Annotated in this window: 53 protein-coding genes and 1 tRNA gene (2 of these 54 cut by a window edge); 24 read left to right on the forward strand and 30 right to left on the reverse strand. The window is 56.2% G+C overall.

Annotated elements, in window-relative coordinates; translation table 11 throughout:
• On the forward strand, positions 1–386 hold the 3' portion of the coding sequence (xdhC, locus tag HWX89_RS21460; protein WP_138791159.1) for a xanthine dehydrogenase accessory protein XdhC. Its footprint begins 448 nt before the window's first position; the window shows 386 of its 834 coding nt (coding positions 449–834); its start codon lies beyond the left edge, outside the window; its stop codon occupies positions 384–386.
• A gap of 246 nt (positions 387–632) precedes the next feature.
• Complete coding sequence (locus tag HWX89_RS21465) at positions 633–1,559, forward strand: LysR substrate-binding domain-containing protein (RefSeq protein ID WP_138791160.1); 927 nt, start codon at positions 633–635, stop codon at positions 1,557–1,559.
• Here HWX89_RS21465 and HWX89_RS21470 read toward each other — a convergent pair.
• Complete coding sequence (locus HWX89_RS21470) at positions 1,535–1,873, reverse strand: hypothetical protein (protein WP_178340857.1); 339 nt, start codon at positions 1,871–1,873, stop codon at positions 1,535–1,537. The two genes, HWX89_RS21465 and HWX89_RS21470, sit on opposite strands and share 25 nt — an antisense overlap.
• 469 nt (positions 1,874–2,342) lie before the next feature.
• Here HWX89_RS21470 and puuD point away from each other — a divergent pair, with 469 nt between their 5' ends.
• From puuD to HWX89_RS21490, 4 genes are all read left to right on the forward strand, one after another.
• Positions 2,343–3,605 carry a urate hydroxylase PuuD gene (gene puuD, locus HWX89_RS21475; RefSeq protein ID WP_138791162.1) on the forward strand — a complete coding sequence of 421 codons (1,263 nt, stop codon included), beginning with the start codon at positions 2,343–2,345 and terminating at the stop codon, positions 3,603–3,605.
• A complete protein-coding gene (guaD, locus tag HWX89_RS21480; RefSeq protein ID WP_138791163.1) occupies positions 3,602–4,912 on the forward strand; it encodes a guanine deaminase in 1,311 nt (436 codons plus the stop codon). The genes puuD and guaD overlap by 4 nt, the downstream gene beginning before the upstream one ends.
• A 78-nt stretch (positions 4,913–4,990) precedes the next feature.
• A complete protein-coding gene (locus tag HWX89_RS21485; protein WP_138791164.1) occupies positions 4,991–5,743 on the forward strand; it encodes a sulfite exporter TauE/SafE family protein in 753 nt (250 codons plus the stop codon).
• Positions 5,744–5,821: 78 nt separating this feature from the next.
• Positions 5,822–6,955, forward strand: coding sequence for an alpha-hydroxy acid oxidase (locus HWX89_RS21490; RefSeq protein ID WP_178340858.1), 1,134 nt, complete (start codon positions 5,822–5,824; stop codon positions 6,953–6,955).
• A 25-nt stretch (positions 6,956–6,980) separates the two neighbouring features.
• Here the strand turns inward: HWX89_RS21490 and HWX89_RS21495 are convergent, their stop codons facing one another.
• Both HWX89_RS21495 and HWX89_RS21500 read right to left on the reverse strand, forming a co-directional pair.
• Positions 6,981–7,325 carry a DMT family transporter gene (locus HWX89_RS21495; protein ID WP_138791166.1) on the reverse strand — a complete coding sequence of 115 codons (345 nt, stop codon included), beginning with the start codon at positions 7,323–7,325 and terminating at the stop codon, positions 6,981–6,983.
• Entirely contained in the window at positions 7,322–7,906 is a 585-nt protein-coding gene (locus HWX89_RS21500; protein WP_138791167.1) for a TetR/AcrR family transcriptional regulator, read from the reverse strand. The genes HWX89_RS21495 and HWX89_RS21500 overlap by 4 nt, the downstream gene beginning before the upstream one ends.
• A gap of 202 nt (positions 7,907–8,108) precedes the next feature.
• On the opposite strand from HWX89_RS21500, the gene HWX89_RS21505 reads away from it, so the two are divergent.
• The gene (locus HWX89_RS21505) at positions 8,109–9,353 is read left to right on the forward strand and encodes a serine hydrolase (protein ID WP_178340892.1); all 1,245 of its coding nucleotides are present in this window, start codon (positions 8,109–8,111) and stop codon (positions 9,351–9,353) included.
• Positions 9,354–9,357: 4 nt separating this feature from the next.
• Here the strand turns inward: HWX89_RS21505 and HWX89_RS21510 are convergent, their stop codons facing one another.
• The 8 genes from HWX89_RS21510 to HWX89_RS21545 form a co-directional block, all read right to left on the reverse strand.
• Complete coding sequence (locus HWX89_RS21510) at positions 9,358–10,101, reverse strand: metallophosphoesterase family protein (RefSeq protein WP_138791169.1); 744 nt, start codon at positions 10,099–10,101, stop codon at positions 9,358–9,360.
• Positions 10,102–10,106: 5 nt separating this feature from the next.
• Positions 10,107–10,463 (reverse strand): hydroxyisourate hydrolase, encoded by a 357-nt coding sequence (gene uraH / locus HWX89_RS21515; RefSeq protein ID WP_138791170.1) that lies wholly within the window; start codon positions 10,461–10,463, stop codon positions 10,107–10,109.
• On the reverse strand, positions 10,460–10,960 hold the full coding sequence (locus HWX89_RS21520) for an ureidoglycolate lyase (protein ID WP_138791171.1): 501 nt from the start codon (positions 10,958–10,960) through the stop codon (positions 10,460–10,462). The genes uraH and HWX89_RS21520 overlap by 4 nt, the downstream gene beginning before the upstream one ends.
• 3 nt (positions 10,961–10,963) lie before the next feature.
• Positions 10,964–11,326 carry a HepT-like ribonuclease domain-containing protein gene (locus HWX89_RS21525; protein ID WP_138791172.1) on the reverse strand — a complete coding sequence of 121 codons (363 nt, stop codon included), beginning with the start codon at positions 11,324–11,326 and terminating at the stop codon, positions 10,964–10,966.
• A gap of 14 nt (positions 11,327–11,340) precedes the next feature.
• Positions 11,341–11,838 carry a 2-oxo-4-hydroxy-4-carboxy-5-ureidoimidazoline decarboxylase gene (gene uraD / locus HWX89_RS21530; RefSeq protein ID WP_138791173.1) on the reverse strand — a complete coding sequence of 166 codons (498 nt, stop codon included), beginning with the start codon at positions 11,836–11,838 and terminating at the stop codon, positions 11,341–11,343.
• Complete coding sequence (gene puuE / locus HWX89_RS21535) at positions 11,835–12,761, reverse strand: allantoinase PuuE (RefSeq protein ID WP_138791174.1); 927 nt, start codon at positions 12,759–12,761, stop codon at positions 11,835–11,837. Before puuE ends, uraD begins: the two co-directional genes overlap by 4 nt.
• Before the next feature lie 111 nt (positions 12,762–12,872).
• Positions 12,873–13,580, reverse strand: coding sequence for a DUF1045 domain-containing protein (locus tag HWX89_RS21540; protein ID WP_138791175.1), 708 nt, complete (start codon positions 13,578–13,580; stop codon positions 12,873–12,875).
• 98 nt (positions 13,581–13,678) lie between these two features.
• Positions 13,679–14,890, reverse strand: coding sequence for an NAD(P)/FAD-dependent oxidoreductase (locus tag HWX89_RS21545; protein ID WP_138791176.1), 1,212 nt, complete (start codon positions 14,888–14,890; stop codon positions 13,679–13,681).
• On the opposite strand from HWX89_RS21545, the gene mnmC2 reads away from it, so the two are divergent.
• On the forward strand, positions 14,889–15,614 hold the full coding sequence (gene mnmC2, locus HWX89_RS21550) for a tRNA (5-methylaminomethyl-2-thiouridine)(34)-methyltransferase MnmC2 (protein WP_138791177.1): 726 nt from the start codon (positions 14,889–14,891) through the stop codon (positions 15,612–15,614). The genes HWX89_RS21545 and mnmC2 overlap by 2 nt on opposite strands.
• A gap of 26 nt (positions 15,615–15,640) precedes the next feature.
• Here the strand turns inward: mnmC2 and HWX89_RS21555 are convergent, their stop codons facing one another.
• Positions 15,641–19,327 (reverse strand): response regulator, encoded by a 3,687-nt coding sequence (locus HWX89_RS21555; protein WP_138791178.1) that lies wholly within the window; start codon positions 19,325–19,327, stop codon positions 15,641–15,643.
• A 504-nt stretch (positions 19,328–19,831) separates the two neighbouring features.
• On the opposite strand from HWX89_RS21555, the gene HWX89_RS21560 reads away from it, so the two are divergent.
• Positions 19,832–21,295 (forward strand): DEAD/DEAH box helicase, encoded by a 1,464-nt coding sequence (locus HWX89_RS21560; protein WP_138791179.1) that lies wholly within the window; start codon positions 19,832–19,834, stop codon positions 21,293–21,295.
• Between the two features lie 66 nt (positions 21,296–21,361).
• On the opposite strand, the gene HWX89_RS21565 is transcribed toward HWX89_RS21560, so the two are convergent.
• From HWX89_RS21565 to HWX89_RS21575, 3 genes are all read right to left on the reverse strand, one after another.
• Entirely contained in the window at positions 21,362–22,270 is a 909-nt protein-coding gene (locus tag HWX89_RS21565) for a DMT family transporter (RefSeq protein WP_138791180.1), read from the reverse strand.
• A 160-nt stretch (positions 22,271–22,430) separates the two neighbouring features.
• Positions 22,431–22,817 carry a DoxX family protein gene (locus HWX89_RS21570; RefSeq protein WP_178340859.1) on the reverse strand — a complete coding sequence of 129 codons (387 nt, stop codon included), beginning with the start codon at positions 22,815–22,817 and terminating at the stop codon, positions 22,431–22,433.
• A 249-nt stretch (positions 22,818–23,066) separates the two neighbouring features.
• Positions 23,067–23,543 (reverse strand): Lrp/AsnC family transcriptional regulator, encoded by a 477-nt coding sequence (locus HWX89_RS21575; RefSeq protein WP_138791181.1) that lies wholly within the window; start codon positions 23,541–23,543, stop codon positions 23,067–23,069.
• 129 nt (positions 23,544–23,672) lie between these two features.
• Between HWX89_RS21575 and HWX89_RS21580 the strand changes: the two genes are divergently transcribed.
• Positions 23,673–24,092: a DUF2000 domain-containing protein gene (locus HWX89_RS21580; RefSeq protein WP_138791182.1), complete on the forward strand. Its 420-nt coding sequence runs from the start codon at positions 23,673–23,675 to the stop codon at positions 24,090–24,092.
• 8 nt (positions 24,093–24,100) lie between these two features.
• Here HWX89_RS21580 and HWX89_RS21585 read toward each other — a convergent pair whose 3' ends face one another.
• Positions 24,101–24,718: a L,D-transpeptidase gene (locus HWX89_RS21585; RefSeq protein ID WP_138791183.1), complete on the reverse strand. Its 618-nt coding sequence runs from the start codon at positions 24,716–24,718 to the stop codon at positions 24,101–24,103.
• A gap of 80 nt (positions 24,719–24,798) precedes the next feature.
• Complete coding sequence (locus tag HWX89_RS21590; protein ID WP_138791184.1) at positions 24,799–25,695, reverse strand: DMT family transporter; 897 nt, start codon at positions 25,693–25,695, stop codon at positions 24,799–24,801.
• Positions 25,696–26,070: 375 nt separating this feature from the next.
• Here HWX89_RS21590 and HWX89_RS21595 point away from each other — a divergent pair, with 375 nt between their 5' ends.
• From HWX89_RS21595 to HWX89_RS21610, 4 genes are read left to right on the forward strand one after another with little or no spacing between them, the layout of a single operon-like run.
• Positions 26,071–27,480, forward strand: a complete 1,410-nt coding sequence (locus tag HWX89_RS21595; RefSeq protein ID WP_178340860.1) for a circularly permuted type 2 ATP-grasp protein — start codon at positions 26,071–26,073, stop codon at positions 27,478–27,480.
• 3 nt (positions 27,481–27,483) lie between these two features.
• On the forward strand, positions 27,484–28,425 hold the full coding sequence (locus HWX89_RS21600; RefSeq protein WP_138791185.1) for an alpha-E domain-containing protein: 942 nt from the start codon (positions 27,484–27,486) through the stop codon (positions 28,423–28,425).
• A gap of 21 nt (positions 28,426–28,446) precedes the next feature.
• Complete coding sequence (locus HWX89_RS21605) at positions 28,447–29,268, forward strand: transglutaminase family protein (RefSeq protein WP_138791186.1); 822 nt, start codon at positions 28,447–28,449, stop codon at positions 29,266–29,268.
• Between the two features lie 13 nt (positions 29,269–29,281).
• Positions 29,282–29,878 (forward strand): class I SAM-dependent methyltransferase, encoded by a 597-nt coding sequence (locus HWX89_RS21610; protein ID WP_138791187.1) that lies wholly within the window; start codon positions 29,282–29,284, stop codon positions 29,876–29,878.
• A gap of 16 nt (positions 29,879–29,894) precedes the next feature.
• On the opposite strand, the gene HWX89_RS21615 is transcribed toward HWX89_RS21610, so the two are convergent.
• Entirely contained in the window at positions 29,895–30,656 is a 762-nt protein-coding gene (locus tag HWX89_RS21615) for a transglutaminase-like domain-containing protein (protein ID WP_353505711.1), read from the reverse strand.
• A 145-nt stretch (positions 30,657–30,801) separates the two neighbouring features.
• Between HWX89_RS21615 and HWX89_RS21620 the strand changes: the two genes are divergently transcribed.
• Positions 30,802–31,227 carry a VOC family protein gene (locus tag HWX89_RS21620; protein ID WP_178340861.1) on the forward strand — a complete coding sequence of 142 codons (426 nt, stop codon included), beginning with the start codon at positions 30,802–30,804 and terminating at the stop codon, positions 31,225–31,227.
• A 50-nt stretch (positions 31,228–31,277) separates the two neighbouring features.
• Here the strand turns inward: HWX89_RS21620 and araD1 are convergent, their stop codons facing one another.
• From araD1 to chvE, 4 genes are all read right to left on the reverse strand, one after another.
• Entirely contained in the window at positions 31,278–32,273 is a 996-nt protein-coding gene (araD1, locus tag HWX89_RS21625) for an AraD1 family protein (protein WP_178340893.1), read from the reverse strand.
• Between the two features lie 121 nt (positions 32,274–32,394).
• Positions 32,395–33,591 (reverse strand): sugar ABC transporter permease GguB, encoded by a 1,197-nt coding sequence (gguB, locus tag HWX89_RS21630; RefSeq protein ID WP_138791190.1) that lies wholly within the window; start codon positions 33,589–33,591, stop codon positions 32,395–32,397.
• Positions 33,588–35,126, reverse strand: a complete 1,539-nt coding sequence (gene gguA, locus HWX89_RS21635; RefSeq protein WP_138791191.1) for a sugar ABC transporter ATP-binding protein GguA — start codon at positions 35,124–35,126, stop codon at positions 33,588–33,590. The genes gguB and gguA overlap by 4 nt, the downstream gene beginning before the upstream one ends.
• Before the next feature lie 86 nt (positions 35,127–35,212).
• Positions 35,213–36,277, reverse strand: a complete 1,065-nt coding sequence (gene chvE, locus HWX89_RS21640) for a sugar ABC transporter substrate-binding protein ChvE (RefSeq protein ID WP_138791192.1) — start codon at positions 36,275–36,277, stop codon at positions 35,213–35,215.
• Positions 36,278–36,536: 259 nt separating this feature from the next.
• Between chvE and HWX89_RS21645 the strand changes: the two genes are divergently transcribed.
• Together HWX89_RS21645 and HWX89_RS21650 are read left to right on the forward strand one after the other, a co-directional pair.
• The gene (locus tag HWX89_RS21645) at positions 36,537–37,583 is read left to right on the forward strand and encodes a LysR family transcriptional regulator (protein WP_138791193.1); all 1,047 of its coding nucleotides are present in this window, start codon (positions 36,537–36,539) and stop codon (positions 37,581–37,583) included.
• Between the two features lie 25 nt (positions 37,584–37,608).
• Entirely contained in the window at positions 37,609–38,073 is a 465-nt protein-coding gene (locus HWX89_RS21650) for a hypothetical protein (RefSeq protein ID WP_138791194.1), read from the forward strand.
• A gap of 17 nt (positions 38,074–38,090) precedes the next feature.
• On the opposite strand, the gene HWX89_RS21655 is transcribed toward HWX89_RS21650, so the two are convergent.
• On the reverse strand, positions 38,091–38,345 hold the full coding sequence (locus tag HWX89_RS21655; protein ID WP_138791195.1) for a hypothetical protein: 255 nt from the start codon (positions 38,343–38,345) through the stop codon (positions 38,091–38,093).
• A gap of 146 nt (positions 38,346–38,491) precedes the next feature.
• A complete protein-coding gene (locus tag HWX89_RS21660; RefSeq protein WP_138791196.1) occupies positions 38,492–38,986 on the reverse strand; it encodes a MarR family winged helix-turn-helix transcriptional regulator in 495 nt (164 codons plus the stop codon).
• Between the two features lie 502 nt (positions 38,987–39,488).
• Here HWX89_RS21660 and HWX89_RS21665 point away from each other — a divergent pair.
• Positions 39,489–39,565, forward strand: a tRNA-Arg gene (locus HWX89_RS21665).
• A 416-nt stretch (positions 39,566–39,981) separates the two neighbouring features.
• Here the strand turns inward: HWX89_RS21665 and HWX89_RS21670 are convergent.
• The 4 genes from HWX89_RS21670 to HWX89_RS21685 form a co-directional block, all read right to left on the reverse strand.
• Complete coding sequence (locus HWX89_RS21670) at positions 39,982–40,980, reverse strand: restriction endonuclease (RefSeq protein WP_138791197.1); 999 nt, start codon at positions 40,978–40,980, stop codon at positions 39,982–39,984.
• A 41-nt stretch (positions 40,981–41,021) separates the two neighbouring features.
• Positions 41,022–41,771, reverse strand: coding sequence for a hypothetical protein (locus tag HWX89_RS21675; RefSeq protein WP_138791198.1), 750 nt, complete (start codon positions 41,769–41,771; stop codon positions 41,022–41,024).
• Between the two features lie 86 nt (positions 41,772–41,857).
• Entirely contained in the window at positions 41,858–42,994 is a 1,137-nt protein-coding gene (locus HWX89_RS21680; protein ID WP_138791199.1) for a restriction endonuclease subunit S domain-containing protein, read from the reverse strand.
• Positions 42,995–43,002: 8 nt separating this feature from the next.
• Positions 43,003–45,273, reverse strand: coding sequence for a type I restriction-modification system subunit M (locus HWX89_RS21685; RefSeq protein WP_138791200.1), 2,271 nt, complete (start codon positions 45,271–45,273; stop codon positions 43,003–43,005).
• 904 nt (positions 45,274–46,177) lie between these two features.
• Between HWX89_RS21685 and HWX89_RS21690 the strand changes: the two genes are divergently transcribed.
• From HWX89_RS21690 to glf, 4 genes are all read left to right on the forward strand, one after another.
• A complete protein-coding gene (locus tag HWX89_RS21690) occupies positions 46,178–49,945 on the forward strand; it encodes an ice nucleation-like protein (RefSeq protein ID WP_246705226.1) in 3,768 nt (1,255 codons plus the stop codon).
• Positions 49,946–50,046: 101 nt separating this feature from the next.
• A complete protein-coding gene (locus tag HWX89_RS21695; RefSeq protein ID WP_138791201.1) occupies positions 50,047–51,012 on the forward strand; it encodes a glycosyltransferase family 2 protein in 966 nt (321 codons plus the stop codon).
• A gap of 227 nt (positions 51,013–51,239) precedes the next feature.
• Positions 51,240–53,285, forward strand: coding sequence for an O-linked N-acetylglucosamine transferase, SPINDLY family protein (locus HWX89_RS21700; RefSeq protein ID WP_138791202.1), 2,046 nt, complete (start codon positions 51,240–51,242; stop codon positions 53,283–53,285).
• Positions 53,286–53,427: 142 nt separating this feature from the next.
• The gene (gene glf / locus HWX89_RS21705; protein ID WP_138791203.1) at positions 53,428–54,585 is read left to right on the forward strand and encodes a UDP-galactopyranose mutase; all 1,158 of its coding nucleotides are present in this window, start codon (positions 53,428–53,430) and stop codon (positions 54,583–54,585) included.
• 32 nt (positions 54,586–54,617) lie between these two features.
• Here the strand turns inward: glf and HWX89_RS21710 are convergent, their stop codons facing one another.
• Complete coding sequence (locus tag HWX89_RS21710; RefSeq protein ID WP_138791204.1) at positions 54,618–55,178, reverse strand: TetR/AcrR family transcriptional regulator; 561 nt, start codon at positions 55,176–55,178, stop codon at positions 54,618–54,620.
• 110 nt (positions 55,179–55,288) lie between these two features.
• Between HWX89_RS21710 and HWX89_RS21715 the strand changes: the two genes are divergently transcribed.
• Together HWX89_RS21715 and HWX89_RS21720 are read left to right on the forward strand one after the other, a co-directional pair.
• The gene (locus tag HWX89_RS21715; protein WP_138791205.1) at positions 55,289–56,077 is read left to right on the forward strand and encodes an SDR family NAD(P)-dependent oxidoreductase; all 789 of its coding nucleotides are present in this window, start codon (positions 55,289–55,291) and stop codon (positions 56,075–56,077) included.
• Between the two features lie 5 nt (positions 56,078–56,082).
• The gene (locus HWX89_RS21720) at positions 56,083–57,084 is read left to right on the forward strand and encodes an NADP-dependent oxidoreductase (protein WP_138791206.1); all 1,002 of its coding nucleotides are present in this window, start codon (positions 56,083–56,085) and stop codon (positions 57,082–57,084) included.
• Positions 57,085–57,098: 14 nt separating this feature from the next.
• Here the strand turns inward: HWX89_RS21720 and HWX89_RS21725 are convergent, their stop codons facing one another.
• Positions 57,099–57,671, reverse strand: partial view of an O-antigen ligase family protein gene (locus HWX89_RS21725; protein WP_178340862.1) — the end only. 798 nt of this gene lie beyond the right edge of the window; only the last 573 of its 1,371 coding nucleotides appear in the window; its start codon lies beyond the right edge, outside the window; it ends in the stop codon at positions 57,099–57,101.

The raw sequence follows: 57,671 nt of genomic DNA on the forward strand, positions 1-57,671 counted from the left end.
AATTGGTGGACCTGCCGGAAACGGCCGAAACCGTTCTCACGCCAATGCCGGAAGCCGCTGTCGCCAGTATTCCCGAAAACGGTGCCGCGATCATCGTCACTCACGATCACGCTCTCGATTTCCTCATTGCCAAAGAGGCGCTTGCGCGTTCCGATCTTGCCTATGTCGGCATGATCGGTTCGAAGACCAAACGCGCTACCTTTGCACATTGGCTGGAGCGAGAGGGAGAACCGCCATCGAATCTTCAAAAGCTGGTCCTGCCAATCGGCGGAAACAGCGTGAAGGACAAGCGCCCCGCTGTCATAGCGGCCCTTGTGGCAGCCGAGCTGCTGCACGCAATTTCCCTTGTCGGAAATCACTTCGAAAATAGCCACGTCCATCCCTGACACCGATATCGCGCTTGATATCATCCGACAGGCTTTCTTCTGCCAAATCATCTGGCTTGAAGCTTTCAAAGGTAAACCGTTCCAGTGCTCGCAGACCGGCGCGCACGCGGGTCCACGCATGCGAAAGATATCGCCGCATGTTCATCTCCATTCAGAAATTCAATTGATGACTGAGATGAAAGATGCTTTGTTTTCCAAAGAAAAACCAATGAAACATCCATCTCATTGCATAAAGAGAACTTATCCATGAAGATGTCGCGACAGTTCCCGCTGAACGCACTGAGAGTGTTCGAAGCCGCTTCCAGACATTTGAGTTTTACGAGGGCCGGCGATGAACTTGGCATGACGCAGACCGCCGTCAGCTACCAGATCAAACTTCTCGAAGAACACATTGGTGAACCGCTGTTTGTGCGCAAGGCACGGCAGGTGATGCTTACGGAAACGGGGCAGAAACTCGCGCCAAAAATTGCCGAAGGTTTCAGCATTTTGCGGGAGGCCGTAAACGGTGCGCGCGATACGGCTGACGAAACGTTGAGCATCCACTCGACGGCAACGTTCGCGTCACGCTGGCTTTCCAAACATCTGGGGTCGTTTCAACTCGAAAACCCGTCCATCGCCGTAAAACTCGAGACGTCGAGCGACCTTATCGACTTTGCTCGCTCGGATGCGGATGTTGCAATCCGCTGGAGCACAAGCGACAGCCCAGGCCTTGTTTATCACCGTTTGCTGAGAGGGGTTTTCAGCCCAATGCTACACCCGACCTTGGCCGAGAGCGTGGGCGGCCTTCACGCGCCAGCGGATTTGCTGAAACTGCGGATCATCGATCCGGGCGATCTCTGGTGGGCAAAATGGTTTCGGGACGCCGGTGTTGAAAATCCGGATCTGGCACGATACCCGCGAAGCCGCCTCAGCGTACAGGCCTTCGAGGCTGCCGCTGCCATTGCCGGTCAGGGTGTCGCCATGCTGACGCCTGAGCTTTACGCAGACGAGATTGCGCTTGGACGACTTTATCAACCCTTCGACTACCTCAGCACCGAGGGCAAGGACTATTGGCTCGTTTATCCGGAAGGCAGGAAAAACCAGAGGAAAATAAGGTTGTTCCGCGACTGGATTTTAAAACGGATCGAAGAAGGCAGAACACCGCCAGGTCAAAAACCCATATCGGGCGCATAGAAACAGCGGGGCGTATCTTCGTTTGGATAGAGGCACAGATGATATTCCCCATCGTCCGAGCGGCGTGCCTCACGCTGCGACCAGTTGAAGACGTGGCGCTTGGTCACCAGCCTATGATCTCCCGGTCCAAGTGAGACCTCATAACCATCAGGGGTAACGCGAACACTTCGGGTCGGGATCATCTGGCAATCCCCCCCTTCGGCATCGCCGTTGCAGCAATAGCTCTCATATTTGAAACCCTTGTGGGATTCATGAGCAAAAGCAGTGGCACTGAAAGCCAGTAGCAGAAAAGTCACTGTCAGAATAACGCGCATCGGCATAGTCTCCGTTGAAGAACAACGGCAGCAGCCGGAAAGTCATTGCGTCACTTCATTCAAAATCCAAACATTACAAGCAAAACCCGGACACAATGGTCTTCGGGACCTGCTTCACCCTGCCCTTGACTGCCCCCCGCCCCAGGGATTGCAGCTCCCGCTTTCGGCACACCGCCAAGCGAAGCATGTATGGAAGCATTTTTTGGCTCCGCAGCCTTTTAGTGTAGCACATCACCGGGCTGCACATCCATTATTAGCTGAGTCGCGATAGCCGGCTAAGTGCAATCTGTGCGCCGCACAAGATCGTCGCCCTATGTGACGGCGGCGCATCAGCAGCGATGCCTTCGGCGACTGATGTTGTGGACACAAACGCTCCATATTGTGAACAATCGTTGCGACTGCTCTGCTTTTTTCTTCCCTCTCCGGCAATTTTCTCGCAATGTGCACTGCACAGGATCAGGGGAACAGAATGTACGAATACGCCATTGCCTGGGAATGGATGGCTTTTGCCGTCCGCTGGCTTCATGTGATCACCGCAATCGCCTGGATAGGCTCATCCTTTTATTTCATTGCGCTCGATCTCGGACTGGTCAAACGCGCCCACCTTCCGCCCGGTGCTTACGGCGAAGAGTGGCAGGTCCATGGCGGCGGTTTCTACCATATCCAGAAATATCTGGTCGCCCCTGCGCAGATGCCGGAACACCTGACCTGGTTCAAATGGGAAAGCTATGCGACGTGGCTTTCCGGCTTTGCCATGCTCTGTATCGTTTATTACGGCGGTGCGGACCTTTTCCTTATCGACCATTCGGTGCTGGCACTCACCCAGTTTCAGGCAATCTGTCTTTCGCTTGCCTCGCTGGCGATCGGCTGGCTGTTTTACGACTTTCTCTGCAAGTCACCGCTGGGCAACAACACCTGGGGCCTGATGATCGTGCTCTATGTTGCGCTGGTGGCGATGGCATGGGGTTATACGCAGGTCTTTACCGGACGCGCCGCGTTCCTGCATCTTGGCGCCTTCACCGCCACCATCATGTCGGCCAACGTTTTTTTCATCATCATTCCCAACCAGAAGATTGTCGTGGCCGACCTGATTGCCGGCCGCACACCCGATCCCAAATACGGTCGGATCGCCAAGCAGCGTTCGTTGCACAACAACTACCTGACGCTGCCGGTCATTTTCTTCATGCTGTCAAACCACTACCCATTGGCCTTCGCCACTGAGTTCAACTGGATTATCGCGGCACTGGTGTTCCTGATGGGGGTTACCATCCGTCACTGGTTCAACACCACCCATGCCCGCAAGGGCAAGCCGACATGGACCTGGCTTCTGACAGCGATCATCTTCATCGTCATCATGTGGCTATCGACGGTTCCGAAAATTCTGACTGGAGAGCAGGAGGAAAAAGCCGCAACCCTGTCTCCTGTCCAGCAGCGTTTCGTCAGTGATGCGCATTTTGCGACGGCGCGCGATGTGGTGCAGGGACGCTGTTCCATGTGCCATGCGGCGGAGCCGGTCTGGGAAGGCGTACCCTTCACACCCAAATCGGTGAAGCTTGAAACCGACGCGCAAATCGCCGCCCATGCACGTGAAATCTATTTGCAAGCTGGCCGAAGCCATGCCATGCCGCCCGGCAACATCACCGCCATCACTCCCGAAGAACGCAAGGTGCTTACCGCCTGGTATGAAAGCGCCGTGTCCGGGGGTGGAAATGCCGAAGGAAAAACAGAATGAGCATGCTTCTGCTGCGTGGCCGCCTGCTGAGCTTTAACCGTGCCCCGCACTCTATCGATGATCATCAAAGTTATCTCTACATCGAAGATGGTGGCCTGCTTGTCGAGGACGGCAAGATCGCAGCGATCGGCGACTACGCCGATATCCGGAAAAAAGCGCCAGAAGACGTCGCAGAGAAAGATCACCGACCTCATCTGATCGTGCCCGGCCTGATCGACATGCACCTGCATTTCCCGCAGATGCAGGTTATCGGTTCCTACGCCGCCAATCTTCTCGAATGGCTGAACACCTATACGTTCCCGGAGGAATGCCGTTTCGTCGAAAGTGCGCATGCCCAGCGCATCGCCACGCATTTTTACGATGAACTGGTTCGCCACGGCACCACCACTGCCGTCGCTTACTGCTCCGTACACAAGACCTCCGCCGACGCCTATTTTGCCGAAGCCATGAAGCGCAACATGCTGATGGTTGGCGGCAAGGTGATGATGGATCGCAACGCGCCGCAAGGGCTACTCGATACGCCGGAAACCTCCTACGACGAAACACGGCAGGTCATCGCGGATTGGCACGGCAAGGGCCGTAACCACGTTGCCATCACACCGCGTTTCGCCATCACTTCCACGCCCAGGCAGATGGAAGCCGCGCAAGCGCTGGCACGCGAATTTCCCGATCTCTTCATCCAGACCCACCTGTCCGAAAATCTGGACGAGATCAAATACACCTGCGAGCTTTACCCCGAAGCGACCGACTATACTGACATTTACGTCCGCTACGGTCTGATGGGTAAGAAGACCCTGCTCGGTCACGCCATCCACCTGTCCGAACGCGAGGCAGACGTGTTGTCGGATACGGGTGCGGTTGCTGTGCATTGCCCGACGTCCAATCTGTTTATCGGCTCCGGCCTGTTTCCGATGAAGAAACTTCAGCGGCGCGAGAAGCCGGTCCGCATTGCCGTGGCGACCGACATTGGTGGCGGCTCCAGCTACTCGATGCTGCGCACCATGGATGAAGCCTACAAGATCCAGCAGCTTCTGGGCGAGCGCCTCAATCCGCTGGAAAGCTGGTACCTGATGACGCGCGGTAATGCCGAAGCGCTGTCGATGGTTGACCGTATCGGCACGCTGGATGCGGGCACAGACGCCGACATCACCGTTCTCAATGCGTCCTCCACCCCTGCCATGGCGCTGAAAATGGAAGTGGTGAAAAGCCTGACGGAAGAGCTGTTCCTGATGCTGACCATGGGTGACGACCGCACTGTGGTGGAAACCTATGTGGCAGGTGAAGCAATGAAAAGCGCGCTCGCATAATTCGGTCACGGCCGAAACATCGCGTCGCCATAACCTTTATATGGGCCCCGAAGAACCAACTCTGTAAGGGAAGTCTCCGTGGTCGATCTGCAAACCGGTAGTCTTGTTGCGATATTTGCGATCTTCACGATTGCAGGGATCGTCAAGGGTGTGACGGGCATGGGTTTGCCGACTGTCGCCATGGGCATGCTTGGGTTTTTCATGTCTCCCGTGGCTGCCGCCGGCATGCTCATTCTGCCATCCTTCATCACCAATATCTGGCAACTTCTGTCGGGACCGCATCTGAAGGCCACTCTCTTGCGGCTGTGGCCCATGATGATTGCCATCGTCGCCGGTACGCTGATCGGCATCCGATTGATGACGGGCGGCGCGGCAGTGTGGACGACTTCGGCTCTTGGAGCAGCACTCGCCACATATGCCGCTTTCAGCCTGCTCGCCCGTCCCTTCTCTCTTCCCGGTGCTCTGGAAAAATGGCTCTCCGCACCGGTCGGCTTCATCACCGGTCTCTTGACGGGTGGTACCGGCGTTTTCGTCGTTCCCGCCGTGCCCTACATACAGTCGCTGGGTTTCCAGCGTGACGATCTCGTGCAGGCGCTCGGCCTGTCATTCACGGTTTCCACGATGGCACTGGCGCTTGGCCTTGCCTCCCAATCGGCGCTCCAGACACAGGAACTCACCATCTCGGCACTCGCCGTTATACCGGCTCTCCTGGGGATGTGGGCAGGTCAGAAAATCCGTCATATTGTCAGCCCGACGACGTTTCGACGCTGGTTTCTGATATGTCTGCTCATTCTGGGATGCGAACTGTTTTTACGGGCATTCTGGCACTGAAAACGACGACGATTTCGATGTCACAATCCAGAAATTCGTGATATTTGAAGCCAACATTCAAATGTGAAGGCTTTATCCATGGGCAAAATCCTCACCATTGCAGACCTGAAGAAGAAGGCGCAACGCCGTGTTCCGAAGATGTTTTTCGACTATGCCGACAGCGGCGCATGGACGGAAAGCACCTACCGCGCCAATGAAGAGGACTTCCAGAAGATCAAGCTTCGCCAGCGCGTGCTGGTCGATATGACAGACCGCTCCCTGGCAACGGAAATGATCGGCCAGAAGGTCTCGATGCCTGTTGCCCTTTCACCCACCGGCCTCACGGGCATGCAGCACGCCGATGGTGAAATGCTGGCCGCCAAGGCTGCAGAGGAATTTGGCGTACCTTTCACGCTGTCCACCATGAGCATCTGCTCCATCGAGGACGTTGCCTCTGTCACCTCGAAACCATTCTGGTTCCAGCTTTACGTGATGAAGGACCGCGACTTCATCAACAACCTGATCGATCGCGCCAAGGCCGCCAAGTGCTCGGCGCTGGTCTTGACGCTTGACCTGCAAATCCTTGGCCAGCGCCACAAGGATTTGCGCAACGGCCTGTCAGCTCCGCCGAAATTCACGCCGAAACACATCTGGCAGATGGCAACGCGCCCGCAATGGTGCCTGGACATGCTGCAAACCAAACGCCGCAGCTTCGGCAACATCGTTGGACATGCCAAGAACGTCTCCGACCTTTCCTCGCTATCGTCCTGGACAGCCGAACAATTCGATCCACGTCTATCCTGGAAGGATGTCGAATGGATCAAGGAACGCTGGGGTGGCAAGCTGATCCTCAAGGGCATCCTGGATGAAGAAGATGCGCGTGCAGCCGTCGGCACAGGCGCGGATGCGATCATCGTCTCGAACCATGGCGGTCGTCAGCTCGATGGAGCCCATTCGTCAATCGCCATGTTGCCGAAGATCGTCGATGCGGTCGGCGACCAGATCGAAGTCCATATCGATGGCGGCATTCGCTCCGGCCAGGATGTGCTGAAGTCGATCGCTCTGGGCGCCAAGGGAACCTACATCGGTCGCCCCTTCCTGTATGGCCTGGGCGCCGGTGGCAAACAGGGTGTCACAACGGCCCTCGAAATCATCCGTAAGGAGATGGACATCAGCATGGCCCTCTGCGGTAAACGGCTGATCACCGATGTGGACCGCAGCATCCTGGCATGACGTGACCGGGCGGGGAAACCCGCCCTTAATGTCCGACCGTCTTTGAGAACACGTTCACGACCACGACCCCGGCGATAATCAGGCTAAGACCGATCACGGCCGGCAGATCCAGCGTCTGCCGGAACACGAAATAGCCGATGGCTGAAATCAGGACGATGCCGAGACCGCTCCATATCGCGTAGGCAACGCCGACCGGCAGAGTACGCAGCGTGATCGACAGCAGATAAAAAGCCGCACCATAGAACAATGCCATCAGGAGCGTCGGCAACAGTCTGGTAAACTGCTGCGATTGCTGCAGGAAAGACGTCGCGATGACCTCGCAGACTATGGCCGCGACAAGCGCTCCGTAGGTCAACATCACCGCATTCATCGTCCTTTTCCCTTTTCCGTTTGCGTAATCAGCAATGCATGAAGCGCGGCGCGGTCATCGCCTGCCCCGCCATCATCGGCCAGCAGGTCAGCAAGCCAGACGCCATCGGCAGCAAGCCGGACAGCTTCAAGTTGAGGCGTGTTATCCGTGTCTTTGTGACGGACAAGACGCTCTGCAAGCCATGTCGACCACATGCTCCGCAGCGACGGTTCTCCAATCATCGAAACCGAGATTGCCGCCCATTGTTTGCCCGAATCGCGCTCTCGATCGGCGAAAACCGCGTTCACATAGGCACGCGTGAAGCACCCGTGAGCTTCACAATCCTGTGAGACCAACCCATCTATTTCCGCGTCCAGCGCCGTCAAAAGGTCGGCCATCACCGCTTCGAGCAGGACCTGCTTAGAGGCGAAGTGATGAAACAATCCGCCCTTCGTCACGCCCGCCGCATCAGCAACGGCCTGGATGGAAATCGCCGAAACCCCTTGATCGGCAGCAAGTTTCGCTGCGCAATCGAGAAGATTGCGACGAACGAGTTCAGGCTGCTTCTTTCGCTCATGTGCATTTGTCATGGCAATAAACATACCGGATGGATGGTTTCTTTTCAACAGGACGAGAGGTTCACCTCATTGGCGGAAATTCATACTTAATTAAGCATGAAAGCTATCTCTAAAGTTTTAGCGGTTTTGTTGCCGGAATGTGTCAGTAAAAATGCGCCGGAAACAGGCTTTCAGGCGGCCAACAGATTTGAAGGGGCGGAAAATGTCGGGAACGATCAAACGGGGAATGGCGGGAGCATGGGTTTTCGCACTCGCCTTCTTTTGCGCGATCCTCTCTTTGCAGGCAAAGCCGGCTATGGCCGGTTATGCACACTTCATCATGGACGCAAACACCGGCAAGGTGCTGGCCTCGCGCAACGCGGATGTCCTCAATCACCCTGCCTCTCTCACGAAGATGATGACGCTCTACATGACCTTCGAGGCGCTGCACAACGGCCGCCTGAGATGGGATCAGCGCATCACCATGTCAAAACACGGCGCGGCCGCTGTTCCCTCGAAACTGTGGGTCAAGGCTGGCACCACCTTCACAGTGCGCGAAGCCGTTTATGGCATGATCGTAAAGTCCGCGAATGACATGGCGGAGGGCATGGGCGATCACCTGGGCGGATCTGAAGCGAAGTTTGCGCAGATGATGACCCGCAGGGCCCGCCAATTGGGTATGTCGAAAACCGTGTTCCGCAATGCGTCCGGCCTGCCAAGCAAAACGCAGGTCACCACCGCGCGCGATATGGCCAAACTCGGCCTCGCCCTTCAGCGGGACTTCCCTAGAGAATATCGGCTTTTCGCCACCCAGTCTTTCAAGTTCCGCGGCCAGACCATCCGGGGGCATAATCGTCTTCTGGCAAGCTACAGAGGCGTAGACGGCATCAAAACGGGTTACACAAACGCCTCCGGCTTCAACCTGGTCAGTGCCGTCAATCACAATGGCCGTAGCGTCGTTGGCGTCGTGCTTGGCGGCAAGACGGCCCGTAGCCGCGATGCGCAGATGGCTGCGCTGCTGGACAAGGCTGTACCGCAGGCCTCGCGCGGTCGCGCCACCGAACAGCTCGTTGCCAGTGCCAGCGTCAGCCGCACCTTCGATGTGCCACCGGCGACTGTGCCTCTGCCGATGTTTGCAGAGCGCCGCCAGGACCCCGTCGCCATGCAGATTGCCACGGCAAACAGCCAGATGGCCGACATGATGCAAGTGTCTGCCATTCCGACACCGGCCTCCCAACGCAGCCGCTGGGAAGTTCAGATTGCAGCAACGGACTCGGAATCTGCGGCCCGCTCGCTGCTGGCCAATGCGCAAAGCAACATTGCGGGAAGCCACACAGGCATTGCCCCCTACACCGAGGCTGTTCAAAGCGGATCGGCAACGCTTTACCGCGCCCGTTTTACCGGGTTCGAGGATCAGTCCTCCGCAGTTTCGGCCTGCAAGGCGTTGAAGGCGCAGTCCTACTCCTGCGTGGTGATGACCAGCGAAGGCTAAAGGGTCAGCTCTTCAGCCAGCCGGTGGCCAGGGCATTGGCGAGATAGCCAATGCCGTTTGCCCGCGCCATTTCAGCCATGGCAAGATTGTCGTAACGCACCTGCCGGAAATGTGCCTGCCAACCTCTGTGCGTCTTTTCCAGAACGGCGTAGCTCGCAAGCGGATGACCGGCCTCGACGTGATGATCGAACGGCGCGTTGTCTCTCCAGCCGGGGCAGCCGACACTGCCGGGGTTAACGATCAATCGGCCATCGGAAAGCTGGACCATGCGCTGAATATGCGTATGGCCGCACAACATCAGCGGTTCGGAAATACCCTCTGCCATGGCCTCGATTTCGGCCAGAGGCCGAAGCTTCAGCACCCCTTCCGGCGAAAGTGTCTCAAGCCAATATTCAAGATCGTCACGCGGCGACCCATGACAGCAATAGGCAACGTCCTGAAACACCAGACTGAAAGGTAAGGTCCGCAACCAGTCCAGATGCGCTTCCGTCAGTTGCGCATAAGCGGGCTTCTCCCAGCTCCCCATCTCTTCCGGTGCGCGATCTATCAATTCCCGATCATGATTGCCGCGAACCGAGGGTATCCACTTGCGAAGCAGAAGATCGCCCGTAAAACCGGCTTCCAGCGGACCGCTGAAGCAATCGCCAAGATTGACGATATCGCTGATGCCCTGTTTGGCGATATCCTCAAGCACGGCCTCCAGCGCCGCGCAGTTTCCGTGGATGTCGGCGATGGCGGCAAAGATCATGACACTTAACTTCCGCGGTAGGTCGAATAGCTGAAGGGCGAAAGCAGGAGCGGCACGTGATAGTGCCCGCTTTCGTCGGCAATACCGAAACGGATCGGAATGACGTCCAGAAAGGCTGGTTCTGGCAAGACAATACCTTTGGCGCGCAAATAGTCACCGGCATGGAAGATGAGTTCGTATTGTCCTTTTTTGAAGCTGTCGCCAATCAGCAGCGGTCCACCATCGACGCGCCCGTCACTGTTGGTCGTTACCGTTTTCAGCTTCTCGCGCGTTTCACCATCAAGCCGATAAAGATCGATTTGCAAGCCTTCTGCCGGTGTCCCGTGGGCCGCGTCGAGAACGTGGGTTGTCAAACCGGTCATAGGGCAGGCTCCGCGATCATGTAGGGTTCTTCGAAAAAATACTCTTCCAGATTGTTACCCGGCCCATCACGATCGGCAACGAGAAAATCCGACACGGCCTGCAACGGCATCAAGGGATAATGCCACGTATTGCGCCGGTAATTCACACCCTGATCGCCACGCGCCAGAAACACCTGAGGTTCGCCAGGACGTCCGCCCACGTCTTCTGCCACCACAACCAGAAACGGCCGACCGGAAAGCGGCGAAAAACTCTGGCTGCCAAGCGGATGCCGCTCCATCATCTCGATGGCATGCGGAAACCGACGCGGCTGGCCACGGAAGATATTGAGAACAATATGCGCGCCCTCCCCGGCGGCTTCTGGTGCCGCAAGCGCATGATGTCTCTCGGTCTGGCCACCATTGATAAGCCGCATCGAGGATGGAGTTGGTTCGATGACATCGCCGAACGACGCGAATGCCTCTTTGGTCAGGGGGTGGATTTCCAGGAAATCAGTCAAACGTCATTCACCTTGTGTATGCCAGTCGCGGATGAGATCGAGTTGGTCGAGCAGTTCAGGAATGCTGACAGAGGCCGTGCGCCACGACAGGGGGAGTTCGGCGCGATAGTGATCGTACGCAATCAGATTTTTCATTGCCCTGATCTTGGACCACGCAATCTCCGGGTGGTCGCTGACGAATGCCGGATAGAGTGTATCTATCCTTGAGGCCGCTTCGCCGATCAGCGCAAGTGCCATCATGATCGCCATCTGGGTTCGTTCGTCGGCATTGAATTCCTGCTCGTTGATGCCGCGCAGAAAAAGCCGGGCCTTGTTGGCCGCCAGCCTCATGTCATCGAGATAGGATAAAAGACCATCCTCTTTCATATTGGCCCGCCCCTTCAAGCACTCGGCAACATCGAGGACAGACGCAGCCAGGCGATTTTCTCGACCTGCGCGGTGGCAGTCGAAAATTCATCCTCCGGGCTGTTGTCGATGCGGTTTTCGAAGGCTGAAAGGATATCCTGTCTGTTCAGACCCTTGACCGCAATGATGAAGGGAAACCCGAATTTCTGTGTGTAAGCAGAATTGAGTTCCGTGAAGCGCGCATGCTCTTCAGGCGACAAGCGGTCGAGCCCCGCCCCAGCCTGCTCGTTGCGGCTATCCTCCGTCAACTCGCCAGCAATCGCGAGCTTGCCGGCAAGATCGGGATGAGCACGCAAGACACCGAGCCTCTCTGGTTCCGACGCTGCGCGAAACTGTGTGCAAAGCGCGTCGTGGACGACATTTGCCGTCAACGGCTCGGAAATCGCTCCGGCGTCAAAAGCACGCTCGGCAATGAAGGGCGAATGTTCAAACACGCCGCCAAAGCGGGTTACAAAGTCCTGACGCACGATCATGATGCAGTGCCTGGCTTGTGGTATTCGTGCCAATGGCGAGCGATATCGATGCGCTGCGGAATCCAGACTTTTTCATGCCCCAGCACATATTCAATAAAGCGCCGCAGCGCCGCAGCGCGGCCAGGCCGCCCAACAAGACGGCAATGCAGGCCGACGCTCAGCATCTTCGGCGAACCTTCGACACCCTCTTGATAGAGAACATCAAAAGCATCCTTCAGATAGGTGAAGAACTGATCACCGGAATTGAAACCCTGCGGCGTCGCAAAACGCATGTCGTTGGTCTCAAGCGTGTAGGGAATGATCAGGAAAGGATCGTCTTTAGCTCCTTCAACCCAGTAAGGCAGATCGTCGGCATAGCTGTCAGACGAATAGAGGAAACCGCCCTCTTCCATAACCAACCGCAAGGTGTTGTCAGATGGTTTGCCTTGATACATGCCGTAAGGGCGTTCGCCCGTCAGCTCCGTATGCAGGCGAACGGCCTCCAGAATATGCTTGCGCTCTTCCTCTTCCGAGAAGTCCTTGTATTCGAGCCAGCGATAACCGTGGCTGGCGATCTCCCATCCAGCTTCCTGCATCGCAGCAACCGTTTCCGGGTTGCGCGCCATCGCGGACGTCACACCGTAGACAGTCGTTGTGACGCCGAGGCTGGTGAACATGCGCCACAGACGCCAGAAACCCGCTCGCGACCCGTATTCATAGATCGATTCCATGTTGAGGTTGCGCTGACCCTGCCAGGGTTGCGCACCGACAATCTCTGACAAGAGCGATTCCGATGCCTTGTCGTTATCGAGAATGCAGCTTTCACCGCCCTCTTCGTAGTTGATAACGAACTGTACGGCGATACGGGCGCCGCCCGGCCATTTCGGATCTGGCGCGTTGCGGCCATAGCCGATGAGATTGCGCGGGTAATTATCGGAGATCATTCAGCCACCTTGCAAATTAGACGCTGAACGGTAGCATTCACGCTTGGAATGTCGAGAGCAATTTTGCCGACATTCCGATGCTTTTTTGTGTACGATTTCGTCGACGACGCGTCAGGCAATCCTGCGAGCGGAGACCCGACCCATAGGATGCAAGGAATGAACACGGAAAGGAGCGCCGGGTTCGTCCTCGATGAACAGGGCCAGATTGGCAAAAGGCATGGGCCGAGCCAGTAACGGCTCGAACACCGTTTTGACGGCACGCTCGATCCGAGAATAATTCACCGGTTCAACGCTGCCCGTCAGCGTCATCTGGAACCGGAATTCATCCATCACATGCGGACTGCCCCAACGATAAAGGTTGGTAAGCTGCGCGGCGGAAAGCCTTTCCGGATTCGCACGCTCGATCTCGGCGTCACCGATGGGCGCGCGGTAACGATCGAATTCCTGAACGACACTCGCGGCAAGAAAATGCAGGACGTCACATGGCCGCTCGGGCACCAGGCTGAACACATTCTCGAGTTTGGCAACAACGAGCTGCGGCAACACGAATGGCTCCTGCTTACCGGAAAACCGCATCAGATCGCGCAACAGCGACGCTTCCGAGTGCCCCTCGGCCAGACGGAACGGCGCCTTGATCGTGCCGTGAAACCCATAACGTCGTGGCAAAGCCGTATGATAGGAAATATCCGGCATGGCGAGATCGATCATTCCGGGCGGTTCAACCGCCTGACCGGAGTAAACGTCACGACCAAGCCACGCGGCAGCAGCCTGCGTTAACGGATCGTTGGGAGACGGCGTAAAATGAATGGCGTATCGCATGCGCTTATCACCTCGCCGGACATGCGGCTAAACGGGCCTTGTTGCTGGCCAGCAGTTAAGTGATTTGCGTAACAGATTGACGACGCGAAGCGTGTAAATCAGGATTTACTGAAATTCTCTTGCGCAAGACGCAGGTGTTCCCCCAACAGAAAACTGGGCGGCAAAGTGGACGTTTGCCCGCAAACCTCCGCCAAAGCAGCATCGGCGAGACGATGGGCGAGGCCGAAACTGACCTTGAAGCCACCCGCAAGCGCGACGATGCGCGGCATTTCGGGAACGCTACCAACCATAGGGTCACGCCCGATTGCCTTCGGCCGCAGACCGGCCCATCGTTCGATGACAGTAGCATTTTCAAGCGAAGGGACGAGCGTTTTTGCTTTCGAAACGAGAAGATCGAGTTTCTCGTCAGTCGTAAAGGGTGCCTCGAAGAAATCTTCGCTCGTGCTGCCGACCGCGACAGTTCCGTCCTCATGCGGCACGACATAAAGGCCGTTGAGAAAAATGACCGGCATTTCAGGGTCACATCGCGCATCGAGAAGAGCTGCCTGCCCTTTGACAGGTTGTCCGAGAGCCAGACCGTTTGGCTGACCGAAGGCATCACGGATCATTGAAAAGGCGTGATGACCATTTGCAACAATGGCATGGCCGAAATGAACCTCGTGCCCGGAGGACAAGTTCGCCCTTCCCTGCGTCGCATCGAGAGACAGAACACTGCAATTTTCTGCCGCGTGAACATGCCGGGCTTTTCTGATGGCGCTCGACAAAACACCCGTCAGCGCGCGCGGCGCCACGCGACCTGCCAAAGTGTCAAATACGAAACCTGCCTCGCCAGCGGCATGATCCACCCAGGCTTCACCACGGGCAGGCACATCCGTGACATGCCAGTGAAATTGCCGATCAGCGGTTTTCCAGTTGTCTTCAGCATCCCGTTCGTGACGCTCGGCGATGCCTCGCAAATGCGGTTTTGGTAGAGGAATGATACGACCGCATCGACGGTATCCGGCCGACAATCCGCTCTCGCTTTCAAGCCGTGCGACTTCGGTTTCGAGATCGATAAGCGCGTCGAACTGAAACTGCTTCTTGTCGGACCAGCGATCCGGCATGTGCGGCATCAATGCGCCAAGTAAACCGCCACTCGCGCCGCTTCCGAGCGCTGCGGCATCGACAAGCAGCGTATCGATGCCCATTCGCTCCGCTTTGACGGCCGCCCAAAGCCCCATAATTCCGCCACCGACAATCAGCAACGACACTGAAGCCGGTAATCTTGGCGATTGACGGTGATCGAAAGCAGGACTATCGGCTTCTCTCATGACACATTCCGAGGACAATCCGGCTTCCGCTACCGGCCATACAGCGCTCGACTGGCGCGACGGGGATATGCCCTATTCCCTGGCCTTTGGCGACCATTTTTATTGCCAGACCGATGGCAGGCTCGAATGCGGCCACGTTTTCCTGGCCGGCAACGGCCTGCCTGAACGTTGGCTCGGAAGCAATGAGACGTTCCGTATTGGCGAACTTGGATTCGGCACCGGCCTCAACCTCTGCGAGACTTGGCGGCAATGGAAGCTGACGCGCAACGGTAACAGAAAACTGCATTTCATGTCCTTCGAACTTTATCCGATGAAGGGCGAAGAGTTGGACCGTGCGCTATCGAGATGGCCGGAAGTCGACGCCGAACGCCAATGCCTTGTTGCCCTCTGGCCGGATGAACCGAAAGGTTTCGTCGAAATCGAACTCGACGAAACAACGCACCTGACCGTCGTCTGCGGCGATGCCCTGCAAGGTATTTCAGCACGTCACGAGATCTTCGATGCCTGGTTTCTGGACGGTTTCGCCCCTTCAAGAAACCCTGACATGTGGTCGCTGGAAATCATGCAGGCGCTTTTTGACAAGACCCGGCAAGGGGGCAGCTTTGCAACCTATGCCGCAGCAGGCTTCGTGCGACGAAATCTTCAGGCCGTCGGTTTTGATATCGAACGCCGCAAGGGCTTTGCCGGCAAGCGTGAGATGCTGTGTGGCATAAAGACGGGGTAAGGCAATCGTCATTGGCTGCAAGGTGCCTATTGAGTGGAACCCTTGGGTTTGTCCTGACGTGGCGCGTTACTCTCGAGCCACTGGGCAACCTTGCTTTCCAGTATTTCCGGGCTAATCGGTTTTGATAAGTAATCGTCCATACCGGCTGCAAAACAAAGGTCGCGATCAGCATCGAGTGCGTGCGCTGTAACGCCGATGATGGGAACATGCCGGCCATCGCCGAAAGCCCGCTCCTCGGCCCGGATTGCTTGCGTGGCCTGATGGCCATTCATCACGGGCATGGAAACGTCCATCAGAATGACAGCAGGGTTAAACTCCTGCCAGGCCTGTACAGCCTTCTTGCCATTGTTGACGATGCGAAACCGCAAGCCGGTCTGCTGAAGTATCTGCGTGAAGACGATCTGGTTGACGTCATTGTCTTCTGCGACCAGCACGTCAAGCAGGCACGGCCGCTCCCGCTCTGCAGGCGCGGGCATGACGACCTCATTCCGATCGGCTTTCTTCGTATTGTCTTCGCGCGGTCTCTCCACGCTTTGCGCTGAACCGTCAGAGCGTCCAGCGTGCTGGCCGCGTTTCAGCCGCACATCGCGCACAACGTCAAACAGCGTCGAACGCAAAAGCCTTGCGCGCGCAGGCTTCATCAGATGCGCCTGCACATTGAGATCGGTAAACAGGCTTTCGTCGCCAACAACATCCATGGACGTCAGGAAAACGATGGCGATGTTGTCGAAACGGCAATCGGAACGTATGCGCTCGACCACATCCAGCCCGTTCATGACTGGCATATGATAGTCCAGGATGATGGCGTCGATATCAAAGCCGATGGCAGAGGCCTCATGCAGAATGGCAAGACCGGCAGCCCCGCTTTCAGCGGCATAGCCATCCACGCCCCACGTATGCAGTTGTTCGGTCAATATGCGGCGATTGACGTCATTGTCATCGATCACAAGTACGCGGACGTCATCGATCGAAACCGTATGAGCGGATACATCGTCACGCCGCTCGGTGACCTGGAACGGGATGCTGACGGTGAAGGTCGACCCTTGTCCCACGCGGCTGTCGACGTGAATGGCGCCATCGAAAAGCCCGACAAGTCCCACCGTGATTGCCAGTCCAAGGCCCGTACCCTCATGCCTGCGTGTCGCCGAACTGTCGACCTGGCTGAACTTGTCGAAAATCGTTTCCAGCTTGTCGGAAGGGATGCCGATACCGCTGTCCTCGACACGCAGCGTCAAAATCGCCTCTGAAGCCTCGGCCGACTGGGCTGACAGTTCGACCAGCACATGGCCGGTCTCGGTGAACTTGATCGCATTGCCAACAAGGTTGGTAACGATCTGTCGAAACCGACCGGCGTCGCCGATAACCCTGCCGCGCACGGACGGGTCGATACGGACGACCAGTTCTATGTCCTTGTCCAGTGCCGCCGAAGACAAGAGTGACACGACGTCTTCCAATGCCTCCACCGCATCGAAAGGCACATTGCGCAATTTCATCTGCCCAGCCTCGATCTTGGAAAAATCGAGGATGTCGTTGATGATCGTCAGCAGGGCATTGCCGGATTTGACAATAATATCCGTGAAGGTCTTCTGGCGCGTATCCAGATTGGATTTTGCCAAAAGTTCGGCCATGCCGAGTACGCCATTCATTGGCGTGCGGATCTCGTGGCTCATATTGGCAAGAAATTCGGACTTGGCACGGTCGGCAGCTTCGGCGCGTGACAGCAGACGCTCCAGTTCGGCTTCGCGCACCTTCATTTCGGTGACGTCAGTTACGATAACCAGCCAATAGGCTCCAGAACTGTTGGTCGCCTCCAGATTGAGCCACGACTTGCCGGCAACATGGATAAGCCAGGAAAACGGAATGTTGGCAGCGATGCTGTCTTTCCAGGCACGAAGCGTTGCCGCCGCCTCATCGGCGGTGCCAAAGTCACCACGCTTTGCACAATAAGCAAAGAAACCTGACCAGTTCCGTCCCTTTTCGAGCAGTTCTGGCGGGACATCGAACATCGCCGCCATCGCCTCGTTGGACATGATGATCGTGCCTTGTTCGACAAGAACAAGGCCCTGCGCCATGGCCCGCGTCGCGCCCTGCATATACTCGCCGACACGCTCGAGATCGGCTTTTGTCTTGGTGATCTCCGCATCGCGCAACCGCACTTCCGTCACATCGGCGTAGGTGCTGAGAACCTTGCCACCGCTCAGGCGGGTTTTGGAGATGACTGTCATCCTGCCATTTTTGCTGCGGACCTCACGCGGCGCAGAAAACTCTTCGTTCAGAAGGCGCGCAACGCGTTGTTCATAAAGCTCTTCAAACGAAAGGTCGCCGTAGTCGTAGAGACCACTCTTGAAATTGCACTCCATGAAATAACGGTAGCTCTTGCCGACAAGCTCTCCGGCCTCCCCCACCCCACCCCACAGGTCGTAGAAGCACGAATTGGCATATTCGATGATGAGGTCTGCATTGATGAGCAGAACGCCTACCGGCAAGGCATGGAGAATGGCCTCAAGCTGGCGGTGCAACTCTTCAGCGTGGTTTTGCGCCGCAATCAGGTCGTTTTCACGCGTTTTCAGAACGCTGACATCGGTGATAGAACCGACAAGATAATGTTCGTCGTCCGGCGTAGAGACTCTTCCGAGCCGCGTGATGACTGGCACGGAGCCACCATCCGGCAGGGGTACGCTTTCAGCCTTCTCGATTGCCCCACCCGTTACCAGAATCTCTTCGTTTTCACGATGAAACTGATCTCCGGCTCCGGGAAACATCTCGCTTGCGGTCTTGCCGATATATCGGGCGAGATTGCCGCCCACGAACTTTTCATAGGCAGCATTGGCAAATGTCAGCCGACGCTGGTCGTCGCGAAGGAAAACCGCGACGGGCAATTGTTCCAGCGCCTCACGCAACAGCCAGGTTTCACGGATATGTTTGCTGAGAAGCGCTTCGTGCGACTTGAACTCGGTGACGTCGATACGCAGGCCAACCAGCATGCCGTTTTCGAGCCGTCTGTTGACAACGCGCACCCATCGCCCGTCGCAGATCTGCTCGACCGCTTCCGAATGCGCCAGGGAAAGCTCGCGCAGCCTTGCATCGACCCAGGCGCGCATATCAGGCTCATCACAAGCCGGTCCATAGCCCGTTTCCATGCAGGCGCGATAACAGGACTCCAGCGAACTCTCGAGTGTCAGCCCGGCCGCCAGTTCAACATCAAGCTCGCTATAGAATTCCGCAAACCGGGCATTGCAATAGACAAGTCGATCGTCGCGGTCGTAGATGACGATCCCGGCGTCGATCAGATCGATCACCCCACTGTCCAGCAACAGATCCGCAGCAGTGGTCTTGCTGAACGGGGTTTCCGGCTCGAAAGCCGGCATGACCTCGAACACTTCGAACAGATAAAAACTTCCGTCGTCGCCGATGAAGCGCTCGCAACGAGCGTCACAACGTCCCTGTACACTGCGCCCGAAACAGGAAACCACTTCCTCGGTGGCAAATACCAGAGATCGGCGTTCCTTGTCTTCGCGGTCAGCACTTGGTGCGCTATTGGACAGTGATGATGTTGTTCGGCCCGCGAGCTGCTCGACCGTCGCCCCCATGAAACGGCCGTATGCTGCATTCACGACGACATAACGCAGTTCGCTGTCCTTGATGCATGCGGGCAAATCCAGAGCTTCGACCGCCCTGCACGCTTTTTCCAGCAACCCGCCGCCCTCGGTCATACGATATTCCACGCCGCGCAGATCCATCCCGTCGAATCAAATAGTTCAGGACAATTTCCCGTAGAACGTTAGGGGAGAAACCAACCCTTTGCTATGTACTTGAGAGAACAACAACCAATTGTTAACGACAATTGTCTGATTGCTGCCCAAATCTGGCACATACGCACGCGAGTTCACGCCCGAATCATCGCCGCGACATACCAGCCATGCGTTGTCCGAAGGCCCGTTTTCGAAACTATTGCTTGACTTTGCAGTGCAAAACGCCCACATGCCCGGTTGAGCTTTCACCTTCGGCAGCCGCGTGAGCTGCAGCGGACCAAAGATATTCCAACGCATGAAGGAAAAGCGCAACCGATACAGAAGACGGCATTTGCCGCACTGATGCGCAGAGAGTTATTCCAACCCACAAGTTCCCAATTCACGCGGGGTTCTTGACGCCGAAACCACCGGACAGCAGCAACTGTTCCGGTCGATTTTGTTTTGGCGCCCCGAAAGGCGATACTATTGACCAGTTTTAACGAACTCGGCCTCTCCGAAAAGATTGTGGCTAGCGTTACCCAGCTTGGCTACACGACCCCCACGCCCATTCAGGCAAAGGCCATTCCGCTGCTTCTCGAAGGCCGCGATCTGATCGGCCTCGCGCAGACCGGCACCGGCAAGACAGCCGCTTTCGGCCTTCCCATCATCGAAATGCTGCTGAAAAATGCAGACCGCCCGGCAAACCGCACGGCCCGTACGCTGATCCTTGCTCCGACGCGCGAACTGGTAAACCAGATCGGCGAGAACCTTCGTTCCTTTGTCCGCAAGACCCCTTTGCGCATCAACCAGGTCGTTGGCGGCGCATCGATCAACAAGCAGCAGCTCCAGCTTGAAAAAGGCAGCGATATTCTCGTTGCCACGCCGGGCCGTCTGCTGGACCTGATCGCGCGCAACGCAATCTCGCTGTCGAAGGTCACCTACCTTGTCCTCGACGAAGCGGACCAGATGCTCGATCTCGGCTTCATTCACGATCTGCGCAAGATTTCGAAGATGGTTCCGGCCAAGCGTCAGACGCTGCTGTTTTCGGCAACCATGCCCAAGACCATCGCTGATCTAGCTCACAGCTACCTGACCGATCCGGTCAAGGTCGAAGTGACGCCGCCCGGCAAGGCTGCCGACAAGGTCGAGCAGTACGTACACTTCGTTGCCGGTAAGAACGACAAGACTGAACTTCTGAAAAAGTCGCTGACCGAGAACCCGGACGGTCGTGCCATCGTCTTCCTCCGCACCAAGCACGGCGCAGAGAAGCTCTCGAAGCACCTGGAGCATGTCGGCTACAAAGTTGCCTCCATCCACGGCAACAAGAGCCAGGGCCAGCGTGAGCGCGCCCTGAAGGGCTTCAAGGACGGCGAAATCAAGGTTCTGGTAGCAACCGACGTTGCTGCCCGCGGCATCGATATTCCTGCCGTGACCCACGTCTTCAATTATGACCTGCCGGAAGTTCCTGACGCTTACGTGCACCGCATCGGCCGTACCGCCCGTGCCGGTCGTGATGGTATTGCCATTGCGTTCTGCGCACCGGATGAAACCCGTCTGCTGCACGACATCGAAAAGCTGATGAAGATCGAAATTCCGGTCGCATCGGGTGAACGTCCTGCAGGGCTGGCAAGCCCGTCGCGCGGCAACAACAACAATCGCGGCCGCAACAACGGCGGCCAGCGCGGCCCCCGCGAAGGTGGGCGTCACAACGGCGAATCCCGTCCGTCCCGCCACCATGGACACCGCGAGCACGAAGCCGACAACGATCTCGAAGTCACGTCGGATTTCAAGCGCGTGAAGCAGGCTGAAGGTGAAGCCGGCCGTCCTGCCGGTCCGCGCAAGCATCGCCGTCCGGCTCGCAAGCCTGGTACGAACCGCCACGCCCCGGCTGGCGGCAACGCGCCCGAGAAGCGCGCATCCGGCAATGGCAATCGCGGTCGCAACCGCTAAAGCGTTTCTGGCGCATTGACACAAAACTCGGACCCCGCAGGTGCAAGCCTGCGGGGTTTTCTTTGCCTAGCCACTCTGGGCAGCCGCACGCCGACGCTGCGGTAACGTCATGGCGAGGACCCCGATGATGACGCAGACAAGCCCGATCCACATGGCGGGAGTTGGGACCTCACCGAGAAACAGCATGCCGATACCGACACCCACCGGAACTCGCAGATAGGCCTGAGACGTTGTCCCGACCGAGCCCAGCGTCTGCATGAGCCGAAAGTAAATCATGAAGGCGAGTGCGGTCGAAAAGACACTCAGGCACAACAATGCTGCAATCGAGGCGTTGGACGGCGACAGCGTCCACGGTCGATCAACGACGACGCTTACGGGCAGCAAAATGATTGCACCGCAGATCAGCGACCCCGCAGCCGGCATGATTGGATTCAATCCCCTGAAATTCTTCCCGAAAATAGCCGCGCAAGCATAGGAAAAGGCGGCTGCCAGAATGGCAAACTGGCCCCACAGCATCTCACCCGTACCATTGAGTGCTTCAAGGCCGATAATGAGGCATACGCCGGTCATACCGGCGATGGTTCCAAACAGCTTGCGCCCGCTCACCAACTCATGCCGGACGACAAGAGCGGTGAGAAGAAAGGTGAAGATGGGTGTTGTCGCATTGAGAATAACGGCAAGACCGGCATCGATATGCTGCTCGGCCCAGGCGATCAACGTGAAAGGCAACACGCTGTTGATACAGGCCTGAACCAGAAAAAGCCGCCAGGTCGCCATGTCCGTCGGGAGGCGCAGACCACGCAATCGCATGATCGTCAGCAGCAAAAGGCCGGCAATCAGCGTGCGTGCAGCAATCAACGTCAAAGGCGGAATGGTTTCCACACCAATTTTGATGAACGTATAGGAGGAAGCCCAAAGTGCTGACAAACACGCCAGCAGCAGGAGTTCTCGCGCGATATTGGTCTGTGTCTTCACGGATCGGTCTTTCGTCGGCGATGAGGTCAGGCCATCTTTAACGCAAAAAACACATCAAAGCTTCGGTGGCCACCGAAGCTTTGCCTGCAAAGAAAAAAGGCCCTGCATGGTCATCACCATGCAGCGCCTCAGGCAAATATGGAACTGCTAAAGCGGGAGATCAGCGGCGTTCGTCGACCGACAGGGCTCCAGCGCCAGCAAAAACCAGATACAGGAAGATGAAGCAGAACAGGATTGCGCCATCGCCACCGTTGAGAGCCGGGAAGAAGCTCTTCGGTGCATGGGCCATGAAATAGGCAACAGCCATCTGGCCGGAGAGAATGAAGGCAACCGGCCGCGTGAAGAAACCAACCAGGATCAGCAGACCGCCGATCAGTTCGAGCAGAGCGGCAACAAGCAGCATCGGCGGCAGCGAGCCTTCCATCTGCGATGCCGGAAAGCCGAACAGCTTTTGTGTACCGTGTTCGATGAAAAGCAGCGCAGCGATGATGCGAAGGGCTGCAAGCGCGTAAGGTCTATAACGAGACAGGTTGTCGAAAGAGGCCATTTCCAGATGCTCCGTTGATTTGGTGCCGCGCTCGATACAGCGCCTGAAACCGGTTATGGATACACGTATCACACACCGGAAATCACGTTTTCGATATTGTAGTATCCCTTTATATATGGAAATGGGTGATTTTCTACAGAGAGTTGTTTTTCATACGTAAAACACAGATTTCGCACTCATATATCAACCGCTGGTCTAGCCGAAGACTGAGTCAGAAAATTCGAGAAATTTTCGGCCTGAACCACCGTTTCAGACGAAATCGAGCGGCACTCCTTCAAACGCCTTCACTTCCTTCAGTACGAAGGTGGTCTGCATTTCCTTGATTCCCGGCAGGCGTCGCACCACGGACATCGCAAAATCGGCGTAACTGTCCAGATCCGGCGCCACGACCTGCATCAGAAAATCCGCGTCGCCGGCAATGCTGTAACACGCCACAACTTGCGGAAGCGCTGCAACCTGCCGGGAGAAGAGCTCGGCCTCCTCCTCATTGTGGCTGTCGATCTTGACCCGGATGAACGCAAGGACACCAAGGCCGACCTGTCTCCGGTCTATACGTGCGGAATACCCTTGTATGACGCCCGTTTCCTCCAGTTGGCGCACGCGCCGCCAGCAGGGTGAAGCGGAAAGCCCGACTTCGTCGGCCAAGGCCTGATTGGTAAGCCGACCGTCATCCTGCAGCGAAGACAGAATTCGAACATCGACCGGCTCAAGCTTCGAATTTGGCATAACCTACCCCACACTGAAACAACTGAGGCAGAATCTACCAAATTTAGGCATGGAAGACCAGAAAAAGGCAGGCTCTTCCACTCAAGCACGATTATCTTCCGAAACACATCAGGAAGGAAGAACACGGACATGACAGACGACTTTCGCATCGCCATCATCATCAACCCGGAGATGCCAGCAGGCTGGATTGCCAACACCGTTGGTGCAGTTGGCATCGGGCTTGGCGCCAGCACGCCCGACCTTGCCGCAGGCCGACTTACGGACGGCCAGGGACGGTCGATCGAGATCAGCTCAAACCGCCCGGTTCCTGTTCTTCAGGCAGACAGCCAGGCGATCGGAAAACTGTTGCTCAAGGCACTGGAAACAAAACCTGAAGGCTCCGCCATAGTCCCCTTCCCGGCCTTCGCACGTACGTTGCACGCCTATGCGGACTACAGGCAGACCTTTCCCGAAAGGGATCTGTCAGCAGAGGAGATCGACGGCCTCGGAATTACCGGGCCGGCGAAATGGGTCAAATCCCTGACGGGCGCACTGAAATTGCTAAGGTAGAAGCGTAGCTAGGCCTGCAGGACGACGACGCGGGCGCCGACAGGAACACGCGAATAGAGATCGATGATGTCGTGGTTCAGCATGCGAATGCAACCGCTCGACATGGCATGACCGATGGACTGCGGCTGATTGGTGCCGTGCAACCGGAACATTGTATCGTTGTTGCCACGATAAAGATAAAGCGCACGCGCGCCGAGCGGATTGTTCGGACCGCCAGGCATGCCACCGGCGAATTTCACATTGCGCGGATCGCGTCGCATCATATTTGCTGTTGGCGTCCAGGATGGCCATTCCGCCTTACGACCAACATAGGCATCGCCCTTCAGTGCCAGTCCCTGTCGGCCGACACCAACGCCATACCGCATCGCCCGGCCATCGCCCATGACGTAATAGAGACGGCGCGCCGGCGTATCGACAACAACGGTACCTGCTGGATGCGTCGTATCATAGGACACTTCCTGGCGGCGAAGCTCCGGCTTCACCTTGTCGAGATGCATGGCAGGAAGCGGGAACTTCTCATCCGGCTTCGCCGCATAATTGAGCCTTTGATGCGATACGCCTGAGCTTGCACAACCGGCCAACAACAGCGGTAATCCAAACAGAACACCACGACGCGAAATAGACATGTAACCCCCGCCAAGAATCTTTCGATTAACGAGGGGTATAATTTTATGGTTAACAAACCTCTAATCTACATAGGCAAGTGTTAACCGCCGGACGCCGAAGCAACAGGTTTGCGATTTGCAAGGTAGACGCCCGCGACCGCAAGTACGGTCCCGGCCATCATCGCAGTCGTCAATGTCTCGCCAAACAGAACAGCCGCTTCGATGGCAGCAAGCGGAGGCACAAGATAGATCAGTGATGCGGCGCGCGAAACCTGTCCCTTGCGAATAAGATAGAGCAACAAGGCAACCGCGCCGATGGAAATTGCCCCGACCGACCATGCAAGCGTCGCCAGAAGCCCCGTGCTCCAGTCGATGTGGCCATCCTCGAGCAAGAACGTGAATGGCACAGTTATGAGCAAAGCGCCGACATATTGCAGTGTCGCCACCGCCATGATGTTTCCGCTATGGACATGTTTCTTCTGGTAAAGCGTCCCGTAGGTGACCGAAACCATGCCAAGGACATTGATGGCCACAGCATAAAACGGCACCGGCACCCCGGCGGCCCCGACCGCCATCACCTTTGGCAAAACTGCGATCGCTATACCCACGAAACCGATGACCAGTCCGGCACGCTGCGCATTTGACAATCGCTCGCCGATCACAAAAGGAGCGGCAACGGCAGTCATCAGCGGCTGCAATCCGGCAATGATACCACCGATTGCCGCCGGAACGCCCTGGCCAATCGCCCACCAGATCATGCCAAGATAGATGCCGTGCAGGAAGACGCCAGACAAAATCGCACGACCGATGTCCCTCCATTCCCGTGGCCAACTCACGCTTGCCACTCGACAGATCAGCCACAGCAAAACACCCGCCAGAGCATAGCGAAGACAGAGGAACGTCAGTGGTCCGGTGTAGTGGACGGCATATTTTGCCGTCACCCACCCGGTTGACCAGAGAAAGACGAAAATGGCCGGAGCCAGACGGTCAAGAGACATGGGCGCGTTCCGAAAACTTTGCCGTAATGGCGGCTTGAACGCCGGTAACTCCGTTACAGACGAAGGTCAAAAGTCTTTTCGTGATCGCATCATTCAGTTTTTCTGATGAAACACCGACCAGCATCAGCAGAAAGCGAAAGAGCAAATTTTATGCATTCGCCCAATGGCCGCACAGTCCAGCAGCCCCTCTCCGCCCTGTCACCCGACGCAACCAATTTCGACGTGCCGCATTTATAGGCTAAATCTCAAAAATTGCTTCTTTTTTATAAGGATAGCTCGGCCACAATCCGGGAGAAAATCTTCAACCGGGGGCCTGCATAGTTCTTGCATTGCTTCTGACGTTGTATTCATATGGCAAAAAAGGGGACATCGAAGTTGGCATTTGACGAAATGATGAATGCGGACAACACGCCGCGAAACCCATACGAAAACTACAACGAGTGGTACAGCCGACAGGACAGCGCGCACCTGATCCAGAAGTCAAAAGACGCGGAAAACATCTTTCGGAAAACCGGCATTACTTTTGCCGTTTATGGCCACGCTGACAGTTCCGAGAAACTGATACCATTCGACATCATCCCGCGCATCATATCCGGACGGGAATGGCGCAAGCTGGCGCAGGGTATCGAACAGCGGGTGCTCGCCCTCAACGCCTTCCTCGATGACATCTATCACAAGCAGGAAATCATTCGCGCCGGACGTATTCCTCGCGAACTCATTGAAAAGAATGAGGCCTTCCTGCCGGAAATGATCGGCTTCACGCCACCCGGCGGCGTTTATACTCACATCGTCGGCACGGATATCGTTCGCACCGGTGAAGACCAGTTCTATGTTCTCGAGGACAACGCCCGCACACCATCCGGTGTCAGCTACATGCTGGAAAACCGCGAAACGATGATGCAGATGTTCCCGGAACTGTTCCATGAGAACCGCGTGCAACGGGTGGAGGATTACCCCTACCTGCTGCGGCAGTCGCTGGCATCGCTTGCCCCGCCCGGCTGCACCGGCAAGCCGCGCGTCGCCGTATTGACCCCGGGCATTTATAATTCCGCCTATTACGAGCATTCGTTCCTCGCCGACATGATGGGCGTCGAACTGGTGGAAGGATCGGACCTGCGTGTCATGGACGGGAAGGTCAAGATGCGCACCACCCGGGGTTACGAGGCAATAGACGTCCTCTATCGCCGCGTCGATGACGACTTCCTCGACCCGCTGACCTTCCGTCCGGATTCCGCCCTTGGCGTACCCGGCATCATGGATGTCTATCGGGCCGGCAATATCACCATTGCCAACGCACCCGGAACCGGCATTTCCGACGACAAGGCCATATACTCCTATATGCCTGAAATCGTTGAGTTCTATACCGGTCGCAAGCCGCTTCTGGAAAATGTGCCGACATGGCGCTGTTCCGAGCCGGACAGCCTGAAATACGTTCTCGACAACCTGGCCGACCTTGTCGTCAAGGAAGTCCATGGTTCGGGCGGTTACGGCATGCTGGTCGGCCCGACGGCCTCGAAGCGGGAACGAGCGCTTTTCGCAGAGAAGCTCAGGGCGCGCCCGGCCAATTACATTGCGCAGCCCACGCTGTCGCTTTCGACCGTGCCGATCATGGTGAAAAACGGCATCGCGCCGCGCCATGTCGATCTTCGCCCCTATGTCCTCGTTTCCGACAAGGTGAAGATCATTCCCGGCGGTTTGACCCGCGTTGCGCTCAAGAAGGGCTCGCTCGTGGTCAATTCCAGCCAGGGCGGCGGCACCAAGGATACGTGGGTACTGGAGGACTAAGCCATGCTGGGCAGGACGGCAAATGGGCTCTACTGGATGTTCCGGTACATCGAGCGTGCAGAAAACATCGCCAGACTGATCGACGCGGGCTTACGCATGTCGCTGACACGCAGTGGCACCGGCGATGAAGACTGGGATGGCGTACTGCAAAGTGCGGGCGTACGCGAAGCGTTTCTTGAAACCAACGAGAAGGTAACGGCAGTCGACGCGATCGACTACCTGCTGCGTGAGAGATCAAACCCCTCCAGCGTCATGTCCTGCATCGAGTCAGGCCGCAACAACGCCCGCATGGTGCGGACGGCACTGACGCGTGAAACGTGGGAGGCCACGAACGAGTTCTGGATCGAACTGAAAAACCTCCTCGGTCGACGTGTGAAAGCCGCCGAACTGCCGCAGATCATCGATGTCATCAAACATCGCGCCGGACTGGTGCGCGGCGCGTTCCACGGCTCGATGCTGCGCAACGATCTCTACAATTTCTCGCGCATCGGCACCTTCATCGAGCGTGCGGACAATACCGCGCGTATTCTTGATGTGAAGTATTATGTGTTGCTGCCAGGCATGTCGCATGTCGGATCATCGCTCGATAACGTACAGTGGGAATCGATCCTGCGCTCAGCCTCTGCCCACCGTTCCTACGGCTGGGTGTATGACGCAGAGTACAAGCCTGCGAATATTGCCGATTTCCTGATCCTCAACGCCCGCATGCCGCGCTCTCTTGCCTATTGCTACGACAAGATCGCCAGCAATCTCAATTACATTGCAGAGGATTACGGCGAGCGGCACCAGGCGCACGAAACGGCCGAAAGCATCCGCAACACCTTGCACACGACGACGATCAATCGCGTCATGGATGAAGGCTTGCACGAGTTTCTGGAAAGATTCGTCATCCGCAACGGGCAGTTGGGGCAGGAAATCACGGAAGGCTACCGCTTCTATCAGTAAGCGCGTGGACGGGGACAGGGTATGCGTCTGAAAATCACCCATACGACAGAATATGTCTATGACGAGCCAATGCCTTATGCCTTGCAAAGGTTGCGGCTGACACCGCAGACCGGCCCTTGCCAGAAGGTCGAGGATTGGGCTGTCGCAGTCGATGGCGCGACCGTCGAAGTGACCTATGACGACCATTTCGGCAACAGGGTCTCTCTGGTGGAAACCGAAGGTCCACAGCAACAGGTCAAGGTAATTGCAAGCGGCGTTGTCGAAACCGAAGACAAGGCCGGTGTCTACGGTTACCATATCGGCAATGCACCACTCTGGCTTTTTCTGCGCGAAACACCACGCACCAAGCCGGGAAAGCTCATTCGCGAGCTGGTCAAGGTGAGCAATGGCGAGAGCGAACTGGCGCGTCTGCACGACCTGATGGAAAACATCCATCGCAAGGTCGAATATGTTCCTGGCGCAACAGACCCGGAAACAACCGCTGAACTGGCGCTGGAAACCGGCAAGGGTGTGTGCCAGGACCACACGCATATTCTCGTGTCTGCGGCGCGCTTGATCGGCCTGCCTGCCCGTTACGTTTCCGGTTATCTGATGATGGAGGACGTGGCAGAGCAGACTGCGACCCATGCCTGGGCGGAGGTGCACCTGGAGGGACTTGGCTGGGTCGGTTTCGACGCTGCCAACAACATCTGCCCCGACGACCGATATGTGCGCATCGCATCCGGCCTGTGCTACCGCGATTGCGCGCCTGTATCCGGCATGCGGATCGGCCAGGCCGGCGAAACCCTCAACGTCTCGGTAACCGTCCAGCAATCGCAGAGCCAGAGCCAATCACAAAGCTGACGGTGATAAAACAGTGACGGGCAAGGACGACGAAACAATCGGCTTTTACAAGCAAAATGCCGATGCCTATACGTCGGCAATGCGCAACGCGAACATTCTGTATCTCGAGCCGTTTCTCCAAAAGCTGCCGCCTGGCGCAACGATCCTTGAACTTGGCTGCGGTAGCGGCCAGGACAGCGCTTTCATGCTTGAAAGAGGCTTTGACGTTCATCCGACAGATGGCACACCGGCAATAGTCGCGGCGGCCCAGGCAAGACTGGGTGTTCCCGTCAGGCAACTGTTCTTTGATGAACTGGATGACGAGGAGCGATATGAGGGCATCTGGGCAAATGCCTGCCTGTTGCACGCGCCTCGCCCCTCGCTGTCAGGAATCCTAGGCCGTATTCACCATGCCCTGAAGCCGCGCGGCGTTTTCCATGCAAGTTTCAAGGCGGGTGAAACGGACGGCCGCGACCGGTTCGGTCGGTATTTCAATTATCCAACGCAAGAATGGCTGACGGAAACCTACATGCTGCATGGCTGGCAGGAGCTGGCGATCGAAACACGGCAAGGCAGCGGCTATGACAAAGAGCCGACCGAATGGCTCCATATCACGGCCATCAAGGCATAATCTAATCAGCCTACTATCATGACAAGACACCGCCCGGCTTGTGCCGATGCGCATGAGATCCTCCAGGAATAGCCGGCACTCGGCCGTCACGGATACGTCCTACCCGCGCATTCATCCAGTGTCGTATGAAGAATGAATAGAGCAGGCGTTTTACCCCGTGGAACGCCTGTTTGTGTTGCCGATAAAAGGCATCAGGACTGTTGAACGGGCCAAGATCCTGATTGATTCCAGTCTTCTGGATATAGGTGCTGCGCCCGGTCCATGTGACGGCGGGTGCGTCAAGACAATCCGTTCCCGCGCCATAACCACACAAGGATGAGCCCTGCTCCGCAAAATGCGTTTGCAGGCTTTTCAAAAACCGCGCGTCGAGAATAAAGCCTTCCAGTTCGATCCATCGATCTTCGAACCAGATCTCGACCCAACTGTGCAGAATGCTGTCAGGCGCGATGCCGTAGACGATTTCGGGCACGATACCCCGCTGCAATCCCTTGTGGATCGTGAAGCCGTGCAGACGGCATGGAATTTCCAAAGCGCGCAGAAGTGCCATCAGCAAAACGGCCTTGGTATTGCATTGCCCATAGCCGTCGGCAAGCACAGCCGTGGCAGGAATATCGTCTGCCCGATTGTAACCGAAGGCGACATCGTTTCTTACGAAGTCATAGGCCGCACCAATGCGCTCGAACGGCGACAACATGGCCCATCCTCTTGCGGCAAGAAGCGCCTGTATGCTGTGCGAGCGATAATTCAACAACGGCGTTTCTACCAGATAAGCCTTCACCTCTTTGCCTCCATGAACGCCGCCTCCATCACTTGCGACAATGGCTAGCATCTATAGCGACTAGAGGTTCAAGCCCCTTCTCAACAAAATGGTAGACGTCGTGATGAAAGGCAGTGAGACTGGCAGGAATGCAGGGAGAAAGACAATGAAGCCACTCGGCGGCATTATGGAGACAGCCATCTACGCCGATGATCTGGAGGCCGCCGAGCAGTTTTATGGTGAGGTTTTCGGACTTGAAATGGTCAGGAGACTTCCGGGACAGTTCGTGTTTTTCCGTTGTGGGCAACAGATGTTGCTGATCTTCGACCCGGAGAAATCCCGCAAGGCAGACGAGCACAATTCCATCCCGCGTCACGGTACGGCAGGTCAGGGACATTTCTGTTTTCGGGTAAAAGACAGTACGGAGGTCGATGCATGGCGCGATCATTTCATCGCGCTCGGCATTGCTGTCGAACATTACCATCGCTGGGGCAATGACAGCCGGTCGGTCTACATCCGCGACCCCGCAGGAAATTCGGTCGAGGTGGGCGAAGGACGACTTTGGGGCTTCGACGGAATGCCCCCCTCATAAAAAAGCCCCGCCTGTTTCCAGCCGGGGCCCTGATCGTTCATTCCACCAGATCAGATCTGACGGACGGCAATCTCTTCTTCCGCATCGACGGCAAGCGGGTTTTTCAGCGCCAGGCCAAAACCAGCGGCTTCGATTTCGAATACGTCGCCCGCCTCCGGCTTCACGCCATCTGCGAAGGAAAGCGTTGCAGTGCCGAACATGTGGACATGCACGTCGCCCGGTGCACGGAACAATCCATATTTGAAATGGTGATATTCGAGGTTTGCGAAGGTGTGGGACATGTTGTCTTCACCCGAAACGAACGGCTTTTCGAAAATCACCTTGTCGCCACGACGAATGCGCGACGTACCGCGAATGTCCGAGGGCGGTGCGCCAACGCGGATTTCCGGGCCAAAGCTTGCCGGACGCAGCTTGGAATGCGCCAGATAAAGGTAGTTGATCCGCTCGGTGACGTGGTCGGAGAACTCATTCGAAACAGCAAAGCCGATGCGGACCGGTTCGCCCTTGTCAGAGATAATGTAGATGCCAGCCATCTCAGGCTCTTCGCCACCGTCAAGCGCGAAGGATGGAGAGGTGAGCGCAGCACCAGGAGCGGCAGCAACGTAACCGTTGCCCTTATAGAACCATTCCGGCTGAACGCCCTTTTCACCGGCCTTCGGCTTGCCGTTCTCGAGGCCCATGCGGAACATTTTCATGGAATCCGTCAGGCTTTCCTCGGCGGCTTCCGTCGTCTTCTTGTGCATGCTGTCACGCGTTGCGGCGGAGCCGAGATGCGTCAGACCCGTACCCGTCAAATGCAGATGCGCCGGGTCAGGATGCGTGATCGGCGGCAGAAAACGGCCTTCTGCATAGACCTTCTCAAGGTCGACAGTCTCGCCCAGACCATGCGCGGAAATGACATCCGCAAGGCTCTTGCCACCGTTGGCGGCTTCCATGGCAAGCGCATAAACGGATTCTGCGTTGTTGACGGCACGCGCTTCGCCGCCCTCTTCGCGAACTGCCACGACGATCTTGCCGCTGGTGTCCTTGATCTGTGAAATTAGCACGGTCATTCCTTCCTAAGGCGCTTTACGCCTGTCTCTCAAACCTGCGGCGCAATGCGCCTGCATCTTATGAAAGTGGCCGGAACCCGGCCACTTTTTTTGCTTGCTATATCTAGCTGGACAATCAGCCCTTGTTTTTGTTGTAGACGTCGAAGAACACGGCAGCGAGAAGCACGAGGCCCTTTACCATCTGCTGGAAATCGATGCCAAGACCGACGATCGACATGCCGTTGTTCATGACACCCATGATGAAGGCGCCGATAACCGCACCCGTGATCTTGCCGACGCCGCCGGATGCAGAAGCACCGCCGATGAAGCAGGCCGCGATCACGTCCAGTTCGAAGCCAACACCGGCTTTCGGTGTCGCCGAGTTGAGGCGGGTTGCGATGATCATGCCAGCCAGGCCGGCAAGAACGCCCATGTTGATGAAGGTCAGGAAGTTCAGCCGCTCGGTATTGATACCGGAAAGCTTCGTCGCCTTTTCGTTGCCACCCAGCGCATAGATGCGGCGACCAATGGTGGTACGGCGCGTCACGAAGCTGTAGAGCACGATCAGAGCAATCATCACGATCAGAACGTTCGGCAGGCCACGATAGGTCGACAGCTGATAGCCGAGGAAAAGGATCGCAGCGGAGATGACGAGGTTCTGGGCGATGAAGAAGCCGAACGGCTCGACATCGATGCCGTGCTGTACGTTCACGGCACGACGACGCCAGGCCAGATAAAACAGAACGATCGGTGCGAGTACGGTCAGGATCATGGAGGTCGTGTTGAGACCCTCGATACCGCCGATATCAGGCAGGAAGCCGGTGCTGATGACCTGGAAATCGGCCGGGAACGGACCAATGTTCTTGCCGCCCAGCACGAAAAGCGTCAGGCCGCGGAACACCAGCATGCCCGCCAGCGTCACGATGAACGACGGGATGCGGTGATAGGCAACCCAATAGCCCTGCGCAGCACCGATGATGCCGCCGATGACAAGACAAATGAGCGCCGCGAGGAACGGGTTCATGCCCCATTGCACCGTCAATATGGCGGCGATCGCGCCGACAAACGCAACAATCGAGCCCACCGAAAGATCAATGTGCCCCGCGACGATGACGAGCAGCATGCCCAACGCCATGATGACGATGAACGAGTTCTGCAGAACGAGGTTGGTCAGGTTAACCGGGCGGAACAGAATGCCGCCGGTATAAAACTGGAAGAAAACCATGATGGCGACGAGCGCGATCAGCATGCCGTATTCGCGGATATTGGCGCGAATGTAGGACGACACGGAGATGATGTTGCTTTCTTCTTTTGTTGTATTGGCCGAACTCATGAGTTCTTCTCCCCTGAGCGCATGATAGCGCGCATGATGCTTTCCTGGCTCGCCTCTCCCTTCGGCAGTTCGGCAACGATGCGGCCTTCGTTCATGACGTAGATGCGGTCGCAATTGCCGAGCAATTCTGGCATTTCCGATGAAATCATCAGAACGCCTTTGCCGTCGGCAGCGAGCTGGTTGATGATGGTGTAGATTTCGTATTTGGCACCGACGTCGATACCGCGCGTCGGTTCATCGAGGATCAGAACCTCGGGATTGGAGAACAGCCACTTCGACAGCACGACCTTCTGCTGGTTGCCGCCCGAAAGATTGACCGTCTCCTGGAAGATGCCCGAAGACCGGATGCGCAGGCGCGTGCGAAAATCGCTCGCCACCTTCATCTCCCTGATGTCATCGATAACCCCCGCATTGGAGACACCGGCCAGGTTGGCGAGTGTCGTGTTGTGCAGGATGTTGTCGTTCAACACCAGACCGAGATGCTTGCGGTCTTCCGTGACATAAGCGAGACCCGCATCGATTGCCTTGCGAACCGTACTGACGTCGACGGCCTTGCCGTCCATCAGCACCTCGCCGGTGATCTTGTGGCCGTAGGACTTGCCGAACACGCTCATCGCGAATTCCGTGCGCCCCGCGCCCATCAGACCCGCGATGCCGACAACCTCGCCCTTGCGGACGGTGATGTTGATGTCGTGCAGCATCTGGCGGTCGCGGTGGTGCTGGTGATAGGCGTTCCAGTTCTTCACTTCGAGAATGGTTTCGCCAATCGGCACATCGCGTGGCGGATAACGATCTTCCAGATCGCGGCCCACCATGTTGCGGATGATGACGTCTTCGCTGATTTCTTCCTTATGACAGTCGAGCGTCTTCACGGTCATGCCGTCACGCAGCACGGTGATCTGGTCGGCCACCTTGCGCACTTCGTTCAGCTTGTGGGTGATGATGATCGACGTCATGCCCTGCTTGCGGAACTCCATAAGCAGGTTCAGCAACGCTTCGGAATCGGTTTCGTTGAGCGACGCCGTCGGCTCATCGAGAATGAGCAGCTTCACGCTCTTCGACAACGCCTTGGCGATTTCGACGAGCTGCTGCTTGCCGACGCCAATGTCGGTGATGAGGGTTTCAGGCGATTCCTTCAACCCGACCTTCTTCAGAAGCTCGCGGGTGCGGTTGAACGTGGTCTGCCAGTTGATGACGCCGCTCGACGCAACTTCATTGCCGAGAAAGATGTTCTCAGCAATCGACAGCAGCGGCACGAGCGCCAGTTCCTGGTGAATGATGATGATGCCGATATCTTCGCTATCGTTGATCGCGCGAAAATTACGGACGGCGCCGTCGTAGTGAATTTCACCTTCATAGGTGCCCGCGGGATAAACACCGGAAAGGACCTTCATCAAAGTCGACTTTCCAGCGCCGTTCTCACCGACGAGTGCGTGGATCTCACCTTCCTTCACTTGGAGGTTGACGTTCTCAAGCGCTTTCACGCCTGGAAACGTCTTGGTGATGTTCCGCATTTCGAGAATGGTATTGGCCATATCGCAATCCAGCGCCCGATTAATTCCGGGGTTTTTATTTTTATGGAGAGCGGGGAAAGCTGCAAGCCTTCCCCGCGATTGTCAGATTATTTCAGCTGGTCTTCGGTGTAGTAACCACCGTCAACAAGCACCTGCTTGTAGTTGTCCTTGGTCACGGCAACCGGCTTCAGCAGGTAGGACGGAACAACCTTGACGCCGTTTTCGTAGGTCTTGGTGTCGTTGACTTCAGGCTCTTTGCCTTCCATCAGCGCGTTGACCATGTTGACGGTAACCTTCGCCAGTTCGCGGGTATCCTTGAAGATGGTGGAGTACTGTTCGCCAGCGATGATCGACTTGACGGACGGAACTTCAGCATCCTGACCGGAAACGACCGGCAGCGGCTGGTCCTTCGAGCCATAACCTACGCCCTTGAGCGAGGAGATGATGCCGATGGACAGACCGTCGTAAGGCGACAGAACAGCGTCGACCTTGGCGTCGGTGTAGTAAGCCGAAAGCAGGTTATCCATACGGGCCTGGGCCGTTGCCGGATCCCAACGCAGCGTGCCAACCTTGTCCATGCCCGTCTGGCCGGACTTTACGACCAGCTTGCCGCTGTCGATGTAAGGCTGAAGAACGGACATAGCGCCATCGTAGAAGAAGAAGGCGTTGTTGTCGTCCGGAGAACCGCCGAATAGTTCGATGTTGAACGGACCCTTGCCATCCTTGAGGCCGAGCTTGTCGACGATCGAAGTCGCCTGCAGAACGCCAACCTGGAAGTTGTCGAAGGTTGCGTAGTAGCTGACGTCGCCGCTGTTACGGATCAGGCGGTCATATGCGATGACCTTGATGCCCTGCTCGCCAGCCTGCTTGAGAACGTCCGAAAGCGTCGTTCCGTCGATCGAAGCAATAACCAGGACCTTTACGCCCTTGGTGACCATGTTTTCGATCTGCGAAAGCTGATTCGGGATATCGTCGTCTGCGTACTGCAGGTCCGTGGTGTAGCCAGCTTCCTGCAACTGCTTGACGATGTTGTTGCCGTCATCGATCCAGCGCGCGGAAGACTTGGTCGGCATGGCAATGCCAACGGCACCCTTGTCTTGTGCGAAAGCCGGCGCAGCAAACGATGCTGCACCGATGGCACAAGCCGCCAGCAACGAAATAATGGATTTCATTAACTCTCTCCCTTGAACCCTTATCTCTGGCGCCCGCATGCTGCGGCGCACCACAAAATCCATGCCATGAAAGAGAGAAGCCGCCCGGTGGCTCAATCCTTTTCGCAAATGCGAAACAGGTCCACTTGCCGCTCCTCCCCGGCATTCCCGCAAACTGTTCCGAATCCATATAACTGTCAAATAGAATAAATCAGTTTACCTATATCAATTTTGATATATTAAATCGATATAATAACCGAATGAGAGAAACAAAAAGCCGATGAACAACCATAAAGAGTATGAGCATCCGCAAAATACTGAAGGGCTTTTTGTCTTCGAAGACAACCCCTTGTTGCGCGCCGGGCTGAAGATGAGCCATCTGCGCATGCTCGTGATGATCGAAGAACACGGGCAGGTCAGTGCAGCCGCAGCAGCCATGAACATGACGCAACCGGCCGCTTCCCGCATGCTTTCAGAAATGGAAGCCATTGCCAAAAGCCCGCTCTGTCGACGCGCCTCGCGCGGCGTCGTTCTGACGAAATTCGGCGAGGCATTGGCAAAGAGAGCGCGCACAATCCTTCTGGAACTGCGTGAGGCAAGCCGCGAACTCAATCAGATGAAATCCGGAAGCGGCGGCTCCGTCTATATCGGTGCCGTCACAGCCCCGGCGATCAGTCTGGTGGTCCCGGCAATCCGCCGCGCCATGGACACTTATCCCGGCATTGAAATCAATGTGCAGGTGGAAAGCAGCAACATTCTGGCCCGGGAACTCCTGGCTGCCAGGCACGATTTCATTATCGGCCGAATACCCGATGATCTCGACCCCAGCCTGTTCTCCATTTACGAAATCGGCATTGAGCGGGCCTGCCTGATCGTCCGCGAGGGGCATCCTTTGCTGAGCCGCAAACCGGTGGCACTGAAAGATCTCTCCGCCTATGACTGGGTCTTCCAGCCCCCCGGCGCGCTGTTGCGCAGGACCATGGAAGACGTCTTCCTTGCCCACGGTGTTGCCATGCCGCGCAACATTATCAACACGCCATCTGTCGTCCTGACACTCGCGCTCGTCTGCAACACCAACGCCATCGCTCCTATCGCTCTCGATATGGCCGAATTTGTTGCAGCGCAGCAGGCGCAGATCGGTAAAACACGGGTTTTGCCGACAGAATTTGACCTGAACGTCAAACCTTACAGCATCATAACAACCAAAGGTCGTGTTTTGCCCCCTAGTGCGCGTCTCCTCTACGATCTCGTCCTTGAGGAGAGCCGCAAACTTGCAACCGAGGTGCAATTCCCGTCGACAAGCCCGGCACAATCCTTCGTTGCTTGAATGACGCCCGATAAGGAGTGGACGGATGCTATTTGGACAATCCGTTTTCCAGTCAGTCATTGAAAGACTGAAGCGGGAAGCAGACGAAAATACTGCGGAAGGCGATGAGGTACCGGTAAATTACCGCGTCGGCGGAATGACGTCGGGTTTCGTCATCAATACGGAAACATCAGAAAGGCAACCCGGCAACAGCGGCATGGAGGCCTATATGGCATTCCTGGCTGACGCTCCGCCACCACCCGAACCGGAGCCTGAGCCCGAACCGGACCCCATGCCGAGCTATCTTGAGAAAACCTCGCTTGAGGACGTCGCCAACGAGTTGGACATCACCGAACGCGATACGCTGGCGACACTCACCGAAAAACGACGCCGCTTCGCCCGACTTAATCATCCAGACGGTGTGAGGCCGGAGTTCCGGCAAAATGCGACACTGCGCATGACAGCAGCCAATCTTCTGATCGATCAGGCAATCCGCATGTTACGGCGCTGACAGTCGAACGTCAGCAATTATGCCGTTTCGTCCTTATCGATTATCTTGTCGGCAGGTTCTTCGTTCGTTTTGATCTCATCTGCAGCCGGCCCGGGCTTGAAAGCCACCAGCAGCACATAGCCGGCATAGACAGCAATGCCGCCGACAACCGTGCCCCAGAAAAATTCCCGATTGACGAACTCAACGACCGCCCAGACGGCACAAAACCCAACGATCAGCAGTCGCACCCAGATGGGACGATAGAGCGGATGGCTCGTGTCGATATTAAGCATGGCGTCTCCGTGGAGGCTGATGTGCCGAAACCGGCTTTGGGAACGCTCTATGTCGCCTCCCGAGCAAATCGCCAAGTAAAATCGTCGTAAGTCAAAGGAATATCAAAAAATAAGACTGGCCCTGCGTATTCCAGAAAAAACTCTGATCAATCGCGCAAGCGTCCAAGCAGGGTAAGAAGTTTGTCGCGCGCCTTCTCGCCACCAATCTTGTCGATCAATTTTTCTTCACGGTCGCGCCATTTGGCGGAAAGACTGTCGAGCAGCCCGACACCCTTTTTCGTCATGTCGAGAAAATGCACCCGCCTGTCGTCTTCCGATTTGCGACGGACAAGCAGGTCCTTTTCTTCCATGCTGTCGACGATGGCGACGAAGTTGGCCCGCTGGATACCGAGCGCCTCTGCAACGTCGCTTTGCTTGAGACCGGGATTGCCACCAACGATTACGAGAACGGAAAAATCCGCTGGCCTAAGGCCCTGTTCAGCCAGCACATCGGCAAAACTGTTTGCCACGGCAAGTTGCGAATGTCGCAAGTGATAACTGATCGCGTTCGACAACAAACCGTAGTCGATTTCCGCATCAGTCTCGTCAAATTCCATCTTTTCGGATCTTCGTTCGTTGTCCCGTGCCAATCGTAAAGCCATCGGATCCCCGCGTGATTCGTACCATCTACCCGGGCGGCAGCATAAACGACAAAGCGCTAAAACTGTATTCAAAATAAATGTAGATGATACTAATATTGTATAATAATTTGGTGGTTACCCCGAAAATCTTCACCGTAACACTGACAAAAGCCCTAATATTAGGCTGCCAAAGCCCGAAAAAGTGATCACCGCAAAGTGAACATTTCGGTAGCCGGCAAACACATCGCCAACCCGTCAGTTATTCTCATATCCCCCTTCACGAAGAACTGGCGGAACCGGGTACCACACGAACCTGTCAAGAAAATCGTCACTACTTATGGGAGCGTCTTTTTCACAAGTGCAAATCTCAACCCACCCTGACCAGCTCTGAAACCACGAACAACACCATAATTTTTCAAATCACCAAACAGCCGCAGTTTCACAACACTCTCGTATTTTGACATTGATGTGAGAGAAAAGCTGGGCTATGAACCAACCGCTGCGCGATTCACGCGTCGAGGCTGCACCCGTAGCTCAGCTGGATAGAGTGTTGGATTCCGATTCCAAAGGTCACAGGTTCGAATCCTGTCGGGTGCGCCATTTAACTTTTTTATTTTATTGACCTATAAGTTTTTCTTGTCCTCGTGCGAGCTGAAAACAAGCTAGCTTAGTAGCTCATATTCTCCGGAATTATGAATGATTTCGATGTAACGTTCCCGGCTCGGTCTCAGAGCTAGCGCAGTTCCATTACCGTGCTCCGAACAAAGTAACTCTATAGAGCCCAGGTTATTGTTGCAACGCGCCCATATGACGAAGACCCAACCGGCTATATCGCCGATAGCGATGTTGCCGGCGCAGCTTTTTGCATCGACCAAACGTTTGAAAGCGGCGATCAGCCGCACGCATATCGAGGCGAGATGTTGCTAGCCTTCGCGAAATGCGCGAAGACACTGAGTGTCACAAATTATGTATTGTGTTAGGTTCAGTTTGCGCCAAAGCGTCCCGATAGAACTAGTTCAGGTGGAACGGTTCTCCTCTAGAGAGGGTACATAAATCCTCTTGAGAGGTAGTAAAGCTTGATAGCGAGGATCGAAGCCGTGGTAGTGCTCGAAAATCAAGCCCACGAGCTGGTCGCCATCTATGAGCCGAAGATTGGGCTTTGACCGGTCGTACTCACGCGCGTCCTTGGTATAGCTGCCAAGTGTGACGAATAAGCCGAACTCGCCGTTCTCCACATTGCCCAGTAGCTGCGTAACTTCTGGTCGGCCAATCGGGTTGGTAACCTGCTTGCATTGAACCTTGATCACCGGAGGCTCAAAGCCGAGCTCATCCTTATGCGCGATTACGTCAACACCTCCATCACCGGATTTGGGTGTGACGCGGGCGTGATAGCCCATGCATTCCAGCAGGTGTGCCACGAACTGTTCAAACTGATAGGCGTCAATGACTGTCTTCAGCTGCCGAATAACAAAGTCCTGCGTCGTTTCCTCAGCCTGCGATGCTACAGCTTTTGAAACCGTTGCATCGTCGCGTCGCTCTTCCGTCGCGTTTTCGGTCGTTTCTGGCAAAGGCGAGCCATCGAGTGCGGCCAAGAACTCGTTGCGGTAGTTCTTAACGGCAAAGAGGGTGATAAACGAGCCAATTTCGTAGAGTGCGTCCTGCGAGAAATCTTCACGGGGCAGATGCTTCAGCCACTTCACCGGCAGCATATTGGGGTAGGTCGGATTCTTCAGGGGATGGTATTGATAGGGTCCCGCGATCTCGCCCAAGTTGACCATCCGATCCACTTTTGACGGATATACAACGAGATCGCCCGGTTTCACCTCATGAAGAAAACGGAATAGCACCCCGGCTTGTACCGGGATGGAGCCAGGCTTTGCGTCAGGGTAAGCAACTTTGATTGCGGCTTTGAAAGCTTCTCGGTTCGCTGCCAACTTGGAAAGGTCCCCAAGCTGCGGCCAGCCGATTCCGACGAAACCCTCATCCGTCGGGTTGGTGCCGACGCTGATGTCCATGTGAACGCCCCAGAGCGCGGAACTCCTATTGCTCGCTTCGCTCATGGTTCGACTGCCTTTTCATCTAGCCCGAAGAAGATCGATATCTGACGCTTGACGGCTTCCCGTAAGCCGTTGGTATCACTTGAGCGAAGCTGCTTAATCCCTGCGAGGTTGAACCGGATATCTTTTTGTGCGTCACCGATTGAGCTGTTGTGTACCAGCAAAAAGTTCTGGTGAGGTAAGCCGTGGCCTTGGTTCAATCCCATGAGGTAGCCTATCTCATGATAGACGTTCGGGTTGCCCTTCGTTAAATCGGCGATGAGATAGCCAGAATCTTCGATCAACCGCAGGATTTCATCATTGATAATGTAGGAAAAGCCGGTATCGAATTGATCAATTCGAAGTGGCCTAATTGCGATATCTAGATCATGCTTAACGTTTAGATCGTCAATTGCACTTTTGATTGCCTCGAAATTTGGTTTTGTATCTTCGCTGAACTGCATAGATATGAATACTTGGCGTCTTCGAGATTGTGCGATCTTGCTAAAAATCTTGATGAGATCAGCCGCGTTAATTGAACGCAGTTCGTATTGGTGCGTTCGCATCACCCAATTGGTGAACTGCTCGTATGTGCCCCGGCTTCGATCCCTGGAGACCTGGAAATAGAGGAAGGCGGCGAATAAGCCCTGCGCTGTTGAGGTTCGCAGCCGCTCGTCTGCATATGTTTGGTCAACTGCCTTTATCGCTTTAAGTATGCCATCGGTGTCCGGGACATTTTCAACACCGACCTGAGCCGCCAGATCCTGCAAGCTTTGTATGATTACTGACCGAACACAAGGCTTTTGGTCCTTATTCTGCCCGAACACTCCTCGCAAGTTGGTCAGATAGTCGAAGTTTAGACGATCTTTGAGGTGGCGACACTGAAGGTACTCGGAACCGAAGCGGTCACGTAGATCTGTAGGCTTTCGGCCACGGCCGACTTTCCGTTTTCCATGCATGGGGTGATCTTCGCCCAAAGCAGGTCACCCTCGCGGAAAGAGGTGTACGCGACGTTCTCCGCGAGGACCCGCTTTTCGCGCTTTTCTATGGTGCCTAGCCGGTCGGATATAGCGTCCATCGGGACAAAGCTGACCTCATCTGTGTTGCTTAGCCCGCGAAATACAGTTTTAGGGTTGATCGCGCAAATCGTGCCGAGCTTGGCGTTTGGGTAGGTCGAGGAGTGCATGTTGAAGTCGTACTGGTGCACTCTGGCGTCAAACCGCCAGCCGCCGAGGTCGCTGGCCTTAGTGCGGAACATGCGCTTTCCGATGGTGTTGTCCGGTTCCGGCGGCAGGGCGATGCCAAGCTCAGCCAGTAGGCAATCGTCGGTCGAAGCTAAGAGCGCGTCGGCTTGTCGATACTGTAACTCAGCGTTCGCTGCAGAGGTGTCGTATTGGTGGACGAGTTCGTTTTGCTTGTTCAGCTCAGGGAGAGGGACAACGATCTTATGGATAAGCGTTTTGTCGAGATAATCTACGCCGTTGTTTGCAACAAGCCCCAGCTTCATCTGGCGCTTTGCAAATTCGGACGACAGTGCGATTGCCAATAAGCGTGGGTTCACACCCTCCCTGGCTCGCATTCTGAAGATTGAGCCGTTGACGATTGCGTCTCCAATATCTTCTCGCACATGTGCAACCGATTTCTTAGAGGCAATCGTGGCACCTTTTACAGCAAGGAGAATGTCGTCTTTATGCGCGCGGGCCTTGGGAATAAAATACTCCGTAGCGACCTGCGGGCAGGCTTCGAGATCAATTCCCAAGTTTGGCGTTAGTTCTGCGGATCTAACGAACTTGATAGGTAGATCGGACGCATAGCTATCGCCGGGCGGGAGAACGCCGTAGGCACCGTTCGCAATGTAGTCTCGAAGGTAGCGAGCTCCTCGTGCTTTCCAAAGTTTCTCGAAAAAGGCTTGAACACTGGGGGTGTATAGCCTGGGCATATGCTTTTCAGTCAACCGACCCCAGCTCACCATGAAGAAATGCTCTTCATTCAAGCTGGGGCTCAGGCAAAAGGGCGCGGAGAGCCTCCCTCTATGTGTCGTATAAAGCGGCTCAACTCGGCGGCAACGGTCTCCAGTTCATTCGCAGCGGTCGGTCGGCCAGTGGCGTCGTAACCGATGTCGTCGGCAATCGCCATGAAGATATCGTAGTCGGCAATCTCGGCTTTCACCTTCGCCAAGAACTCGTCATTCAGCGTTTCGCGTAGAGTCGCGATACGCTCATTGTATTCTTCGGAAATCGCAGCCTTCCATTGCTTGAAATCTTCCGTTTCTTCATGCGACTTTTTGGCCTGTTCCGCTTCATTCTTCAGGCGGCGCTTTGCCTCTTGCGTTAAGGTGCCTTGAGCTGCAAGGGCGTCCAACTTGTCGATGAGCTGCTGATCGATCTGTTGGGATATGGCGTCACCCTTCTTGAGCTTTGCCGCTTTTTCCTTGATCAGATTTTCGAGTGCCTTGCCGCCGTCTTTCCGCGCATGGATCGCATCCTGTGCCTTTTCCTTGATGCGCTGAATGGCGATCGTCGTTGCGTCATCGAACTTCTTCAAGAAAAGGACAGAGCTCTTCACGCCCGCGCCGTTGGCGGCAAAAGCGAACTGAGGCAACGAAACCACGCTGACAATACGCCAATGCTCCTCAATCCAGTCACGGACATATTGCATGCTGGAATTGGTCAAGATGCTGTCCGGGATCACCATCGCGAGGTAACCGCCTGGCTTTAGGAAGCGGTGGCATTGCTCGATGAACAGAACTTCAGTCGTCTGCTGATCCCGTGGCTTCTCCAGAAAAGTGCGTCGGATCAGATCCTTATCGCCGACTTTCTTTTGTTTGACGATGATGTTTTTTAGCTTTGCGTCGATCCAGTCGACATCCTTGCACCCGAGCTCATATTCTTCCAGATAACGCTTCTCGTTCAGTTTGACCGTCGCACCGAACGGCGGGTTGGTAATGATGAAGTCAAAGCGGTTGGGTTTGAAACCCTGGTTCTTGGTCCGCTCTCGCATGATGTCGATCGGTTCCAGCCCATCAAAAGCGATGATGTTGGTGTGCCCGTCGTCATGGATGATCATGTTCATCTTGGCCGTGCGGGCGATGCCTTCAGAGATTTCGATTCCGTAAAGGTTGTTCTCCGCGAAGTCGTGCCAATGTTTATGATGTTGAACCGACACGGGTTCGAAATAGCCTTCCTCGGCCATGCGGTCAGCTTCGCGGCGAACCTTGTCGAGGGCGTGCAGCAAGAAACCGCCGCTGCCGCATGACGTATCAATAACGACGGAGTCATGCGTGATGGGCAGTGCATCCACGATGAACTTAACGATGTTGCGCGGCGTAAAATACTGGCCAAACTCTCCCCGGAAGAAGCCAGTCATGAAGGTTTCGAAAGCACGGCCCTTGCTGTCAAGATCCGTCTTTCCGAGATTTGTTCCGGCAAGATAGCCGACGACGGTCTGAAGTTCGGAGTTCGAAAGCCGGATGTCCTCCTTGAAGACCTCAGAGTCTCTCTCCCGGCCTTTGTGATAGAGCGCCTGAACGCGCTTTTTGAGATCGTCGCCCTTGTCATCGGAGAAGACCTGAAAGTCATACGGTTCGCCTGGCTTTCTGTTTGTCCGTTCGTCCCAGATTTTGCAAAAAATCAGCTTGTCGAGTTCATCGAAGGCTTCTGACGGGTTCCGCTTGCCACCTGCCCAGAGAGCGTCATGCGCCTGTTTGAATTTGCGGGTAAGTTCATTTTCCTCGACAACCTCTAGCTCAAAACCGCCCTTGCCACCTTTGGTGTACTTCGCGCGCGAGGCTTCCTTCTGGTCGACCTTGGGAAGATCAGCGATCCGGTTTTCAACGCGCTCGGCACCGCCGAAGCCAGACACTTTGAAATAGTCGTTTCGGATGCCGGAGGTCATCCAAAGAAAATCGGCGCTCAGGGAGTTAGCGTAACCAAAACCTTGCTCAACGGCCTGGTCTAATTCGCCTTGGCTTGCTTCCTGACGCTTGCATTCGATGACTATGTAAGGCCATTTCTTAGACGCATCTTTGAACACAACCATGTCTGTATGGATGTTCGGCACGCGGTGAGGCACCGGATATTCAAGGGCAATCTGACCTGCCGAATAGCCATAGTCGAGGATGAGAGACACGTAGGCTTCCGCGCGCACGATCTCCTCGGGATCGCTCAGGCGGTATTTCTTGTTTTGCGCGCTGTAGATGACGTTTCTATTCTCGTCATCGAACGCAATAATGCGCTGTTCGATGCCGCGAGCTATCGTATCCGAAACTGCCATTCTAAAGATCCCCATACGCGCACTGATTCGAGTGTGTGAGACCTTAGGACATCGATCGGACCGTGACCATTCTCAGGGTCCTGATCTAACGCCGTAGTTTACCCTGAAGTAGAAGGACCTACGCCATCGGACTGCAAGAACTATGACCTGAGGGACCTCTTGTCATCGACTATAATGTTGATGACGCTATTGGCGAGGTCGAAGCTGAGCTTGCAAAACTGATGAAATGAGGTCTTCCAGCGCAGGTCCGTACGGCTAAAAAAATTGGGAAAAGCAGTAACTTAAAACCCGTGTCTTCCAATTCCCAGGACACTCCTCGATAGTGTCAGAAAAATCAGACTGAGCTAATCGAAGATCCGAAGCTCCCCAGCCCTCTATTCAGATATCGCGACAGGCGCCGGGCATAACCGTGTTGACACGCATGCTCGGCGTTTCCGGCAAGGCGGCTTTCAATCCTTAAATCGGGCGCGTCCAAGATATCGACAAAAAGTTCTCTGGAAAGTTCAGAACAAAGGATTTTTGGGCGAAAAACACCCCAGTTTCCGCCAGTGAAAAAAATCAAAAATATTGATTAGCGCCAATGCGTTATACTTCATAAAACCATGCAATACATGGCACCCAAGAATTAAGATCGCCCTTCCAAATATTAACTCGGCTTTAAATGTTGACCTGATAAGGCGTGCAAGTCGCAAAATTTTTTAAGCGGCATACGCACAAACTAGCGCGGAAAATCCGGGCCCTTTTTCTGGCTCGAATTGCATGATGCCTTTCCAGCGCAGGTTCGCACACGAGCCATGTTCTCCCTAATTTCGCTTATTTGCAGATGTCGGACCGCTGTCCTGAATGGCGGTGTCTGGCGGCAGATAGGCGTGACCAGTCGCTATTCGGTATCAAGGACACGTTCATGACTTCGATTATCTCCTCATTGTCTGCTGCGCAGATTTCCAAGCTTTCGACGTCAACAATCGCTGGTTTGACCTCGGAGGACGTGAATGCCCTGGATAGCGCCAAGATCAAGGCGCTGACGTCCTCGCAGATCGCCTCGCTGAGCACCGATAACCTCGCGCTTTTCAGCTCCGAAGACGTCAACGCAATTTCGGTCAGCGCCGTCAAGGGACTGACCGTCGCCCAGATCGAACTGTTGGGCTCCACGCAGATCAACGGCCTGTCGGCTTCCCAGGTCACAGCGCTCTACACGAGCCAGATCGCCGCTCTGTCGACCTCACAGATTGAAGCGCTGACGTCGGATCAGATCGCAGGTCTCAGCTCCGGACAGGTCGGCACGCTCAGCAGCGACGAAATCGCTCTGTTCTCGACCGATGAAATCGCCGCCATCAGCGCCAAAGCACTGGCTGGCCTCGCCACAGACGCGCTGGCAAGCCTTAGCACCGACAACGCTGCCGCACTGACCAAGACCCAGATCGCTGGTCTGTCGTCTTCTCAGCTCGGCTCGCTCTCCTCTGAGCAACTGAACACCTTCTCTTCCGACGAAATCCAGGCAATCAGCACCAAGGCGCTTGCCGGCCTCGACGTTACCAAGCTCAGCACCGAAATCATCGCCACCCTGACGAAAACGCAGGTTGCAGCACTCTCCTCGACCCAGTTTGCCGCTCTCTCCACCGAGCAGATCCAGGCCCTGACCTCTGATCAGGTCGGTGGTCTCAGCGCCGCACAGGTCGGGACCTTGAGCAGCGATGAACTGGCCCTGTTTTCGACCGATGAAGTGGCCGCCATCAGCGCAAAGGCGATTGCTGGTCTTGCTACGGACACGCTGGCAAGCCTCAGCACTGACAACGCGGCCGCACTGACGAAGACGCAGATCGCCGGTCTGTCCTCGTCTCAGCTCGCTTCGCTGTCTTCCGAAAGCCTTGCCGCCTTCTCCACCGATGAAATCAAGACGATCAGCACCAAGGCGCTTGCTGGCCTCGACGTTACCAAGCTCAGCACCGAGGGTGTTGCTTCTCTGACAAGAACGCAGGTCGCGGCACTGTCTTCGACGCAGTTTGCAGCCCTCTCGACCGAACAGATCCAGGTTCTGAACTCCGATCAGGTTGCTGGCCTCAGCGCCGCACAGGTTGGCACGCTCAGCAGCGACGAGATCGCCCTGTTCGCGACCGATGAAATCGCCGCCATCAGCGCCAAGGCACTGGCTGGCCTCGCCACCGACGCACTGGCAAGCCTCAGCACCGACAACGCTGCCGCACTGACCAAGACGCAGATCGCCGGCCTGTCTTCGGCTCAGCTCGGCTCGCTCTCGTCTGAACAACTGAGCACCTTCTCAACCGACGAAATTCAGGCAATCAGCACCAAGGCGATTGCTGGCCTCGACGTTGCCAAGCTCAGCACCGAGAATGTCGCAACGCTGAGCAAAACTCAGGTCGCGGCGCTCTCCTCGACCCAGTTTGCAGCCCTCTCGACCGAACAGATCCAGGCCCTGACATCGGACCAAGTCTCGGGTCTCAGCGCAGCACAGGTCGGAACCTTGAGCAGCGACGAGCTCGCACTGTTCTCGACCGACGAAATTGCTGCCATCAGCGCCAAGGCGATTGCTGGTCTTGCCACCGATACGCTGGCAAGCCTCAGCACCGACAACGCAGCAGCACTGACGAAGACCCAGATCGCTGGCCTCTCCTCGTCGCAGTTGGGTTCGCTCTCTTCCGAGCAGCTGAACACCTTCTCGACCGATGAGATCAAGGCAATCAGCACCAAGGCACTTGCTGGCCTCGACGTTACCAAGCTCAGCACCGAAAACGTTGCCACGCTGAGCAAGACCCAGGTTGCAGCACTCTCCTCAACGCAGTTCGCAGCTCTCTCCACCGAGCAGATCCAGGCTCTGACATCCGATCAGATTTCTGGTCTCAGCGCCGCACAGGTCGGAACACTCAGCAGCGACGAGATTGCCCTGTTCTCGACCGATGAAGTTGCCGCCATCAGCGCAAAGGCGATTGCTGGTCTTGCGACCGACACACTGGCAAGCCTCAGCACCGATAATGCAACGGCTTTGACCAAGACGCAGATCGCTGGTCTGTCTTCGACGCAGCTCGGCTCCTTGTCCTCTGAAGGTCTTGCCACTTTCTCGACCGATGAGATCAAGGCGATCAGCACCAAGGCTCTGGCCGGCCTCGACGTGAGCAAGCTCAGCACCGAGGGTGTCGCCGCTCTGACCAGAACGCAGGTTGCAGCTCTCTCTTCGACGCAGTTCGCTGCTCTCTCCACCGAACAGCTTCAGGTTCTGAACTCCGATCAGGTTGCCGGTCTCAGCGCCGCACAGGTTGGCACGCTCAGCAGCGACGAGATCGCACTGTTCTCGACTGACGAGATTGCCGCCATCAGCGCCAAGGCCATTGCCGGTCTTGCCACCGATACGCTGGCAAGCCTCGGCACCGATAACGCAACGGCACTGACAAAGGCGCAGATCGCTGGTCTGTCTTCTTCGCAGCTCGCGTCTCTGTCTTCCGAAAGCCTTGCCACCTTCTCGACCGACGAGATCAAGGCAATCAGCACGAAGGCTCTCGCGGGTCTTGATGTCACCAAGCTGAGCACCGAAAATGTTGCAACGCTGAGCAAAGCCCAGGTCGCGGCCCTCTCCTCGACCCAGTTCGCTGCTCTTTCGACCGAACAGCTCCAGGCCCTGACCTCGGATCAGGTTGCCGGTCTCAGCGCCGCACAGGTCGGCACGCTCAGCAGCGATGAAATCGCTCTGTTCTCGACCGATGAGATTGCTGCCATCAGCGTCAATGCACTGACGGGCCTCGCAACGGATACGCTGGCAAGCCTCGGCACGGAAAGCGCTGCGGCACTGACCAAGGCGCAGATCGCTGGCCTGTCTTCCGCACAGCTTGGTTCGCTCTCTTCCGAGCAGCTGAACACCTTCTCGACAGACGAGATCAAGGCGATCGGCACCAAGGCTCTTGCTGGTCTTGATGTCACCAAGCTGAGCACCGAGAATGTTGCAACGCTAAGCAAAACTCAGGTTGCTGCCCTCTCTTCGACCCAGTTCGCCGCTCTTTCGACCGAACAGCTCCAGGCCTTGACCTCGGATCAGGTTGCCGGTCTCAGCTCCGCGCAGGTTGGCACGCTCAGCAGCGATGAAATCGCTCTGTTCTCGACAGACGAGATTGCTGCCATCAGCGCCAATGCCATTGCCGGTCTTGCGACCGATACTCTGGCAAGCCTCAGCACCGACAATGCCGCAGCACTGACGAAGACTCAGATCGCGGGTCTCTCTTCGGGACAGTTGGGTTCGCTCTCTTCCGAGCAGCTCAGCACCTTCTCCACCGATGAGATCAAGGCAATCAGCACCAGAGCACTTGCAGGCCTGGACGTTACAAAGCTGAGCACCGAGAACGTTGCCACGCTGAGCAAAACGCAGGTAGCGGCTCTGTCTTCGGCACAGTTCGAAGCTCTGTCGACGGAACAGATCCAGGCTCTGACGTCGGATCAGATCGCAGGTCTCAGCGCTGCACAGGTCGGAACCTTGAGCAGCGACGAACTCTCGCTCTTCTCGACAGACGAGATTACGTCGATCAGCGTCAAGGCAATCTCTGGTCTTGCCAGCGACGCCCTCGGCGGTCTCGACAGCACGCACCTCGATGCTCTCTCTTCCCAGCAGTTGCAGGCAATGAACACTGCACAGGTTGAGGCAATCATCAACGCCTACAAGACAGCGTAAGATTAACGCAACAAGACAACCTGCGACGCGGCTCATAGCCGCGTCGCAGCGTAGGAGCATTCTGATTACGGAATGCTTCGGAAGGACATTCAGCATCTGTCATGGCGAAGATATCCATCATCATTCCGGCCTATAACATGGCCAACCTCATCGGCGAGACACTCGAGAGCGTCCTGCGCAATGAAACCGACATGGATATCGTCGTTGTCGACGATGCCTCCACAGATCAGACTTGCGACATCGTCGAGCAATATGCGGCCAGACACGCCAATATCCGGCTGATGCGCAGCGAGACGAACACCGGACCAGGCGTTGCCCGCAACCGGGCACTGGCGAGCGTAGACAGCGAATATTGCCTGTTTCACGATGCCGACGACCTCCTGATCGAGGGAGCAGTCGATACAGTTCTGCCCTTGATGGACGAGACGAATATCGATGTTGCGGCATTCAGATACAGTGTGCTGAGAACGGCCGACGGCGGTCCCGGCGAGATGCCCCCCATCGACAAGAACATCTGGGATAGCGTTCTTGCAGGGCGCGAGAGCGCAATTATCGATCTCGATTCGGCTGCCCAGTTCCTGGTGACGATCAATTACCCCTGGAACAAGATACTGCGGACCTCATTCATCCGCCGCACGGACTGGCGTTTTTCGACGGCCCGGATCAACGAAGATATCTTGCCGCATTGGGCAGCCTACATGATGGCTGGACGGTTTTTGGCGGTCAACCGCAGCCTCTCGATCCATCGTCTGGTGCCCGGACGCGAACAGCACACGAACACGTTCGACGAGCGTCGTCTGGAAATGTTCTCTGCGCTAAAGGATGCTGAAAGGCTTTTCGAAGACAACCCGCTCTTCAAGGCAAAATATTATCCGATTTTCATCGTCTTCAAGGCTGGTCTGCTGGAATGGGCACACAAGCAGCTTCGACAGGATCTGCAAGGCCTCTACCGGGAATATGTCGCGAAATCGTACCAGTACTTCACGGACGAGGATTTCGACAGGGTTTATCGCATTAACCCGTCGATTGCTCTGGCAAGCTACCGAATGAAGCATTCCGGTCGATAACTCTGCACGCGCACAGATCTATGCATGGAATGCCAGTGCCATCACCGTTTTGGCGGGAGAGGAAATCTCCCTTGTCCCGGCACGCACTGACCATGCGTTTGCATTGATCGACAAGCAAACGCGCCTGCAATACATCCAGCCACAGGCAAGTTACCTGCGATAGCTAAAAATAGCCCACGAAAAGGCCGTTTTTACTTTTGACGCTTCGTCGTCTTCCGCAGGATGTCATGACCGCCAACCACGCTTCTACTTCGAACGACGCCGCCGCTCCCAGCGCAGTTGATCTCGCGCGCAACCAGCGGCTCAGTCTCATGGATTTGCTGAGCGTAACGGAGGCTCTCAGCAGTGCCGGCCAGAAGGCCGCCGCGGTAGAACTTTACAAAACGTGGGTCGCATTCAACGACAACAATCCTGCAGTCCACCTTGCCTATTTCAACTACGCCGTTGCACTCAGCCAGCTTGGCGACCGTGCTGGCGCCGTACAGGCGTTTCGTGCCTGCCTGAAGGCCAACCCGCAATTCGCACCGGGCCATATCAACCTTGGCCGTGTGCTTGAAGACGCAGGCATGATCGGTCAGGCAGTCGAGCAGTGGTGGCAATATGCCGAGACCACGAAGCACCTTGATGCCGAAGCGATTGGGCATCGGCACATGACCCTGCAGAACATCGGTCGGGTCCTCGAAGGTGCCGGGAAGTATGGTGAGGCTGAGGCCGCATTGCTGCAGGCGTTCGAACTGCGGCCGGAATTGCCGGAATCAGGCCAGCACTGGGCATCGTTGCGCCAGCGCCAGTGCAAGTGGCCGGTCCTTGCCCCATCGAACCATGTCCCTGCCCGCAAGATGGTCGACGCGATGTCATCGCTGACGCTAAGCTGTTATGCCGACGATCCGATGTTCCAGCTGGCCAAGGCCTATCGCTACAGCAAAACGGTGATCGGTGCCCGGCCAGATATCAGCAAGTTTCCGCGCAGATCACCGAAACTGAAGTCTGGGACCGGCCAGCGTCTGCGTGTCGGTTACCTGTCTTCGGATCTTCGCGATCATGCTGTTGGGTTTGCGCTTGTCGAGGTCTTGGAGCTTCATGACAAAAACAGCATCGAGGTTTTCGCTTACTACTGCGGCAACGTGCGCAACGCCGATAGCACACAGGAGCGTATCAAGGCTTCCGTCCATTGCTGGCGGGATATTCATGGCATGGATGATGCCGCAGCCGCATCACAGATCATTTCCGATGAAATCGATATCCTGATCGACGTCAACGGCTACACCAAAGACGCCCGCACGAAGATCTTCGCCTATCGTCCTGCACCTGTCATCGTGAGCTTCTGCGGTTATCCCGGATCGACAGGAAGCCCGTTCCATCAGTACCTGATTTCCGATGGCTACATGATCCCGCCGGAGAACGACATCTATTATTCCGAGAAGGTCCTGCGCATCGCGTGTGACCAGCCACTCGACCGCAAGCGGCCGATCGCCGCCCGGCCAACCCGAGCCGAGGTCGGCCTGCCCGACGATGCATTCGTCTATGCAAGCTTCAACGGCATGCAAAAGATCACCGAAAACTGCTTTGCACGCTGGATGGCGATCCTGTCGCAGACGCCCGGCAGCCTGTTGTGGTTGTTGACAGGCGATGAGGACGTCAATCAGCGCCTCAGAGATATCGCAGAAAAATGCGGCGTTGCGTCTGACCGGCTGGTATTTGCACCGAAGGTGCCGAACCCGATGCATATAGCCCGTATCGGCGTCGCGGACCTGTTTCTAGATACCTTCCCTTACGGCGCACATTCGACGGCGGCGGATGCGATAACATCGGGCCTGCCCGTTCTGACGATGCCCGGCAAGACATTTGCAGCACGCTTCTGCGGCAGCATCGTCACCGCGGCCGGTGTGCCCGAAATGCTCTGCTCTTCGCCTGAGGACTACGTCGCCCGCGCCATCGGCTTCGAACGCGACCGCAAGAGCCTGCTGGACGTTCGGGAATCGATTGCACGGCAACGAGAGACCTGTGTCCTGCGCGATATCCCGGCTCTCGCGCGCCGTCTGGAGGAGCTGTTCTGGCAAATGCAGGGCGAATGTGAACGCGGTGAAACACCCGTGCCAGATCTCAGCAATCTCGATCTCTATTATGAAGTCGGTGCGGAAGCCGTCCTCGAGAACATCGAGTTTGAGGACGAGCAGAGCTACCGCAAACGCTATCTGAAAAAGTTGAGCCAATGGCACGACTACGCGCCGATCCCCTACGACAGCCGCCTCTGGCAAAAGCCGGACGCCTGAACCAGAGATCGAACGGACCCGGATTGCGCCAATGACGGTTGATCGTGGATAATCCTCGATCGGCCGGGACACACGCTCAACGACATCTCTGCAATGCAAAACTGCCGCGAAACAGGCGGTCTATGAACAGGACGAATTCACCATGAGCGCGGACGAAAGAATTGTCATTGTGGGCGCCGGGCTTTCAGGCGCCGTCATTGGACGAGAGCTCGCATCGGCAGGCCATCAGGTGAAAATCATCGACGTCCGCGACCACATTGCTGGAAATTGTCACACAGAGCGTGACAGCGAGACCGGCGTCATGGTTCATGTTTACGGCCCGCACATCTTTCACACCGACGACAAGGAAGTCTGGGACTACGTGAACAGCTTCCAGACGTTCATGCCTTACAAGAACCGCGTCAAGACCACGAGCAATGAGAACGTCTATTCCCTGCCGGTCAATCTGCACACAATCAACCAGTTCTTTGGCAAGAATTTCCGGCCCGATGAAGCGCGTAGCTTTATTGAGGAAAAAGCCGACAAGTCGATTACCGATCCACAGACATTCGAAGAGCAGGCACTGCGCTTCGTCGGTCGCGATCTCTACGAGGCCTTTTTCAAGGGCTATACGGAAAAGCAATGGGGTTGCTCGCCGACGGACCTGCCCGCCTCGATCCTGAAACGCCTGCCCGTGCGTTTCAACTATGACGACAACTACTTCTTCCACAAATATCAGGGCATGCCGGAAACCGGCTACACGGATATGATCGAGCGTATCCTCGACCATCCGAACATCACAGTCAGACTTGGCACCCAGTTTGATCGCTCCGAGACTTCAGCCTCCAAACACGTCTTCTATTCGGGTCCGCTCGATGGCTACTTCGACTTCGAATACGGCCGTCTTGCCTACCGGACGCTAGACTTCGAACGCTTTACCTATGAAGGCGATTATCAGGGCTGCGCGGTCATGAACTACGGCGACGTTTCCGTCCCCTTCACCCGCATTACCGAGCACAAACACTTTTCTCCTTGGGAAGATCATGCCGGCTCCGTGTGCTACAGAGAGTTTTCGCGCGAATGCGGCCCTGATGACATTCCTTATTATCCCATTCGCCTGGTCGAAGATAAGGAACAGCTTGCCGAATACGTCGCGCGCGCCGAAGACGAAAAATCGGTGACCTTCGTCGGGCGTCTCGGAACCTATCGTTATCTCGACATGGACGTCACCATCCGTGAGGCGCTCGATACTGCCCGTCTCTACCTTGCCAAGCGGTCAGAAGGTGCGACCATGCCAGCGTTCCTGCACTCGCCGGTCTGAGATATCCTGTAAGCGACGAGCGGATAGTCCCGTTAGCGTTCAGGCTCTGCCATCGACGCGTCGATCCACCCGCGTGTCTGCCCCAGAATCTCGTCTGACAGATCGGGGTCATCGACCGCACGCGCAAGAATGACTGCACCGACCATTGCCGCCCAGCTTCCAATGGCGGCACGGCGTGCGTCTGCGACCTCCATCTGCGGCATTGCCTTGCTGATCCGTTCTATCTGCGCACGCAGGCCTTCCGTCATGGCTTTTTGCGCGGCAGGCGTTTGATGACGAACATCAGCGACAAGCCCTGCGGTCGGGCATCCCTCGGCTGCATTGTCACGGTGCGCTGGCGCAAGATAGGTATCGACAAATTTTCGAAGGCCAGCGCCGCCACTCCTCTGCCCTTCCAGAGCGTGAGTGATGGTCTGCGCGACGAGATCGTCTTTTGAGCTGAAATGGCCGTAAAAGCCGCCATGGGTAAAGCCCGCCGCCTTCATGACTTCGGACACACTCACCGCATCAAATCCCTTTTCGCGAAACAGGCGGCTGGCGACATCCAGTATCTGACGCCGGTTTTCCACCATCTGCTCTCGACTGACCTTCATCGCAAGATTCTCCAATCGCCCCATTGACAGTTTCATGATGGTCATCATATTTAATTTCATTCATGACGACCATCATGAATATAAGCCTCATCAGGAAAGAGAGCAATCCCATGACGCATGTTCCCACCGTTCTCGTCACCGGCGCGTCGACCGGTATTGGTGCTGCCTTCGCGGAACGTTTCGCCAGGCGCGGGCACAATCTGGTGCTTGTCGCCCGCAACAAAGCACGGATGACGGACCTCGCCGATCGCCTGAAAGCCGAAACCGGCGGCACGGTCGACATTATCGAAGCGGATCTCGCCAATCCCGTGCAGAGAGCTGTGGTGGAGGATCGGCTCCGCAACGACGCCAACATTGGCATTCTCGTCAATAATGCCGGATCAAGCCTCGCCGGCAGTTTCGTAGAGCAGACGACTGACGATATCGACCGCCTGGTGGCCCTGAACACAACGGCACTGGTACGTCTCGCACACGCAATCGCGCCGCGCCTTGCCAAGTCCGGTGAAGGTGCAATCGTCAACATCGGTTCCGTTGTCGGCCTGGCGCCTGAATTCGGCATGCCGGTCTACGGCGCGACAAAGGCGTTTGTCCTGCATCTTTCACAGGCACTCGCCCATCAACTCGGCCCGCAAGGCGTCTATGTGCAAGCCGTTCTTCCCGCCGCGACCCGCACAGAAATCTGGGACCATGCAGGCGTCGACGTCAACACGATGCAAAACGTGATGGAAGTGAGCGATCTGGTGGATGCGGCCCTGGTTGGTTTCGACCGGCGCGAACCCGTAACGATCCCACCTCTGCACGATGCAGCCCAATGGAGCACTTTCGAAAACGCAAGGCAGGCAATGATCCCCGGTTATGCGCAATCCCGGCCCGCCGATCGCTACCTGGCTGGTGTGTGACCGTCATGAAGGCCTTCATCCTCGATCGTTACAGCAAGAGCCAAACACTTCGTCTCGGTGAAATGCCAGAACCCTCGCCGGGTTTGGATGACGTTCTGATCGAGGTTGAGGCCGCCGGCCTCAACCTTTTGGATTCCAAAATCCGCAGCGGGGCATTCAAGCCGATGCTGCCCTACAAGACACCCCTCGTTCTCGGTCACGATGTCGCCGGCACTGTCATCAGCGTCGGATCGAATGTGCGCGGCTTCAAGCCGGGCGATGCCGTTTACGGCCGACCGCGCGACGGCCAGATCGGTGCCTTCGCCGAGCGTATCTCGGTAAAGGCAAAGGATCTGACGCTGAAACCCGAAAGCCTGTCCATGGTGGAGGCTGCGTCACTCCCGCTCGTTGCGCTGACTGCGTGGCAGGTGCTGGTGGAGATAGCAAGGATCAGGGCTGGCCAGAAAGTGCTGATCCATGCGGGATCGGGTGGGGTTGGAACCATTGCCATTCAGCTCGCCAAATATTTCGGCGCAACTGTCGCCACCACAGCCAGCGCGGCCAATGCAGAATTTCTTCGCAAGCTCGGCGCCGACGTCGTCATCGACTATCGCACACAAGATTTCTCTAGCTTGCTGTCGGGTTATGATGTCGTACTCAACAGCCTTGACGCAAAGACACTTGAGAAATCGCTGAAGGTGCTGAGATCAGGCGGCAAGCTCATCTCTATTTCGGGCCCACCTGATCCGGCCTTTGCCAAAACCAAAGGGCTGAGCCTACCGCTTCGCCTGTTGATGAGACTGATCAGCACCGGCATTCGCGCCAAAGCCAGACGTGCCGGCATCGAATACGCCTTCCTGTTCATGCACGCAGATGGCACTCAGCTGGAAGAGATCAGCAGGTTGATTGCAAACGGCACGATCAATCCGGTGATCGATCGCACGTTCCCGTTCGAAAAGCTGAATGAGGCTTTCTCCTACATTGAAACGGGCCGGGCAAAGGGAAAGGTCGTTGTGACGCTGAAGTGAGACAGGCAGCGGCATCAATCCGGCAATGCCGCCACGCGCGCTCGCGCCACGGCCGCGGGCTTTGCTCCAATTCCCTTGACCTTGCCTGGAACGGGTACAGCAACCTCTTCATCCTCAACAAGACTGGCATGAGCCTGGAGATGCAGGCCAACGATTGCAACGATGATGAAAAACCAGACGAAGCCGGTACTCAACATGAACAGGGTTTCAAGGAAACCGTAGAGCAACGTGTAGAGCCATATGCTGACATAAAAGCGTGTGAGCGGGCTCTTGCGCACCGCTTCACTCATCTTGCCGAGATAATAAAGCGGCAGCAGGAAAATCCAGATCAACACCAGCACCAGACCGGGCACACCTGCCGCCAGCAACAGGTCGAAATAGCCATTGTGCGAATCCGGCGCGGATGTCGCCCAGGTATTGTTCTCCGTAAAGCTGCTCATCAGCGCGTCGCTTCGCCAGAACGCCTGGTAGCCATAGCCCAGCAGCGGGCTTTGACGGATATATTCGATCGACACGGTCCATATATCGGTGCGGCCCGTAAACGTCGGGTCCATGCCAAGCTTGGCCAGCATGGCAGAAAATACAGG

This window comes from Rhizobium sp. RM (genome assembly GCF_013390595.1).
Classification (GTDB): Bacteria; Pseudomonadota; Alphaproteobacteria; order Rhizobiales; family Rhizobiaceae; genus Agrobacterium.

Coding starts and splice junctions, on each gene's coding strand:
- gguB (WP_138791190.1), bottom strand. CDS start 33,591: ATGAGTTCGGCCAATACAACAAAAGAAGAAAGCAACATCATCTCCGTG.
- HWX89_RS21570 (WP_178340859.1), bottom strand. CDS start 22,817: ATGGCCTCTTTCGACAACCTGTCTCGTTATAGACCTTACGCGCTTGCA.
- uraD (WP_138791173.1), bottom strand. CDS start 11,838: ATGATCGTGCGTCAGGACTTTGTAACCCGCTTTGGCGGCGTGTTTGAA.
- HWX89_RS21585 (WP_138791183.1), bottom strand. CDS start 24,718: ATGTCTATTTCGCGTCGTGGTGTTCTGTTTGGATTACCGCTGTTGTTG.
- glf (WP_138791203.1), top strand. CDS start 53,428: ATGAGCGCGGACGAAAGAATTGTCATTGTGGGCGCCGGGCTTTCAGGC.
- HWX89_RS21545 (WP_138791176.1), bottom strand. CDS start 14,890: ATGAGAGAAGCCGATAGTCCTGCTTTCGATCACCGTCAATCGCCAAGA.
- HWX89_RS21500 (WP_138791167.1), bottom strand. CDS start 7,906: ATGTTTATTGCCATGACAAATGCACATGAGCGAAAGAAGCAGCCTGAA.
- HWX89_RS21700 (WP_138791202.1), top strand. CDS start 51,240: ATGACCGCCAACCACGCTTCTACTTCGAACGACGCCGCCGCTCCCAGC.
- HWX89_RS21715 (WP_138791205.1), top strand. CDS start 55,289: ATGACGCATGTTCCCACCGTTCTCGTCACCGGCGCGTCGACCGGTATT.
- HWX89_RS21580 (WP_138791182.1), top strand. CDS start 23,673: ATGACAGACGACTTTCGCATCGCCATCATCATCAACCCGGAGATGCCA.
- HWX89_RS21710 (WP_138791204.1), bottom strand. CDS start 55,178: ATGAAGGTCAGTCGAGAGCAGATGGTGGAAAACCGGCGTCAGATACTG.
- HWX89_RS21695 (WP_138791201.1), top strand. CDS start 50,047: ATGGCGAAGATATCCATCATCATTCCGGCCTATAACATGGCCAACCTC.
- HWX89_RS21590 (WP_138791184.1), bottom strand. CDS start 25,695: ATGTCTCTTGACCGTCTGGCTCCGGCCATTTTCGTCTTTCTCTGGTCA.
- mnmC2 (WP_138791177.1), top strand. CDS start 14,889: ATGACACATTCCGAGGACAATCCGGCTTCCGCTACCGGCCATACAGCG.
- HWX89_RS21495 (WP_138791166.1), bottom strand. CDS start 7,325: ATGAATGCGGTGATGTTGACCTACGGAGCGCTTGTCGCGGCCATAGTC.
- HWX89_RS21690 (WP_246705226.1), top strand. CDS start 46,178: ATGACTTCGATTATCTCCTCATTGTCTGCTGCGCAGATTTCCAAGCTT.
- HWX89_RS21575 (WP_138791181.1), bottom strand. CDS start 23,543: ATGCCAAATTCGAAGCTTGAGCCGGTCGATGTTCGAATTCTGTCTTCG.
- HWX89_RS21505 (WP_178340892.1), top strand. CDS start 8,109: ATGGCGGGAGCATGGGTTTTCGCACTCGCCTTCTTTTGCGCGATCCTC.
- HWX89_RS21540 (WP_138791175.1), bottom strand. CDS start 13,580: ATGCGATACGCCATTCATTTTACGCCGTCTCCCAACGATCCGTTAACG.
- HWX89_RS21600 (WP_138791185.1), top strand. CDS start 27,484: ATGCTGGGCAGGACGGCAAATGGGCTCTACTGGATGTTCCGGTACATC.
- HWX89_RS21655 (WP_138791195.1), bottom strand. CDS start 38,345: ATGCTTAATATCGACACGAGCCATCCGCTCTATCGTCCCATCTGGGTG.
- HWX89_RS21490 (WP_178340858.1), top strand. CDS start 5,822: ATGGGCAAAATCCTCACCATTGCAGACCTGAAGAAGAAGGCGCAACGC.
- gguA (WP_138791191.1), bottom strand. CDS start 35,126: ATGGCCAATACCATTCTCGAAATGCGGAACATCACCAAGACGTTTCCA.
- HWX89_RS21470 (WP_178340857.1), bottom strand. CDS start 1,873: ATGCGCGTTATTCTGACAGTGACTTTTCTGCTACTGGCTTTCAGTGCC.
- chvE (WP_138791192.1), bottom strand. CDS start 36,277: ATGAAATCCATTATTTCGTTGCTGGCGGCTTGTGCCATCGGTGCAGCA.
- HWX89_RS21645 (WP_138791193.1), top strand. CDS start 36,537: ATGAACAACCATAAAGAGTATGAGCATCCGCAAAATACTGAAGGGCTT.
- HWX89_RS21720 (WP_138791206.1), top strand. CDS start 56,083: ATGAAGGCCTTCATCCTCGATCGTTACAGCAAGAGCCAAACACTTCGT.
- uraH (WP_138791170.1), bottom strand. CDS start 10,463: ATGACCGGTTTGACAACCCACGTTCTCGACGCGGCCCACGGGACACCG.
- HWX89_RS21650 (WP_138791194.1), top strand. CDS start 37,609: ATGCTATTTGGACAATCCGTTTTCCAGTCAGTCATTGAAAGACTGAAG.
- HWX89_RS21555 (WP_138791178.1), bottom strand. CDS start 19,327: ATGACCGAGGGCGGCGGGTTGCTGGAAAAAGCGTGCAGGGCGGTCGAA.
- HWX89_RS21685 (WP_138791200.1), bottom strand. CDS start 45,273: ATGGCAGTTTCGGATACGATAGCTCGCGGCATCGAACAGCGCATTATT.
- guaD (WP_138791163.1), top strand. CDS start 3,602: ATGAGCATGCTTCTGCTGCGTGGCCGCCTGCTGAGCTTTAACCGTGCC.
- puuE (WP_138791174.1), bottom strand. CDS start 12,761: ATGATCTCCGATAATTACCCGCGCAATCTCATCGGCTATGGCCGCAAC.
- HWX89_RS21660 (WP_138791196.1), bottom strand. CDS start 38,986: ATGGCTTTACGATTGGCACGGGACAACGAACGAAGATCCGAAAAGATG.
- HWX89_RS21510 (WP_138791169.1), bottom strand. CDS start 10,101: ATGATCTTTGCCGCCATCGCCGACATCCACGGAAACTGCGCGGCGCTG.
- HWX89_RS21620 (WP_178340861.1), top strand. CDS start 30,802: ATGAAGCCACTCGGCGGCATTATGGAGACAGCCATCTACGCCGATGAT.
- HWX89_RS21525 (WP_138791172.1), bottom strand. CDS start 11,326: ATGAAAGAGGATGGTCTTTTATCCTATCTCGATGACATGAGGCTGGCG.
- HWX89_RS21465 (WP_138791160.1), top strand. CDS start 633: ATGAAGATGTCGCGACAGTTCCCGCTGAACGCACTGAGAGTGTTCGAA.
- HWX89_RS21605 (WP_138791186.1), top strand. CDS start 28,447: ATGCGTCTGAAAATCACCCATACGACAGAATATGTCTATGACGAGCCA.
- HWX89_RS21670 (WP_138791197.1), bottom strand. CDS start 40,980: ATGGACATCAGCGTCGGCACCAACCCGACGGATGAGGGTTTCGTCGGA.
- puuD (WP_138791162.1), top strand. CDS start 2,343: ATGTACGAATACGCCATTGCCTGGGAATGGATGGCTTTTGCCGTCCGC.